The sequence below is a fragment of the Brevibacterium sp. FME37 genome (assembly GCF_014897485.1).
Taxonomy (GTDB): Bacteria; Actinomycetota; Actinomycetes; order Actinomycetales; family Brevibacteriaceae; genus Brevibacterium.
The window spans coordinates 115,344-173,014 of sequence record NZ_JABUYE010000006.1 but is presented as its reverse complement, the minus strand read 5'-3'; the positions used below and the strand labels follow the sequence as shown (position 1 = coordinate 173,014).

Genomic DNA, 57,671 nt, shown 5'->3' with positions numbered 1-57,671 from the left:
CGATCCCACGCAGATGCTCCAGCCTGCCGTTGATCGCTTCCGTGGGCCCGTTCGAGGTTCCTGGGTGATCGAAGTAGGCAAGAATATCGGCACGCCTGCGTTGGAACGTTGTCCGTAGGCTCCGTAGCTCCTTCAACTCATCCGGGATCATCCCGGCCAGCTTGTCGATCAGCCCGGCCATGATTGCCTTGCCCTTCGCCGGTGCCGCAGCATAGGCGGCGATCGTGTCTTGGTAGAACTGCCAACACACCACCAAGGCAGCATGATCGTCGCCTGCGAAGACCGTGTTGAGTCGGTGTTTCTGCTTGTCTGAAAGGAGACTGACGCGGGTGCGTATGGTTTTCCTAATCCCGTACAAGGCGTCACCAGATCGGCCCCTGCGCCCGTGAATCTCGGTTTGGAGTCTCCTCCTCGTCTCATCGAGCTTGGTCCCGACAAGAGCGACGACATGGAAGGGGTCCATGACCGTGGTGGCGTCGGGGAGGACGTCGGTAGCGGCTTTCTTGTACCCGGCGAACGCGTCCATGGCGACGTGATCAATGCCAGTCCGGAACTTATCAGGCTGGTTGTTTAGCCAATCGGAAAACACCTCGGCCGAGCGTCCGGGAACAATGTCAAGCAACCGCGCTGGCTGGCTGGAGAGATCGACGATGACAGTGACCCATCGGTCGATGCCGCGGTGGGACCAACAGTGTTCATCGACACCGATCGTGGATACGCCATCGAGCCTGGTGGCATCGGCGAGCAACAACGTGGCGCCGAGGTCGAGGACAGCCGTGCACACGGTGTTCCACGAGGTTGCGAGGTTCTGCGCGATGACGTGGATACTCATTTTGTCGATGACAACGGACTTCAACGCCCACAGGCGAGCGGTGCGGGAGAGCTTCGACCGGCCGACGCATGCCTTCGCTGGCGACTGCGACCAGCGCTGGCGGCAGTTCGGACACTGGAACGTACGGATGCGGATGGCCAGCGTCACTGCAGTCAGCCCGATCGGAGGATGGACGAGCCGGCGGATCCTCGTCGATCGGACTCGTCCCCGCTGCTGGGCGCAGTCGCGGCATTCGGAGTTGTCGTCGGTGATCAGGCACAACACGGTCAGATGCCTGCCGGTGTGGTGCTGGCCGATGGCGGTGAGTCCGAGTTCGTTCAGACGGAGTGTGGTGTCAAGGCATGGCGGGGTAAAGTTGTGCATCAGGGACCTTGGGTCGTGATGGAGTCTTGAACACCTACATCATTGCACCCAGGGTCCCGTTTCTTGTGCTGCTTGAGGGTGGCTACCGCACCGCCCTATTTATGAAGAGCCAGTTTACGAGTTTCTACCTGGACCCATCGGGGATGAATGTGGTCAAGATTTGGGCAAATTCTGGGCCCTCGCTTCCCCTCTCACCGCACGTCGTCATGGTGCAACCACATCGCGACAGTCTTCTGTTGCTCGCCAAGGGAATACCCACGGCCACAGCCGTATGGCTCGTCGCCAAGCCCCCGGGCACACCTCGCCAACTGCACTTCCCCGCAACAACGCTTGAGGGTAGTGTGAATTCATGTTGAACGACTCCCAAGACTCCATGGAGAAAAATCGGGACGACCCTATTCCCGAAGGATTGAAGCTCGGAGCTCGTTTCACCGGCTACCTTCTGGTCATCGTCGCGGGGATCACCGTTGCGGGATTCCTGGCATTGCAAATGGCAGAAATCGTGATCCCCTTTCTGGCGGGACTGATACTTTCGGCCCTCCTGGTCCCATTGTCGTCGTTCCTGCAGCGGCATCGGTGGCCGAAGTGGCTGGCCGTGGTCACCGTCTGGGTCGTCGTCCTCGGCCTGCTGGCCGGACTCGTCCTCCTCATCACCTTCCAGATCAGAAGCGAGATTCCTGCGATCCAGAAACAGGTGGCGACGTCTCTGGACGCGGCGAAGCAGTTCTTGGCAACGCAGCCGTTCGGGCTGACCGAAGCCAAGCTCAACGATCTCGTCACCTCCTCGGGGCAGTGGTTGCAAGACAATGCTGCCGGACTCGGCTCGGGTGCCGCCGAAGTCGGCACTACAGCGGCTCACATCGTCGAAGGCGTCATCATCGTCTTGTTCGTGACGCTATTCGCACTGATCGACGGGAAAGGAATCTGGACCTGGGCAGTCCAGATATGGCCCCGGAAATCCCATCAGCGAATCATTGCAGCCGGAGACGCCGGTTGGAAGACCCTGTCGAGCTTCATTCGAATCCAACTCGTCGTCGCCGCCACCGATGCGGTCGGAATCGGCCTCGGTGCACTGATTCTGGGAGTGCCGCTGGCCGTACCGATCGCGACCGTTGTGTTCCTAGGAGCATTCGTCCCTTTTGTTGGAGCGATCATCGGCGGAGCGTTCGCAGTAGGTCTCTCACTAATGTTCAACGGATGGATTCACGCCGTCATCATGCTTGGCATCGTGATCCTCGTTCAACAAATCGAAAGCCACGTTCTTCAGCCCTGGTTGACCGGCTCACGAGTCAAAATTCACCCCTTAGCAGTGATCCTGGGCGTCACCGCGGGGGCTGCTCTTGCGGGCATTACAGGGGCATTCTTCGCGGTTCCTGTCATCGCTACTCTCAATTCAATGTTCAGAGCCGCGAAGAATCCGCCCACCGATCAGTCAGCGGCGAGTGCCCATCACACGATCAGCGATGCTGAAATGACCAACGACAGCGCTGGGAACGATCTCGAACCGAACGAAGACCGGTGAAGTCTGAGCTGATAACTCCGGGGTCACTTTCCAGCCAACGCAACTGCTGAAGGTTTGGTTGACTCCGGAGTTTGTGCCGCCAGAGCGACGGCCTTGTGGTGAACAGGCTCGTAATCAACCGGGGCCAGTTTACCCAATCTCCGTTGCCGACGCTTCCGGTGATAGGTCCGCTCAACCCAGTGCACGATCGCAGTCCGTAACCTCGCTCTTGTACCCCAACGGCCCCGATCAAGGACGTTCTTCTGCAACACGACGAGGAACGATTCCATTGCCGCATTATCACCAGCAACGCCGACCCTGCCCATCGAGCCGACTCGCCCATGATGCCGTAAAGCGTGCTGGAACTACCTGGGCCGAAATTGTGACCCGCGGTCGGTGGGGACGAGGCAGCCGGCAACGACTCGAGCCTCATTCGACAAAACCGGCGTAACTCGTGGTCGGACCGATCTCGGCGCTGGTCCCTCCACTCGCCTCGAACAGGTCGTGTCCGATCGAGGCCGGAGGTTGCCCGTATCAACCTGGGGCGAACGCTTTCGCATCGGCAGTGATATCGGCTGCGGTCTTTGTGACGACCAGTCTGGTGCCGGCCTGGGCCTTCACTCCGGCCCTTGTGAGGTCATGGCCGAGTGATCGGAATTCGCTTGCGTCGAACGCTTTGCCACCACTTCCTCATGCCGCCACCTTCTGTCCGTTGATGTTCTGGCACAGGTAGTCCCTGGTCCAGTTCGTGGTCCCGGACTCAGCCACAAGCACTTGAAGCTCGCGCTCCTTGAGGTGTGGCTCGTCGGGATTGTCGATGGTCTGGATGGTGTCTCCGCGGTGTCGGCCCGCGCTTCGGTGAAGGTTGTGCAGAACATGTTGGGCCACAATCAGGCGGCGGTCACTCTCGACGTATACGCCGACCTATTCAGTACCGATATGGACGATGTGGCGGCTCGGATTGATGCGGCCCGGAATCGGAGTGTGCTCAAAATGTGCTCAAACGACAATTCCGCGGCGACGGGTGAGTGAATAAACGAAAGCGGCCCACCCAAGCATTTCTGCCTGGATGGGCCGCTGACCCGGTGTTTTAGAAGTCCCAGTCGTCGTCTTCCGTCTGTTCGGCCTTGCCGATGACGTAGGAGGATCCTGATCCGGAGAAGAAGTCGTGGTTCTCGTCGCTGTTGGGCGAGAGGGACGCGAGGATCGCCGGGTTCACCTCGGTGACCTCCTTCGGGAACATCGCTTCGTACCCGAGGTTCATCAGGGCCTTGTTCGCGTTGTAATGGAGGAACATCTTGCAGTCCTCAGCCAGCCCCACTGAGTCGTAGAGGTCATGCGTGTAGGCGACCTCATTCTCGTAGAGTTCGAACATGAGGTTCATCGTGTAGTCCTTGAGCTCCTGCTTGCGCTCCTCGGACTGTGACTCCAAACCCTTCTGGTACTTGTAGCCGATGTAGTAGCCGTGGACAGCCTCGTCGCGGATGATGAGGCGGATGAGGTCGGCCGTGTTCGTCAGCTTCGCATGTGCAGACCAGTACATGGGCAGGTAGAAGCCCGAGTAGAAGAGGAATGACTCCAGCAGCGTGGAGGCAACCTTGCGCTTGAGCGGGTCATCGCCTCGGTAGTAGCTGAGGATGATGTCGGCCTTGGACTGCAGGTAGGTGTTCTCCCGCGACCAACGGAACGCTTCGTCGATCTCTTTCGTCGAGCACAGGGTTGAGAAGATCGATGAGTATGACTTCGCATGCACGCTCTCCATGAACGCGATGTTCGTCATCACTGCTTCCTCGTGCGGCGTCACTGCATCCGGAATCAGGGAGATCGCACCCACGGTGCCCTGAATCGTATCCAGCAATGTCAGACCCGTGAAGACGCGCATGGTCAGCGTCTTCTCCTCCTCGGTCAGCGTCGCCCATGAAGGGATATCGTTGCTCAGCGGCACCTTCTCAGGCAGCCAGAAATTTCCGGTGAGGCGGTCCCAGACGTCATCATCGACGGGATCGATGACACGATTCCAGTTGATGGCATCGACATGCGAAGCCAAAGTCAGGTTCTCCAACGTTTCCATCTCTCTTCCAAGTTGCAGGTACGTCATACGTACGTGTGGTCTGCCGTGCAGACTAAGAATGTTGAGTACCCGGAGCCTGTTGTGTGCGCAGGCTCGGGGTCATGAGTTCAGCGGGCCGGTTGTCACCGGCCCGCTGAACTCATCGGTCACAGCATGCAGGAAACGCAGCCATCGACCTCGGTACCTTCCAGCGCGAGCTGGCGCAGCCGGATGTAGTAGATGGTCTTTATGCCCTTGCGCCATGCGTAGATCTGCGCCTTGTTGATGTCACGAGTTGTGGCCGTGTCCATGAAGAACAAGGTCAGCGACAGTCCCTGGTCCACGTGCTTCGTGGCCTCGGCGTAGGTGTCGATGATCTTCTCATAGCCGATCTCGTAAGCATCCTGGTAGTACTTCAGGTTGTCGTTATCCATGAAGGGAGCCGGGTAGTAAACGCGCCCGATCTTGCCCTCCTTGCGGATCTCGACCTTCGAAGCCACGGGGTGGATCGATGACGTCGAGTTGTTGATGTAGGAGATCGACCCTGTGGGCGGAACAGCCTGCAGGTTCTGGTTGTAGATGCCGTGCTCAGCAACTGCAGCCTTGAGCTCACGCCAATCGTCCTGAGTGGGGATGTGCACGCCCGCCTCGGTGAACATCTCGGCCACACGCGAAGTGCGTGGTTCCCACACTTCGTCGGTGTACTTATCGAAGTACTCACCGCTTGCATACTTCGACCGCTCGAAGCCGGCGAAGGCGGACTTGCGTTCCTTCGCGATCTCCATCGACGCCCGCACACAGTGGTAGGCGACGGTGTAGAAGTACATGTTCGTGAAGTCGAGGCCCTCATCGGAGCCATAGTAGATATGCTCACGAGCGAGGTAGCCGTGGAGGTTCATCTGCCCGAGTCCGATGGCGTGAGACATGTCGTTGCCGCGAGCGATCGAAGGAACCGACTGGATGTCAGAGGTTTCCGCGACAGCAGTCAGTCCGCGAATCGCGGTCTCAATGGTCTGCCCGAAGCTATCGGAATCCATTGTGAGCGCGATGTTGAGAGAACCGAGGTTGCAGGAGATGTCCTTGCCGATGACATCATAGCCGAGATCGGAGTCGTACTGGCTGGGCTCGGAGACCTGAAGGATCTCGGAGCACAGGTTCGACATGATGATCTTGCCGTCGATCGGGTTGGCACGGTTGACCGTGTCTTCGAACATGACGTACGGGTAGCCGGACTCGAACTGGATCTCCGCCAAGGTCTGGAAGAACTCACGTGCGCTGATCTTGCTCTTCTTGATGGCGGCGTTGTCGACCATCTCTTCGTACTTCTCTGTCACGTTGACGTCAGAGAAGGGCATGCCGTAGACGCGTTCGACGTCGTAGGGGCTGAAGAGGTACATGTCCTCATTGCGCTTGGCCAACTCGAAGGTGATGTCCGGGATGACGACGCCCAGTGACAGGGTCTTGATCCGGATCTTCTCGTCGGCGTTCTCGCGCTTGGTATCGAGGAACTTGTAGATATCGGGGTGGTGAGCGTGGAGGTACACGGCACCGGCGCCCTGGCGCGCGCCCAACTGGTTGGCATAGGAGAAAGAGTCTTCGAGCAGCTTCATGACTGGGATGACACCTGAGGACTGGTTCTCGATCTTCTTGATCGGTGCACCGGACTCGCGGATGTTCGTCAGAGCGAAGGCCACACCGCCGCCGCGCTTGGACAGCTGCAGTGCGGAGTTGATGGAGCGACCGATCGACTCCATGTTGTCTTCGATACGCAGCAGGAAGCAGGAGACGAGTTCACCGCGCTGCTTCTTGCCTGCGTTGAGGAAGGTCGGCGTGGCCGGCTGGAAACGGCCGGCGATGATCTCGTCGACGAGCTGGGTGGCCAGCTTCTCGTCGCCGCGAGCCAAGAACAGTGCGACCATGACGACGCGATCCTCGAAGCGTTCGAGGTAGCGCTTTCCGTCAAAGGTCTTCAGCGTGTAAGAGGTGTAGAACTTGAAAGCACCGAGGAAGGTCTGGAACCGGAACTTAGCCGAGTAGGCGCGCTTCGAGAGCTCTTCGACGAAGTTGAAGGAGTACTGATCGAGGACTTCGGGTTCGTAGTATTCCTTCTCGACGAGGTAGTCGAGCTTCTCCTTGAGGTCATGGAAGAAGACGGTGTTGTTGTTGACATGCTGCAAGAAGTACTGCCTGGCAGCCTGTTTGTCACGCTCGAACTGGATACGACCATCCTGGTCGTACAGGTTCAGCATGGCGTTGAGCGCATGGTAGTCAAGATCCGTCTCTTCGCGGATGATGTCTTCTACATTGCGGTCTTCAGCGAGCTCGCGCACAGTTTGTCCAATCCTAAATTCACTGCTTCGACTTCCTCTGGGGTTCCGAGGAGTTCGACACGGTACAGCACGGGTACATTGCATTTTGCGGCCACCTTGTGTGCCGCGCGACAGTATTCTTCGCCGAAACTCGTATTTCCAGCGCCGACGACGCCGACGAGATGGCGTCGATTCGATTCGATATTGAGGAACTTGATCACTTGCTTGGGAACGGCACCTCTGTTGGCACCGGCACCGTAGGTGGGAGTCACGAGGACGAACGGTTCGTCGATCGTCAGCGTCTCTTCTTTCGTCAGGAGGGGAAGCCGGCGCGAGGGGTGCCTCAGCTTACTGACGAAGCGGTCGGTGTACTCAGAGCTGCTCGAGTAGTAGACCAGGAGCATGTCAGGCCACGACGGAAACCGAGGTCTGCTCGCCGGCCAGAGTGGCGATCTTGTCCGGGCGGAAACCTGACCAGTGGTCGTTGTCGGTGACAACGACGGGAGCCTGCATGTAGCCCATGGCCTTGACGACATCCAAGGCGTTCTCATCGACACTGAGATCGACCGATTTGTACTTCAGCCCTTTGGCATCAAGCGCACGGTACGTGGCGTTGCACTGGACGCAAGCTGGCTTGGTGTACACGGTGATCATCGCGACTCCTCATTTCTGCACTTCGGCTTAGATTTCACGGTATGTCCACGCCGGATCCTTGACCTTGACAATGACGAATATCACGTCAAGCAGGCCCGGGCATGACCACTAGATGTTGTGTTCGGGTTCGACTCTACCCCTATATCCAGTGTTACACCAGTGTTGTTTCGACCGTCCACACCCTGTGTTCAAACCGTCCACAGTCATCCACAAGTCATGAGTGACACCGATGTAGTTCGATCACCTGCGAGGACACTGGGCAGAGCGGTCGAAAAGCCACTTCCGGGCACCTCCCCCGACCCCGTTTTCCACACCTGTCCACAGATAAATTTTTCACCTGTGGGTGTTTTTTCGGCGTGTCACATTCGCTTCTGCTTCCACATGCCCGGGGTCCGTCTGCACTGTCGATTCCGCCTCCTTCTGCGCCCCTATTCCACGCCGTCACCCACTCCTGCAAGCCGGTCTCCTAAGGGTATGTGTCGGTACTGACACGACAGAGTCCAGTCCCGTGTCAGACTCAGCCCATATGCTTGTCTTGTCAGCCAGTTGAGATTCGAGAGGCCCCACCATGACGGCAACGGCACCCGCCAACACCCAAGAGATCGCACACGCTCAATCGATCCTCGGCGGTCTGGAATCCTATCTGGATCATTTCGTCGTCGGTCAGCAGCGCCTGCGCGAAAGCCTGCTCATCGGCCTCCTCTCCGGCGGTCATCTTCTCCTGGAGAGTGTTCCCGGCCTGGCCAAGACGACCGCGGCGGCAGCGCTGGCCAATGCTGTGGACGGTGAGTTCTCCCGCATCCAGTGCACACCCGACCTGCTTCCCGCCGACATCATCGGTTCTCAGATCTACAACGCCCACGAAGGCTCGTTCAATACAGTCCTGGGCCCCGTCCACGCCAACATCGTCCTCCTCGATGAGATCAACCGGTCGTCTGCGAAGACGCAGAGTGCCATGCTTGAAGCAATGCAGGAGAAGCAGACGACGATCGGCGGCCAACGGTTCGAACTTCCCCGCCCCTTCCTGGTCCTGGCCACTCAGAACCCGATCGAGCAGGAAGGCACCTATCAGCTTCCCGAAGCGCAGCTCGATCGGTTCATGATCAAGGACCTCCTCACCCATCCGAGCCCCAATGAGGAGATGGAGATCCTGGCCCGCCTCGATTCGGGCGTCTTCGACCGCGACTCCGTTCCGAAGCCCTCCTGCAACCTCGAGGACGTCGAGACGCTCCAGAACTATGCACGCACCATCTATGTCGACCCTTCGATCACCCGGTACCTTGTCGAGCTCGTCCATGCGACCAGGAACACCGCCAAGTATCTGGGCCGACTCGCCCCGTTCATCGAATATGGTGCCAGCCCCCGCGCCTCGATCGCCTTCACCAACGCGGGACGGTCCCTGGCGATGATCCGGGGTCGCAACTACGTCATCCCCGAAGACATCAAGGATCTGGCTCACCGCATTCTCGATCACCGCATCCAACTCAACTTCGAAGCCGCAGCGGAGAACATCACGAGCGCCCAAATCGTCGATGCCCTCCTCATGGCTGTCCCCACTCCCTGATCGGGTGCATCGATGACTGCTCTGCTCAATCGGATCAAAGCGCGGCTGACCATCCACGCGCACCGCCGGACCCGGCGGCTCCTCGATGGGGACTATTCTTCTGTCTTCCACGGCCACAGCCTCGACTTCGATGATCTGCGCGACTACATCCCCGGCGACGAGATTCGCGACATCGACTGGAAGGCCACGGCTCGACATTCGAACCCCCTGGTCAAACGCTACGTCGCCCATCGCAGACATATTCTTGCCCTCGTCGTCGACTCCTCTCGGAACTTCGACGCAGTAACCTCAGCCGGGGTCGACAAACGCCAGCTCGCGATCCTCATGGCCGGAATGACCGGCTATCTCGCCGTCCGCCATGGCGATGACGTGATGCTCATCCACGGCAGCGCAAAGCGCACCACGGCCTCCCCGCGAAAGGGCAGCGAGGCCCATCTGGAGAACCTGCTCCAGCAGATCCTTGCCGAAGCAGGTGCAGACGGCGAGGGTTCGATCGATAAGCAGCTGCAGTGGATCGCCACTCACGTCAACCACCGGATGCTCGTTGTCGTCATCTCCGACCAGGCGCCGCTCGGCGCGAAGGAAGAGGCCACGATCAAACGGCTGCGGGTACAGCACGAAATCCTGTGGATCACGATCACCGACGCGGACCTGGCACAGCTTCCGGCCGCCTCGGCCCCGTTCGACGTCTCCCGACCAGACGTCGGTCTGCCCACCTCTGTGATGGCCAACCCACACGTGCGCGCCGAATTCATGGCCGCCGAAGCGAACCGCAAGCAGCATCGGATCGATCTGCTCTCGAAACTCGGAATCTCCCACACCGAAATCGCCCACCCGGACCATGCGCTGGGAAGCCTCCACACTCTTCTGCTGAGGCACCGCCGTGGGCCCCGCTGAGCTCGTCGGGCCGCTGGAGATCTCGGTCTGGTGGTATGTTGCCGCCGCATTCGTTCTTCTCGCCGCCGTCTTGAATCTGTTTGCCCCGCTGCTGCGTGTGGCGGCCGGATCGGGAGAGAAGTCCCAGCCGCGGATTCCCATTCCTGTCCGCAGCACCTACATGTCCCGGATCGCGACAGTCGAGTCGAAATTGGGTGCAGGCGACGCCGATGTCCGAGACTCGGCTCGGGAATTGGCGAAGATCGTGCGTGAGTTCGCTCGTGACGCATGGGGAGTCAAAGCCGAACACCTCACCTACCGAGATGCGGCAGTGGCCGGACTCGACGACCTCGCCGAGTCCTTGTCAGGTCTTTACGAAGCAGAATTCGCTGAGAACGACGCCCATGATCTGGGCCCCCAGATCGCCGATGCCAGAAAGTTGGTGGCTCGATGGTCCTGATGTTCTGGTGGCTGGCCCTCGTCCTCCTTGTGCTTGCTGGGGCCACAGTCTTCTTCTTTCGCAGACCCAAGGCCACCGCGTCATCACTGGCCGTGGCTCACAGCGCACGCATGACGAGCCTGCCCAGCTTCCGCAAAGCCATGCGGACCCGTCTGCTCACGACGGTCGCATTCCTCGCAGTCATCGCCCTCACCGGACTCTCCACTCTCGCCGGAATCTCCCGACCTGCATGGGTCGAAACAGTCAATCCGGAGAAGAAACTGCGTGACGTCATGCTCTGCCTCGACGTGTCCGGCTCGATGCTCGGATACGACGCCGACCTCCTTGAGGCCTACCAGGAGCTCGTCGACCGGTTCGACGGTGAACGCATCGGCATGACCGTTTTCAACGCAACCGCGGTTTCCGCGTTCCCGCTCACCGATGACTACGACATGGTCCAGAACTATCTCAAGGAAGCCGAAGAAGGGTTCCGCACATGGGGCTCGGAAGGCACCGACTACTCATGGTCGACCTCACCGCCCAACATCGGCGGCTCCTCCCTCATCGGAGACGGACTCGTCTCCTGCATAGACAACTTCGACCGACAAGATGAGAAGCGTTCTCGTTCGATCATCTTCGCCACCGACAACATGCTCGCCGGTGACCCGTTGTTCGAGCTCGACGAGGCGACCGACGTTGCAGTGGAGTCCAAGGTTCGGGTCTACAGCCTCTCTCCCCCATCGGTGCTGGCGAAAACGCAGACCAAGGAACTGAAATCGGTCTCCGATCGCACCCGAGGCAAACAGTTCGACATGGGGTCGGCCTCAACGATCGATCGCATCGTCGCCGAGATCCAGAGCCAGGAGGCTGAGAACACTCCGGGCCGTTCCTACACCATCGTCCATGACATGCCGGCTGTCCCCCTCGGGATCGCGGTCTTCGGCCTCGCCGGTGTCTTCGTTCTGGCGTGGAGGACGAAATCATGATCTTTGATCCCGTCTTCACCTGGTTCGGCTGGGGGTTCCTCGTCCTCGCCCTGCTGACCGTGTGCATCATTCCGACTGTGCGCGGTGATGGTCCCCGCTGGAAATGGTTCGCACGCATTGGCATCGTCGCCGTGCTCGCACTCGCCCTGGCCCGACCGGGCATTCCCATCAAATCCTCGACCGAGGAATACGAGGCGGCCGCCGATGTCTATTTCCTCGTCGATACGACGACGTCCATGGCTGCCGAGGACTATGACGGTGACAAGACCCGCCTCGAAGGTGTGAAGAAGGACATGCTCGAGCTGGCCAAGCAGTTCCCCGGCACCAGACTGAGCATCATCACTTTCGCTTCGACCGCCTCGACGGTCATGCCTCTGACCACGGATCATGCGGCGTTCGCCTCCGCTGTGGACGTGCTCAGCCCAGAGTTGTCCTTGAATTCGAATGGGTCCTCCATCACCGAAGCGGGTGCTGAACTGGATAAACGAATGAAATCCAACGACGAGGATCGTCCCGAGAACAAGAACCTCGTCTTCTACTTCGGTGACGGTGAGCAGACCGCTCAAACCTCCGTCGATTCGTGGTCGTCATTCGCCTCCCGCATCGACAGCGGTGCAGTGTTCGGATATGGCACTTCTCAGGGCGGGAAGATGAAGGAGCCCCAACCTTTCGGATACGGGTCGAGCCCCGGCGATGAACCCGGACTCGGCGATCCGAATGATCCCGGCGGGGCCGGAGATGGTGACGGGTCCGCGGGAACGAACGATGAGTACATTCGCGATGGCCAGAGCAATCCCGGGATCTCAAAGATCGACGAGGCCAACCTCAAACAGCTCGCAACCGACCTCGGGGAGAAATACCACCACCGTGATGGCGAAGCTTCGATGTCGAGTGTGTACACAGCACCGAAGTACGATCAGACACTGGTCAAGAAGGACGGACGGGTCACCGTCGACGAATACTTCTGGGTCCCCCTGATCCTCGTGTTCGCCTGGATCGCGGTCGAAATGGTCTTCGGAGTCCGCGAACTCCTTCGGCTGCGGACCATTGCTCTCACACGGAAAGGAGGCCGTCCATGAACCGGATCACTCGCACCTGGTCGACGATGCGCCGCCTTTCTCGCATCAACCTCATCATCGGGTCCGCCCTTCTGCTCGTCTTCGGCTATGTGGCTGTGACCCTCTACTTCGGGGCAGCCTCGCAGGTCCGGTACGTGTCCAACGATTTCCCCGGAGCGAAGAAGGCCTCTACCGCGTTCCTCACACTCAGCCCGATTCAACGCCATATCGGCTACTACAATCGCGGTACTGCGGAAGCGGCAGTCGGCGACTTCGAAATGGCTGAGACCGACCTCGAATCCGCCCTCGAGATCGCTCCCCTTCGTGACGAGTGCGCCGTGCGAATCAACCTGTCCTACGTGTATGAGAAACGCGCCGACGAAGTCGCAGATCAGGATCCTGATCAGTCGGACGAACTCTACGACCAATCCCTGAAGACTCTGAAAGACGCTCCCAAGGAGTGCCAGCCCAAGAAGAGCGAAGAGAAGCACAAGAGCGACGAAGCCAAGAAGCGCGTCGAGGACAAGAAAGCGGGAGAGAAGTCGAAGCAGGAAGGCTCCGACAGCGACGACACCGATAGCTCCGAGGACGAGGATCAGCAGAACGGCGACTCCGGAGATGACTCGAAGAAGGACGAGAAGCAGGACTCCGGCGAAGACGATGAGAAATCAGATGACTCTGAAGGGAAATCTGAGAAGGAGAAGAAGCGCGAGGAGCTGAAGAAGCGCGGCGAAAGCTCGGAGCGCGACCAGCAACAGCAGGGCCCGGGTGGACAGGGCGGTCGCTCTGCCCCGGACAAGCCGTGGTGAGGCAACTGTGAAATCATGAGGCCATGAACTCTCCGGACAACTCAGCTGGCAGCACTTCGACCCCGCGACTGCGGGCCTCGCTGGAGACATTCCCGCCGTATGTTCCGGGGAAGGCTCCCAAGCGAATCGACGGACTCGTCCCGTTCAAGCTCTCCTCGAACGAGAACTACCTTCAGCCGCTGCCAGCGGTCACCGACGCCATGGTCACTCACGCGCAAAACCCTGCTCTGTACCCCGATGATGGCGCACTGCGTCTGCGCACGGAACTGGCCGACCGTCTCGGAGTCAGCATCGATGAACTCGTTGTGACCACCGGCGCCAGCGAACTACTCGTGGCACTGACCCAGATCACTTCTGACTCCACCACAGAAGCGATCTATCCCTGGCCGTCATTTGAAATGTATCCCCAGACCACCGGGCTGGCCGGATCGAAACGGATCGAAGTGCCGGTGCGCACCGACGGTCGACACGACCTCGACGCCATGGCAGCGGCGATCACCGATCGGACCAGCCTCATCATTCTCTGCTCCCCGAACAATCCGACGGGACCGGCTCTTCGCGACGACGAGGTCCGTCAGTTCCTCACCCAGGTGCCCGAGCATGTGCTCGTCGCCCTCGACGAGGCCTATTGGGAGTTCGCTACCGCCGAGGGAGTCGTCAACGGCGTTGACCTTGTGGCCGATTTCCCCAATGTCGTCCTGGTCAGGACGTTCTCCAAGGCTCACGCGCTGGCTGGATTGCGGGTCGGATACGGCCTCGCTCATAAAGCTGTGATCCAAGGGCTGCTGAAAGCGGTCATTCCCTTCGGAGTCACCGACATGAGTCAGGCTGCTGCACTGGAGTCGCTGCGTCACAGCGATGAGGTCGACGTTCGTGCTAAGGAGATCGCGGCTGTTCGCGACGACTTCGCACACGCGCTGCGCGAGCAGGGCTGGGACGTTCCTGAGGCGCAGGGCAATTTTGTGTGGCTGCCGCTGGGGCCGCTGTCCTCAACCTTTGAAGATGCCTGCGTGGAGCAGGCTGTTGCGGTGCGCAACCTCGGCGATGGGGTGCGAATCAGCATTGGGGAACGGGAAGGACTCGACCGGGTGCTCGCAGTCGCCTCCGCTTTCTACGCCGAGCATTTCAGCTGAGTAGCTTGGGTCGGCTGAGCACCTTGAGTTGGCTGGTCAGCTGAGTGAGGCGAGCTGAATCGGCTGTGCTGGTTTGCCCTGGTCCCCGAAAAATGGGCCGGGGTAGCTTATGCTTCTCAGAGTTCTGCGAGCTCAAGGGCCAGGGCCACGGCCTGGACCGATTCTGCCCGTGTGAGGTCGCGGCCCAACAGTGTCTCGATCTTCGCCATTCGTGCACGCACTGTGTGCCGGTGGATGCCGAGCTCGGCCGCGACCGCATCTCGCACTCCCCCAGCAGCGATGAAGGAACGCAGCGTCAGCAGCAGGTCCTGCTCGTCGCGCGAAGCCAGGAGCGTGCCCAGGACTCGGTCGACGAACCTCTGCGCCGCTGACCCATCGATCGACGACAGCAGAGCACGCACATCCGAGTTCGCGCTTTCGTGCTGCGTCCGCCACACGGTCCATGTGTGGTGGACTTTTGTCAACGGGATCATCTTCGCAAACAGCCGATCCAGTCCGGTGACGTCCGCAACCCGGTCGACCGCGCTAGTCTCATCGACCGCGTTGACGTCCTGGACTGTGCGAACCTCATCGACCGCACTCCTTTGACCGGCTGCACCCACCTCATCGACTGCACTCTCAAATTCGGCGGCGGGTTCGCCAGCATCCAAATGGCTGAGATCCGCGTTCCGAGTGCTGGCTTCGATGACGCCGAGCATCGCACCAGCACGAACCAGAAGCGTCCCGGCACCCAGGTCCCCCATCAGCGTCTCTGGAACCTCACCGCGCACGTTGCCGAAGACGCTGAGCTTCACACGCGCGACCGGAGCCAGACCAGTCTGCTCAACCCACTCGGCGCGGGCCTCTCCAGCCGCCAAGGGAGTGGTGAATAGCTGAGACTCCGATCGCCGAGGCGACACCTCAGTGATGCTCAGACTCAGCAATGCAGCTGCAGTGGAGAGCAACAGGGTGCGGGTACGGGAATTGCCGGCCACCTCGGCGGGGGCAAGGATCCACCCCCGCACCTGCTCGTCTCCGACCGGAACGGCCTCGACGATTCCCGCCTCGGTGCGCAGAAGACGTGGTGCCATGGAGGGTTTGAGAGACTCGGCAATCAGCTCGTGACGCACCAGATTCTCTGCATCGGTTCCGGTCAGCCCCCTTCCTGTGGGTGAGACGAATCGAACGTCCGTGCCCAGAGTGCTGGCCAGATCAGCGACGAGCGCGGCAGGGCCTTGGTGAGCGAGGTCGGTGGCGAATCGACGTCCGGCGTTGCTGGCCCGCGTGAGCTCTCGAGTCGTCTCCTCCTCACGCATCCGGGTGAAGGCATCGACGACGGCGACGAAGGGGACAGGCTCTGGGACCCCGAAGAGTGGAAGACCCTGAGCCCTGGCGTGCTCGATCAGCACCGGTGGGATCTCCTGCCACGGCAAGGCGGAGCCAAGACCGATGCCAAGTGCATGGACGCCCACACGTTTGAGACGAGTGACATAGTCGCCCACGCCGTCACCGCCGAGGTCTTGGCCGACACCGATCGTGAGCAGGACCTCTCCCCCGGCCAACCATTCGTCGACCGCGGGCAGCTCCGAGGAGTGCACGATCGTGACGTCATCTGATCGGGCGCTCGGCGAATCGACGACGACGTCGAGCGCGAGTTCTTGACGTGCCCAGAGCTGACCCAAAGTGACCATGAAATCCATACTATCCGCGGTGGATACTCGATTCACCAATTCATCCATGATGGATATCGGTGTTGTGTGAGCCACGTCCTAGGCTGATGGCAATCACAAACCACTGAGAATAACCATGCACTGCCGATTGCAGTCAGTCACTACAGAGCGCAGTCAGTCACTACAGAGCGCAGTCACGATTTCGAAGGAGAGCCAATGTCGACTCAACCCCTAGGGCCAGCCGATTACAGCCAGACACCACGCTTCGCGGGACCACCGACCTTCGGTCTGCTGCCGCGCATCGACGAGGTCGAAGCGCAGCGGCCGGGCGAGAAGATCGATGTCAAGATCCTCGGCGTCCCCTTCGATGCCGGTGTCAGCTACCGTCCGGGTGCCCGTTTCGGTCCCGCTCACATCCGTCAGTCCTCGAAGCTGCTGCGCCCCTACAACCAGGCCACGAACGTCCACCCATTCACCTGGCAACAGGTTGCCGACTGCGGTGACTTGGGTGTCAATCCCTTCGACATCGAAGAGGCCATCACCGAAGTCGAACGCACCTCCGATGAGATGCGCGCCGATGGAGCGAAGCTGCTCACCCTTGGCGGCGACCACACCCTGGCCCTGCCGAACCTGCGTTCCCTGCACAAGACACACGGCAAGATCGCGGTCCTGCACTTCGACGCACACCTCGACACGTGGGACACCTACTTCGGTGCTCCCTACACGCACGGGACTCCGTTCCGCCGCGCCAGCGAAGAAGGCCTGCTCGACCTCGAATCCTGCATGCATGTGGGCATCCGCGGACCTCTCTACGGCAAAAAGGACCTGGAGGACGATGCGGTGCTCGGCTTCCAGATCATCCGCAGCGACGACTACCAGTTCACATCTGTCCAGGAAGTCGTGGCCCGGATCCGCAAACGCCTCGGCGATGCACCTGTCTACCTGTCCGTCGACATCGATGTCCTCGACCCTGCTGCTGCGCCGGGCACCGGAACCCCTGAGGCCGGGGGCATGACGAGCCGTGAATTGCTCAACTCGATTCGCGGGCTGCAAGGGCTCAACGTCGTCGGTGCCGAGATCGTCGAAGTGGCACCCGCCTACGACCATGCCGAAATCACCGGGCTCGCTGCGGCCCACGTCGGCTACGAAATGCTATCCCTGTGGGCTGCCGAGGCCAATGGTCTCACCGGCCCCACGGGTCCCAGCGGCGAAGCCCTCGGAGTCTGATGATGGCAGATGACAACAAAGACATCGCTGGCGAGGAATTCCGCAACGGCGGTCGGGCCATCGTCGCGACCCTGGCCGCCCACGGGGTCGACACGATCTTCGGGATCCCCGGCACTCACAACCTTGAGTTCTACCGGCACCTGAACGGATTCGGCATCCGTGCCATCACGCCCCGCCACGAACAGGGCGCCGGCTACGGTGCCGACGGGTATTTCCTCGTCTCCGGCAAACCCGGGGTCGTCATCACCACCTCGGGCCCGGGCCTGACGAATGTCATCACGGCTGCGGCGACCGCCTATGCGGAGTCCCGCCCGATGCTCATCCTCTCCCCCGGTGTTCCCACCGGAATGGAGCGCGCCGACGTCGGAATGCTGCATGAGACGAAGGACTCGTCCGGGGCACTGAACCGCCTGCTGGTCTCCTCCCAGCGCACCCGCACGGCCGAAGGTGCCGCCCAGGCCGTCGCCGAGGCGTTCGCCATGTTCTCCTCTTCTCGCCCGGGACCCGTCCACATCGAGGTTCCCCTCGACGTGCTCGAAGGTGTCTGGAACGGCAGCGTGCCGACTCAGATCCCGGGTCGTCGTCCGGGTCTTGATGCTCATGTCATCTCCCGTGCCGCCGAGGCGGTCGGCAGTGCAGCTCGTCCGTTCATCGTCGCCGGCGGCGGGGCGCGCAGAGCAAGTGCGGAGGTCAGGGCCTTTGCTGAGCTTCTCGATGCGCCCGTGGCCACGACCGCCAACGGTAAGGGCATCGTCTCCGAGGACCATCCTCTGTCCTTGGGCTCCAACGTCCGCTTCCCCAGCGTCCAGGAAGAGTCCGCGGCCGCCGATGTGCTCATCGTCCTCGGTTCTGAACTCGCCGACTCCGACCTGTGGGGCGGACTCATCGGAGCCCAGACCTCGGCCGGGATCCGTGATGAGAACTCCGAGCAGATCGTCATCCGCTGCGACATCGATCCTGATCAGTTGGGCAAGAACCTAGGTGGGGACATCCTCGCCTGCGCAGACGTGGGGGAATTCCTCACCGCGCTGAGGACCGAGCTGAAGCAGGATATGGCCACAGCCACTTCGGCGGGATCGGACGATCCCAACGGCAGCACCACCTCGGCGAGGGAACAGGGTGCAACGCGCAGCGGAGCCAAACGTGTCGCTGACATCCGCGGCTCTTGGGGTTCGGACTTCGACTTCGAATCCATCGGTGCTCGCGTCACGCGCCTCGTCGAACAAGGTGCAGGTTCAAACGTGGTGGTCGCCGGGGACTCGTCCCAGGTGACGTACGACGGATCGGTGCATGCGCTCAATGCGAGCACACCCGATCAACTGCTCTACATGCCCGGCTTCGCGACCTTGGGCTACGGGATCCCCGCAGCCATCGGAGCGAAACTGGCCGACAATGCTCGCCCAGTGACCTGCATCCTCGGAGACGGGGCGGCCATGTTCTCGATCCAGGAGCTGATGACAGCCAGCGAACTGGGGTTGGGGATTCCCTTCGTCATCGTCGACAACGGCGGATACGCCGAAATCGAGGCTCAGATGGTCGACCGGAGCATGGAGCCGTTCGCGGTCAAGCTCGCCCGTCCCGACTTCGCGGCCCTGGGCCAGTCCATGGGCGGGGCCGGAATCACGATCGCTGAGGCCGATATCGACGAACAGCTTCCGGCTGCCGTCGCCGAGGCGCTCGCACGAACCGTGCCCACCACCATTCACATCACTGCCGGGTGCTGAAGCACCCACTGAACCGATTGCTCGCGCAATCAATCAAGAAAGGGTCGACGTGGACTCTCTAGTCGTCATCATCTACCTCGCTGCCATGGTGGGATTCGGAATCTGGGGCCGGTACAAGGCGAAGAACCAGGACGATTTCCTCGTCGCCGGCCGGCGTCTGGGTGGATGGCTGTACACGGGCACGATGTCCGCAGTCGTCCTCGGCGGCGCCTCAACGATCGGCGGCGTCGGTCTGGGCTACACCTCGGGGCTGTCGGGCATGTGGCTCGTCTTCAGCATCGGCCTAGGCATCATCCTGCTCTCGCTGCTGTTCGCTCCACGGATTCAGAAACTGGAGATCTACACGGTCTCGCAGATGCTGGAGCTGCGTTACGGGAAGGGCTCCCGCCTGGTTTCGGGCGCGATCATGACCGCCTACGGACTGATGATCTCGACGACGTCGACGGTCGCCTATGCCACGATCTTCCACGCACTCTTCGACCTCAATAAGTTCTGGTCGGTGCTCATCGGAGGTGGCATCGTCATCCTCTATTCGATGCTCGGCGGCATGTGGTCGATCACGCTGACCGACTTCGTGCAGTTCTTCATCCAGACCATCGGCATCTTCCTCATCATGCTGCCGATCGTGCTGAGCAAGTCCGGCGGCATCACAGAATTGTTCGCATCACTGCCAGCCGAACAGACCAGTCCGGTGGGCATCGGCTGGGAGGCGATCCTGGGCTACATCCTCATCTACACGCTGGGACTGCTCATCGGCCAGGATATCTGGCAGCGCGTGTTCACCGCACGCAGCCCGGGGGTGGCCAGGTGGGGCGGGCTCTCCGCCGGCGTCTACTGCCTCTTCTACGCGGTGGCCGGTGCACTCATCGGAATGGCCGCGACCAAGATCGTGCCCGGCATCGAAGTCCAAGATGATGTCTTCGTCGCCGTCGTCGATGCCGCAATGTCACCTCTGATGGGCGGACTCGTCCTCGCCGCGGCACTGGCGGCCATGATGTCCACGGCCTCGGGCTCGCTCATGGCGGCTGCAACTGTCTGCCGCCAAGACATTGTCGAGCCGGTGCTGGCTCGTAAGGATGTCACACCGGTGACCGGCGGTTCGGGTGCGGGCGACAGTGCCGCCGCGGGTGGCGCGAAGTCGACACTGGTGAAGTCCCTGGTGCGCGAGACCGGCGACGAGATCCGCGATTCGCGCATCTACCTCATCGGCCTCGGCCTCGTCACCCTCATCCTCGCCATGATCATGCCCAGCGTCGTCGAGGCCTTGACGGTTGCCTACAACCTGCTGGTGGCGGGCCTGTTCATTCCCATCCTCGGCGGCCTGATCTTCAAGCGCGGCACCATCGTCGGAGTCATGGCCGGCATGATCTTGGGTGCGATCACCACGATCGTCATCATGATCACGATGGGCATCTACTCAAGCGAGGCCATCTACCTGGGTCTCATCGCGTCACTTCTCGGCTACGTCATCGGTTCCCTGGCATCGAAGCCGACACCACCGGAGGTCATGGCTGCATGGAAGAAACGCCTGAACCGCTAGGGCCTTCGCCCTGCCAACCGCCGGCCATCAGTCACCCACATGCTGGTCCGCAGCGCGGCCCGCCATCAAAGAACGCACGCTGCATCGAAACACTCATGCACGCGTGCGTTCTTTGACGCTCGTCCCAGTTTTCGACGCAGCCACTGCCTTGTGGCCCAGCGCAACTTGGCTGGCTGGCCTAATGTCATCTATATTCGATGATGTCAGGCCGGTACCAACGTCGAATCCGGTTGCTGCCGAACAGCCGGCGCTCGAAAAAGGAGCGCGAAGCCGCGGAGACCGCGTGTGAGACATATATGGATCCCCTTTTTCCATATCTCTATCTCATACTCGAAAGGTCTCTCATGGCGCACACTTCCGCGCACGTCGCACACACTCTGGCCCGCCACATCGATGAGGTCTTCGGACTTATGGGCAACGGCAACGCCTACTTCCTCGATGCCCTGCTCACCTCCACCTCGGCGACCTACACCGCTGTGCGGCACGAAGCCGGTGCCGTCGTCGCCGCAGATGCACACTTCCGCACCTCGGGACGGATCGCCGCCGCGACCACCACGTACGGTGCCGGGTTCACGAACACACTCACCGCGCTGGCCGAAGCTGCGCAGGCCAAGGTTCCACTCGTCCTCGTCGTCGGTGATGAGCCCACCTCCGGGCCCCGCCCCTGGGATGTCGACCAGATCGCCATGGCTTCGGCCGTGGGCGTGCGCACCTACACCGTGGGTCGCGTCGATGCCGCGGCGGCGACGGTCACCGCCATCGAGCACGCGCTGACCTACCGAGTGCCCGTTGTCCTCGCAATCCCCTACGATGTTGCAACCCTCGACATCGGCGAGATCCCCTCGGTTCCGGGACCCGGGCGCCCTGCTCCCTTGGCGCCGACATCCGAGTTCTCACGGACCTCGCTCGATCGTCTGACGACAGCTCTCGCCGAGGCGAAACGACCACTCCTGTTGGCCGGTCGAGGTGCGTGGTTGGCAGGGGCCGAGGTCGAACTCGGCGCGTTGGCTAAGGCCACCGGGGCATTGACGGCGACTACTGCTCTGGGCCGCAACATCTTCCCAGATGCCGACCACGACCTCGGCGTGGCCGGAGGATTTGGCGCCCCTGAAGCCATGGAGCGAATCCATGAAGCCGATGTAGCTGTCGTCTTCGGAGGTTCGCTCAACCAGTTCACAATGCGCTTCGGTGAGCTGTTCCACCCATCGACTGAAGTCTGGCAGGTCGACACCGACGATCGGGCAACGAATTCCCGGGTCGGCGGTTTCATCCGCTCAGACGTTCGCCTTGCGGCCGGCGAACTGGTCTCTCGTCTGGAGTCCTCTGGTGCGGAGTCGAGTGGCTGGCGCGAGAGCGTGGATACAGCCGCTGACCGGGCCTATGAAATGGGCACAGAATTCGCTGAGGACGGTCGCCTTGACCCTCGCGCTGCCGCTGCGCGACTCGGTGAACTGATGCCAGAGGACCGAGTCGTAGTCTCCGACGGCGGGCACTTCATCGCGTGGGCGAACATGTTCTGGGAGCCCAGCGCACCCGATCGTCTGGCGATGGTCGGCACCGCGTTCCAGTCGATCGGCCTCGGCTGGCACAGCGTTGCAGGTGCGGCACGAGCCAACCAGGATGCGACGATCGTTCTCACCACGGGTGACGGTGGCGGAGCAATGGCACTGTCCGATCTCGACACGGCCATCCGTTCAGCCGGTGGGCGGGGCATGGCGGTAGTTTTCAACGATGCGGCCTACGGTGCCGAGGTGAACCTCTACGGTCTCAAGGGTCTGGATAAGACTCCGATGCTCATCGATGAGATCGACTTCGCGGCCCTGGGCAGCGCTGCCGGAGGGTACGGTGTTGCCGTTCGTTCGCTGGCCGACCTCGAGGTGGTCAACGAGTGGAAGGCGACACCGGTCGTCGAACGGAAGTTCCTGGTCCTCGATCTGCGGACCTCGGGCGCGGTCATTGCGCCATATCAGGAGGAAGTCATTCGCGTGAACTCCTGAGGCTGGCGGGAACTGCGCTCAGACCCCCACGTGACGTTCCGCCACAGCTTCTCCAGCGGGCCTTGGCCGAAGCGACGCAGCCACAGGCTTGAGACCACGACCTGCAGAACGAGGATTCCCAAGCAGACGACCAGGCCTGCGGCATAGCCTCCCTGAGAGTCGAAGCGGCTGAGGTCGGGCAGGAACGTGCGGACGGCGATGATGAGGATTGTGGCTCCGAAATAGTTGCTCAGTGCCATCCGCCCCAGCGGGGAGAGCGCTCGGCGCAGCACCGCCTCGGCGGGGGTCCGCAGAAGCATCAGGACGACGACGATATAGGTCAGTGCCATGGCGATCCCCAGGCCTGCATTGATCCACTGGTTCACCTGACGGGTCACGTAGTCCGTGACCGCGAACCCAATGACCGAGATGACCACTGCACCGGCCCCCACGAGAGCCAGACGGCCGGGGTGGCGGAGGACCGAGTGGAGAAATCCGCTCCAGCTGATTGCGAAGCCGAGGAGGAAGAGCCCGGGGATCAGTGCGAGGCCTCCCCCGGTGAGGATGCCGACTATCAGCAGGACGCTTCCGATGACCGAGGCGATCGGTGCGAGCAGTCGGACGGGAATCCACGTCGAAGGCAGGAGGACGACGATTCCGACGAGGGCGTAGGGCAGCAGGGCCTCCCCCGGCTGCAGGAACTGATGGAGGAGTCCGATGACTGCCAGGAAGAGGAAACGGCGGAGCAGCGCCAGCCGAGGCCGCGGGCTGCGCTCGGAGGCGGTCAGCCACATCAGCCCGAACCCGATTCCGAAGAGGAAGGAGAAGATCGGGAAGAAGCGGTTCTGCACGAAGTCCTCGTAGAACCTGTAGAAGGCCAGCGGGGCACCGTGGGCGTCGACGGCGCCCAATTGGAGCATGGGCGGCAGGTTGACCAGGAGGATTCCGCAGAGGGCGAAGCCGCGGATGACGTCGAGGGCGACAATTCGGCGGCGGGTTGCCGGGCGGGCTGATTGTGTCAGTTGTGTGTTCATAACATCCATCGTCGGTGTTCGGCGGTGTCTGTGGCATCGGCCATGGGACCGAAAGTCAGCCTCAGGGGTCAGCCATTCGGCCGATTCATCACTCCCGATTCCCACATCCGTGCTGCGATCTCGACCCGGTTGCGCGCCTCGAGGCGATTCTGGATGCTGCCGAGGTGGGTCTTGACGGTGCCCAGCGAGATATAGAGTTCCTGGCAGATCTCCTGATTGGTCCTCCCGTCGGCGACGAGCTTCGCCACCTCGATCTCGCGCCCGCTCAGTCTCTCGACGGCATGGGTCTGTCGGGTCGGAGTCGAGCGGCGCCGCTTGAGCAGGTCGAGGGTGAGCGAAGGAGAGATGAGAGCGTCTCCGTTCGCCGCGGCCCTGACGCCGACGATGAGGAGGTCGGCTCCGGCGTCCTTGAGCAGGAATCCGCTGGCGCCTCCTTCCAGTGCGGCATCGACGTAGTCATCATCGTCGAACGTGGTGACCATGATGACCTTCGAGTACGGAGTGATCTTCGGCAGGGCCGCGAGCCCGTCGAGTCGCGGCATGCGAATGTCGAGGAGGACGACATCGGGCGCCTCCCGCCGAGCCAGGTCGATCGCCTCGGCACCGTCGGCGGCCTGCCCGATCACGCTGATCGTCTCCTCGGCGTCGAGGATGAGAGAGAACCCCATCCGCACCATCTCCTGGTCATCGACCACGGCGACTGTGATCATCCATCGTCTCTCTTCATCGTCAGCGGGAGCCGGGTGCGGACCATCCATCCGCCCTCGTGGACTCCGGCATCGATCGACCCGCCGAGGTGGCTGACCCGGGTGCGCAGACTGCTCAGCCCCGTACCGCTGCCGGCACCGATTCCGCCGGAGCCCGGACCGTTGGCCACGGTCATCAGCAGTGTCGTCGGCCGCTCCTCGCTCATCGTGAGACTCACGGTCACCGGTGCGTCGGGGCCGGCATGTCGGCGCACATTGGTCAGGGATTCGACGAGCACACGGTCGAGCACCGGCCATACTGCCTCGTCGTCGATCTCACCGGTATCGATCGAGATCTGTGCTCGTTGCCCGTAGGCCTCGACGCGGTCGCGCAGCGCCTGCGGCCCCTCGGCGATCGGAGTCCGCGATGCGGCCTCGGTGCGCGTTTCGGAGACGAGCCGTCGGATCTCCTCGAGGGCACGGGTACCGGAGGCCTCGATCTTCTGCAGTGCCGTGGAGGTCAGCTGCGCATTGTCGCTGCGCCCGGCGGCCTGGGCAAGAACGACGATCCCGGTCACCTCGTGGGCGATGACATCGTGGAGTTCGGTGGCGATGCGACGGCGCTCCGCCTCGGCGGCGGTGGCCTTTCGTTCGACCAGCGACCGGTCGGTGAAACGCAGCATCAGGCCGATCGAGATCGCGACGATGATGACAGTGGTGAAGGCGAGGCCGAAGATCAAGCCATCGGGCAGCAGACTGGGGACGATGATGTTCGCGACGGCGAGGACCGCGATGAGCGCGATTGGGCCTGGTCCCGATCCGAAGCGACCGAGCATCGCCAAGGCGACGAGGCTCAGCCACAGCACCGTCAGGCTCATCGATGCGGCAATGGCCACAAGGCCCAGGGCGACGAACACCCCAAGGACGGCGATTCCCAGCATGCGTGCAGACGTCCGGCCCAGTTGGATGCGGATGAGGATGGGCAGGACCGCCGCCACTGGGAGCACGGCACCTGTGATCAGTGGCCACCCCGTGCTGGTGAGCAGATCGATCCCGAATGCCAGGGGCACCGGGATCAACCACAGCCATGCGATGAGTCGTCTCATTGGCTTCCAGTTTAGTCTGTACGGCACAGACTCAGCGGCAGCTGCTCGAGGCGTACTCGACTTCGACGCCGTCTCCGCAATCGGTGGCGGACACGTTCCTGACCGAGGCTGACTGCGGCAGGCTGACTTCCCCGGCCTCGCGGCCATCGGCGAACATCCGCACAGCGGCGGCATCGGTCTCGGCAGAGAACGTCACCGCCGTACCGCCGATCGTCGCCGAGTCCGAGAACGAACCGTCGGACTCCTTGATCGAAATGGCCTCGGAGGGGTAGTCGAACGTGATGAAGCGAGTGAGGCGGTCGGCATCACCGTCGACAAGGCGGTGAACGAGGAGCTGGTCCTTGTTCGTGCCGGTCGCCGGAGTCGTGTCGACATAGGTGAGGTCGGCCCGGTCCTGTGCGGCGTACATGAGGTAGGGCCGACCGCGGACCTCGATCGAGGTGGGCTCGACGCCGCAGTCATCAAGGTAGGCGGTGACCTGAGATTCGAGTTCGGCCTTGGCACGGAACTCCACAATGACGACGAGGCCGATGGCCCCGGCGTTGAGGGAGCAGGTGACGGCGAGAGCGATGATGGCTTTTTTCATGGGGGTGTCCTTGTCGGATGCCAACGACTCTGCACCATCGATACTTCCGGAACGGGGACTCTGCGACGTCGACCGAACGGCCAGTCAGGCTCGGCCGATCGGCCACAATCGCCGACGGGCGAATCAGGCGAGCTCGCCGATGGCGGCGATGCGCATGAGAGTCACGACATGACGGTTGCGAACGCAGAAGCGCCCAGGAACCGTTTCCGGTCCTGGGCGCTCAAAAGTGGAGATGGCGGGAATCGAACCCGCGTCCGTCGGCAGATTGTCAGGACTTCTCCGGGCGCAGTTCGTGAAGTAGTTTCTTAGGTTCTGGCCCTCACACGAACATGTGGACCAACGAACGGAGTTGAGTAGAAGTCCCTCAGATACCCTCAACGAATATCTGAAGCAGTGGCTCCCTAAGCGACGCCAGGACCTAGAGTGGAAGCAACTCTAGACTGACGGATTCGCAGCTCGGCCTAATCAGGCAGCGAGGGCGAAATCGGTGCGGTTATTAGACTTAGCACCTATTGTTTTGCAGAGGACATTAACGAGATGACTCTGCATTCTCGGCCCGCTTCTCCCGTCGCAGTGTCCGACGTCGAAACCGATCATCCCCATATTCTGTTACCAACCCTGTCCAACTCATTCACCTGCGCAAGCAGGCTCATGCGCTGACCAGAATAACCAGCATACTCGTAGAACACCAGCCGATCCAATTGCATTCCCAAGGACAGGGCCTAGTCAGACCGATGGTGTCAGACGAGCAGACTCAGAGGAATTGTTTGGACTTGATAGCGCGCTCAGCCTCACGTTTGTCCTGCGCTTCACGCAGAGCCTGACGCTTGTCCCATTCGCGCTTACCCTTAGCCAGAGCAATCTCGACCTTGACCCGCGATCCGTCGAAGTACAGCTCCAGCGGGACGAGTGTGCGTCCCGATTCCTTGACCTTCTGCGACAGACGGAGGATCTCCTCGCGGTGCAGCAGCAGCTTTCGACGTCGACGAGCGGTGTGGTTCGTCCACGTCCCCTGTGCGTATTCGGGAATGTAGACGCCCTCAAGCCACGCTTCATTCTGGAAGATCAATGCGAAACCGTCTGTCAGCGACGCCCTGCCCTCTCGCAGTGACTTCACTTCGGTTCCGCTCAGCACGAGACCGGCCTCCCACGTATCTTCGATGAGATAGTCGTGGCGTGCCTTGCGGTTCCTCGCAATGACTTTCTTGCCAGTTTCCTTCGGCATGTCCGGCCTCCTTCCTGTGTCTCGGTTCACTGTGTCCAGCCACGATTGTCAGCCTCTTAAGACCGCCCAATCGAGTAGACACGCAGACCAACTACTCTAGCTCAATGATATCGCGTACGAAAGGCCGGGTTGACCGGCCCACAAAGGCCACGCTGACGGCTGCTCAAGGCCCACCTCGGCGAGGCCAGGTCCCTAAAAACGCTGACCAACGTCAGGAGATGTAGGGCATCGGGTTGACGTAGCCGCCGTTCTTCATGATCTCGAAGTGCAGGTGGCAGCCGGTGGAGGCGCCGGTCGTACCCGAATCCGAGATGACCTGGCCCTTCTTCACCTTCTGCCCATCATGGACCTTCAGGTCCGTGTTGTGGTTGTACGTCGAGGCGATCGAACTCCCCTTGATCTTTCCGTGCGAGATCACAACGCGGTTGCCGTAGCCCCCGGTCCAACCGGAGGTCACGACGATCCCGTCACCGGCAGCACGGATCGGGGTGCCGCAGGGAACACCGAAGTCGGTGCCGGAGTGCAGCTTCTTCGCCCCGGTGATCGGGTGGATGCGGTAACCGAAGGGTGAGGTGATGGGATAGCCCTTGGCGGGGTTGGCCAGCGCGCCGTCACCATAGACGAACTTGCCCTTCTTCTCCTGCTCCTTCTCCCATTCACGGACCTTCTTCGCCAACCGGTCCTGCTCGTCCTGTTCCTTCTGCAGCTGAGCTTCGGTTTTGTCCTTGTTGTCGGAGATGGTCTTCTCCGCATCGTCCTTCGCGGAGATGATGTCGTTGAGGCTGTCGGACTTCTTCTTCGCATCGATCTGTGCGGCCTCTTTGGCCAGCACAGCCTCGGCGGCTTCGTCCTTGAGGTCCGAGATCTCATCGGTCACACCCGACAGGCGCTCTTCGTTGTTCTTATTCACCGCGCGCTGCTCGGAAAGGTTGTCGATCGTGCGCTGCTGTGACCGCACGGCGGAGTCCACTCGCCCGATGCCACCGTCGGCGCTTGTGCCCTCGGCCATCTGCAGCAGCATCGCCAGGTCGGAGGTGATGCCCGAGTTCTGGTACGCCTGACGCCCGATGCGCGCGGCCGAGGTCTTGTGCTTGTCGATCTCCTCCGCGCCGTCTTCGATCGAAGACTTCAGATCGTTCTGCGCGTTCTCCGCCGAGGTCAGGCGAGCGGCCATGGCATCATCCTTCTCGATGGCAGCGCCCAGAGCGTCATCAGCCTTCTTCGACGCGGCTTCAGCGTCGGGCAGCTTCTCCTGCGCCGCGTCGCGTTCTGCGATGACGCGGGCCAGGTCCTCGTCAAGTCCTTCGAACTCCTGCTGGAGCTCCTTGACCCGGTCATCGACCTTGCTCTTATCGTCACGGGGATTGGCTCCCGCCGAGGTGACGGGCAAGATGACGGCCAACAACGCCGCTGTGATGACTAAACCGAGTCTGCGCTTCATCTCAGACCTTCGTGTACTTATTCAAGGTGATCAGAGACGATGCCCCGGCCATGATCACACCGATGGCAATGAGGATCGGAGCCACGATGAGGACATTGACTCCCGAGATCAGGCTGAAGCCCGTCGCCTGGCCCTCCAGCCAACCGCTGACACCGAAGTGGACGAGCAGTCCCAGGGCACCGGCGGACAGGGTCGCACCGATCGCCGAGGCGATGACGCCCTCAAGCAGGAACGGGAGTTGGATGAAGGTGTTCGACGCACCCACCAGGCGCATGATTCCGGTCTCGCGCCGCCGGGAGAATGCGGACAGGCGGATGGTCGTGGCGATGAGCAGCATGGCACACAGCAGCATGATTCCGGCGATCGCGACCGCAACGACGGTGGCGATGTTAAGGACACCGAAGAGACGGTCGAGCAGCTGGTTCTGGTCAACGACCTCTTCGACACCTTGGGTCGAGGAGAACGATTCCTTGATGATGTCGTACTTCTCGGCGTCCTTGAGCTTGACCCTGAACGACTCGTTCATCTCATCTTCAGGCACGGTGCCTTCAAGGCTGGTGCCCTTGAACTGGTCCTGGAAGTGCTTGAATGCCTCGCCCTTGTCTTCGAAGTAGACCTCGTCGACGTAGGGGGCAAGCTCCGAGCTGTTGAGCTGATCTTCGATGTTCTTTTTCTGCGTATCGGTGGCTTCGCCCTCGACACAGTTGGTGGCCTCAGAATCCGGTGGGCACAGGAACACGGAGACCTGGACGCGGTCATACCAGTAGTCCTTCATCTGCCCGACCTGCATCTGCAGCAGGATTGCGGCGCCGACGAAGAGCAGGGACACGAAGGTCACGAGCACCACGGACAGGACCATGGAGACATTCTTGCGCAGCCCCGACCAGACCTCGGAGAGGATGAATCCGGCCCTCATGAGGCGACTCCGTAGGTACCCTCTTCGACGTCTCGGACGATGACTCCGTCGGAGAGTTCAATGACTCGCTTGCGCATCCGGTTGACGATCTCGCCGTCGTGAGTGGCCATGAGCACCGTGGTTCCGTTGCGGTTGATCTTCTCCAGCACCGACATGATGTCAGCACTGGTGCTCGGGTCGAGGTTGCCTGTGGGCTCATCGGCGAGCAGGATTCCCGGTTTGTTCACCACCGCGCGGGCAATCGCCACGCGCTGCTGTTCACCACCGGAGAGTTCGTTGGGGTAGCGCTTCTCTTTGCCAGCCAGTCCCACGGTCTCGAGCACATCGGGGACCAGGGTCGACATGGCCGCCCGGGATTTGCCGATGACCTGTAGTGCGAAGGCGACGTTGGCGAATACGGTCTTGTTCGGCAGCAGACGGAAGTCCTGGAACACGGTGCCGATCCCCCGGCGCAGATAGGGCACCTTCCAGCTGGGCATCTTCACGACCGATTTTCCGGCGATGTGGATCCGCCCATTGCTGGGTACCTCTTCGCGGAGGATGAGTCGGATGACCGTGGATTTGCCCGAGCCCGAAGCGCCGACGAGGAACACAAATTCTCCGCGCTCGGCCTCGAACGAAATGTCGTCGAGTGCTCTGCGGGATCGTGCGTCGTAGGACTTCGAAACTGAGTCGAATTTGATCAAGAGGGTCTTCAATCATGTCGCGGATGGCTCGGCCGCTTCCACTGTACGTAACAGCCCCGTGATGATCCGGGAGGCTTAAGGGCGTGTGTTGCGCATTGGAGGAAGTTCACAGCGACACAGGAAGTTCACACAGCCGCCGAGGTGGTACTTGAACCAGCCGTGCAACCGCGCAGCCGCAGAAGAAGAATCAGGAGTCGTCTTCGGCCATTTCCTGTTCCTTGCGCCAGCGGATTCCTGCTTCGATGAGGCCGTCGAGGTCACCGTCGAAGACGTTCGAGGGATTGTTGACCTCGTAGCCGGTGCGCAGGTCCTTGACCATCTGGTACGGGTGGGTGACGTAGGAACGCATCTGGTCGCCCCAGCTGGCCTTGATGTCGCCGGCCAGTTCCTTCTTCTGAGCCGCCTCTTCCTTGCGTTTGAGGTCAAGCAGGCGTGACTGGAGCACGCGCATCGCGGCTTCGCGGTTCTGGATCTGGGACTTCTCGTTCTGCATGCTCACGACGACGCCGGTGGGTTCGTGCGTGATGCGCACGGCCGAGTCGGTCGTGTTCACGGACTGACCGCCGGGGCCCGATGACCGGTAGACGTCGATGCGCAGATCGTTCTCATCGATATCGACATGGTCGGTTGATTCGATCAGCGGCACGACTTCGACGGCGGCGAAGGAGGTCTGGCGACGTCCCTGGTTGTCGAAGGGGCTGATGCGCACGAGGCGGTGGGTGCCGGCCTCCACGGACAGTGTGCCGTAGGCGTAGGGGGCGTTGACCTGGATCGTTGCGGACTTGATGCCCGCGCCCTCGGCGTAGGAGGTATCGAGCTGCTGCACGTTGTATCCGCGGTTCTCGCCCCAGCGGATGTACATGCGGATGAGCATCTGTGCCCAGTCGGTGGCGTCGTCGCCGCCGGCACCGGAGCGCACGGTCACGACGGCTGAACGCTCATCGTATTCGTGGTTGAGCAGCGTCGAGATCTCGAGTTCGGCCAGCTGGTCGTGCAGCTTCTTGAGGTCGCGTTCGGCCTCAACCTTCGAGTCCTCATCGCCCTCGTCCTCGGACATCTCGATGAGCAGCTCGGCATCGTCAATGCGCTCACCGAACTTCTCGAGCTTCTCCAGGGTTCCCTGTTTATGCGAGAGCGTGGCCGAGATCTTCTGAGCCGAGTCCGGATCGTCCCAGAAGGACGGCGCCGATGCCTGCTCCGTCATCTCAGCGACCTCGGAGCGGAGATTATCCAGATCGGACACGTCCAGGATCGCTTTGTAGGTCTGACGGAGGTTGGCGATTTCAGCAGAATAATCAGTGGGCATAATGATGCAATCCTAGTGCATGGCGGCCCTCAGGCTTGAATCCTCAGCCTTCACCCCCATCGATGACCGACGCCGAGGTGGTACGTGAAGTCGTACCACCTCGGCGCCGGTTCGGTTGGGTGCAGAACCCGGGAATGAGGCTGGGCTGCTGTTTTGCGGATCAGGCCGACACAGGCTCTGCGGCAGCGCTCCAGGTGTCGGGTCCGAAGACCTCGAAATGGACATTGTCGGCGGGAATGTCGAGTACTGCCAGACCGCGTCGCACGGCGTTCATGAACGGTGGTGGCCCGCACAGGTACACCTGCGCGTTCGCGGCGATGGGGACCTCACCGAGATCGATGAAACCTTCGTGGACAGTGTCGGTGACCGTCCGGGCCCCAAGCTGTTCGTACCAGTGATGCATCTGCGCCCCGGGCAGCTGGTTCACCAGCTGCCCCATCTCGCGGCGGTGCGCGTGGGAGGCCATCGACTCGTCGGCGTGCAGGACCATGACGGGCCGCGTCGATTCGGTCTGCACCAGGTGGTTGAGTGCTCCGATGATCGGCGTGCATCCGATCCCGGCCGAGACGAGGAGGAGCGGCTCATCGGACTCTTCGACGACCAGGTCGCCGCAGGGCAGGGAGCAGCGCACGGTGTCGCCTTCGAAAATGTTGTCGTGGATGAAGTTCGAGACTTCGCCGGCCGGGACACCGGAGTCGGCGCAGCCGGGTTCGGCCTTGACCGTCACGGCCCATGAGGTGCGGTTCGAGGCTCTGGTCAGCGAATACTGGCGGATCTGCTGGGCCCCGTCGGGAAGTGTCACCTGCACGGAGAGGTACTGGCCCGGCTGCGCGGCGGGCAGTGCCGCGCAGTCTTCGCGGGCGAGTTCGAGGCTGACGGTGGTCGGGGATTCCTGGTTGCGGGAGGTCACGACGAGTTCGTTCCACACATCACCGGGCGCCACGTCGAAACGGGCGTAGAGGTTCTTCTCCGCCGCGATCAATCCGTCGGCCATGTCCCAGTAGACCGCGGTCCAGGCATCGACGACCTCCGGGGTGGCGGCCTCGCCGAGGACCTCGGCGATGGCGGCGAAGAGATGCTCGTAGACGATGGCGTACTGGTCTTCGGTGATCCCCAGCGAGGCGTGCTTGTTCGAGATCCGACTCATCATGGCATCGATGTTCGGTGCGTCCTCGGAGACGAGCAGGCTCGCGTATGCGGCAATTGCTCCGGCCAGAGCCTTCTGCTGTTCTCCCTGTGCCTGGTTGCCGCGGTTGAAGAGGTCGCTCTCCAGGTCAGGACGGGCAGCGAACATGCGCTCGTAGAAGATCGGGGTGATCTCACCGATCGAGGCGCCGACTGCCGGCAGGGTCTCGCGGATGACGGAAAGTGCGGGTTGGGAAATCACATCTGCCCCTTTCGTGATGCCAGTGCACCACGTGGCTGCAACGGCCTGTCCAGGTCGCTATTTTGGTTGGCGTCTGCGACATTACTACGCTGTGTAGAATTTCTTTCTACCGGTCGCAACCGTGAGAAATCTCAAGCCGAAATATGGACATCCGGTGGCTCGCAGCCGTTTCGCTGATACGTCACCCGTGTCGCTCTGGGCTTGAAGATCCGGGCTTGAAGATCCGGGCTTGAAGATCCGGGCCCGGCATTTCACTTACTGACATCGACCATTCCGTGGGCTCCCCGCTCGGCGTCGACCATCTTGTGGGAGACGAACGGGTAGTGTCCAGCCTCGGCGAATTCGAGTTCGACGAACCCACCCTGTGCGGCTTCGAGGTCGAGAGTCTGGCTTGCACCCTTCTCGGAATTGTCGGGGCGGAGCACGTATGCGCCTTCCTTATAGACGGTGTCGAACTGTCCGCCGATGATGTGGAAGGCACTCGATCGGTTCGGACCGACGTTGAGCAGCCAGATCCGCACCCGCTCTCCGACGTGGGCGGTGAGCGGTTCATGGTCGTACTGGTTGGCGAAGCCGTTGAAGACCACGGCGTCGGGTTCTTCCCGACGCACCTTCTCTGAGTCGACGACCCCGCCCTGGGGTCCGAGGTAGAGCTCGGATTGGACGAACACGAATTCCTTGTCCACGGCCGGCAGCTCGGGTGGATCGATGATGACGGCACCGAACATGCCATTGGCGATGTGGGATGACATCGGCATGGTCGCGCAGTGGTACATCCAGATGCCGGAGTGGGTGGCTTCGAACGTGTAGGTGAGTGACTTCCCGGGCGCGATCGTGCGCATCGGCTTGTCCGGGGCCAGCTCACCGGCGTGGAAGTCGATCGAGTGCCCCATCGACCCGTCGTTGACCAGGGTGATTTCGAAGACGTCGCCGACCTTGCCGCGCAGGGTCGGCCCGGGCATGGTGTCGTTGAACAGCCACAGTTTCTGCCTGACGTTCGCGGCCACCATCTGTTCGACCTCGGTGACGGTGAAGATCTCCTTGTGGGTCGTGCCTCCCGGTGCGGGTGGCAGTTCAGCGTCCTGTGCGCTGAAGTCCTTGCCCGGATCGGCCATGAAGTCCAGGCCCGAGGCCGCCGAGGCTGTGCCCTCATTCGCGGCATCATCGCCGGTGGATTGCGCAGAGTCGTGATCCATTCCCGGCATCGCATCCGCCGATCCCCCATCTGCGGCATCATTGTCGCCTGCGTCCCTGGTGGCTGCGGCGCCGGTGGCGTTGACGGTGAAGACCATGCCCATCTGCTTATGGCCGGCGATCGAGCACCACCCATCGATATCGGAGCCGATGATGCCGACGTCCAGGCTCGTCGACTCCCCCGGTGCAAGCCTGCCGCTGTCGTGCCCATCGGCGAGCACGAGGTCGTGGACATCCTCATCATCCGTGTTCTTCAGGTCGATGATCAATCGGTTGCCCGCGGGCACATCGACGCTCGCCGGGGTGAAGCGCATATCTTTGGCTTCGACGCTCACGCGCGTCGTCTCACCTGTGGCGGCCACTCCCGCCGAGGTGGATGAGGCGTTGATCGCAGTCGTGGCACTCGGGTCAAGGGCGACGCCGCCGGCAACGGCGAACAGCACCGCTGCCACACCTGCTGCTGCGAGGCCCAGACTGTTTCGGTTCTCCTGCTTCTGCTGGGCCGCGCGTTCTTCCTTCGTCGCACGAACCTGCGCTTTCCGGTTGCCTGTCACGGGTTCGGGCGGGTTCTTCTTCGCTCGCCGTGAGGCCCTGATTCCGCGGAAGATCAGGGGCAGGAACGCAGCCAGCCCCAGCGCCACCAGCCCGGAGCACAGCACGCGGACCCAACTGGGAACCGGGAGCAGGCAGATCGCCAGCCCGAGGTTGATGATCGTGATCCGCAGCGCACCGAAGCGCGCGAACTCCGTGTTGGTGGCACGCACAGCGGCCGGTCCCCCGCCGAGGACGACCGGGAGGAGATAGGACAGCGCCCCGAAGAGCACCTGGGCGGCGAACCCGGCGGCCAGCGCGGGCACCAGCCACGTGAAGCCTTGTGTGGCTTCGGCCCAGGTGGCGGAGGTGAAGAAGACCCAGGTGGTGGCAATCAGGCAGATGGCGAGCCAGACCATGGCCGCAGCGACGGAGAACGTCGGATACTCACGTGGCGGTTTGGCCAGCGCGGCTAAAACGAAGGGGCGGGCGATGAGTCCAACTCCACACAGGTAGCCCAGCAGTCCGATGCCGGCCGCCCAGGGATGGCTGAGCAGGGCTCCGGCGAGCGCGATGGCCAGCGCACCGACGAGGATCGGCAGGGCTCTGCGAGCTGCCACCTCGGCGCCGGGCACGATCTTTGTGCGCAGCATCGTCGGCCACAGGGTCACCAGGGTGCCGATCACGGTCAGCCCGATCCACCCGAGCAGGTTGATCAGGGCGTGGGCGGCGACGAGGCGAGCATGCCACTCACTTCCGACGCCGAAGGCCAAGATGACGCCGAGGGCGACGCCGATCGGCAGCATGACTGCCGCGCTCAGGTAGTAGTGGAGGGTTGAGGCGAAGCGTGAGGCCAGGGCTGTGCGCGACTGAACCCAGAGGGTGAGCCCGTGCCAGACCACGGCCGTGGCCACCGCAATCGCACCGATGAGGACGAGGGCCCAGACGTCGACGACCATGCCGATGATGACGATGAGAGTGCCCGCGTTGAGCAGGATCAGGCGACTGCTCTGGCCTTTCCTGTCAGCGTCCGTCGATGGGGTGTGCAGCAGTGCCTCGGCGAAGTGTTTGGACCACACGAGGATGGAGTGGCTGACCGCGCCGAGGACGAGGAGGTGGATCATCAGCCATCTGGCCACAGGCAGACCGGGATGGGCGGCGATGATGATGAGCAGGAAGACGAGCCAGAATACGACGGGAATGTCGCGGATCAGCCATCGTCCACGGGCGGCGGTCGGCTCGTTTTGGCCGGGTCGGGGCAGATTGCGCGGACCCGGTGAGGAGATCTGAGGGTTCAGGCGGGAGTGTCCGGTCCTGTCCCGGTCGCGGCGGTTGCGGCGGCGCCGCCCGTGGCGTCCGCGCCGCTTGTGGCGTCTGTGGCGTCTGTGGCGTCCGCGCCGAGATCGAGTGCGAGGGGACGACGTTCGGCTCTGCCGCTCCGAGCACGCGTGCCGATCAGCGCCGAGGCTGCGGCCAGGATCGCAAATCCGAGCAGAGCGAGGATGTTGAGCACCCCGCCGACCTGCCAAGCCCAGTGCAGGTCGAGCCCGTCACCAAGGCCGATGCGCAGAATCAGCGACAGGTGCAGGAGCACGATGGGAATGTAGAAGCCGCGATTGTAGGGAAGCTGGATTCGCAGCACCGCGGGCAAGATCACGGTCGAGTGGGCGATGATCATCGAGACCGTGAAGCCGAGGAACACCGAGTGAACCACTGCGTCATAGACCCCACCATCGACGGCGTGTCCTCCGATGGTCCAGGCCAGGCCCGCAACGGCCAGCCACACATAGCCGGCCAGGAGGCAGGCACCCATGAAGCGGGTCTGGCCCGTGGACCGAACTGTCTTGCGTGCGACGTCATGGATGACCAGCCAGGAGACCAAGCCCAGGAGTGTGACACCCAAGAGTGGGTAGCCGATGCCGGGCCACAGCAGAGAGGCGAGCACGGCAAACGTTGTGGCAGTGATGAGCACAAGGAACCAACGGGTGGCCACGGTTCCAATGGCGATGCGTGCGAGCTCGAGTCGTTCGGCGGCGATGGTGAAGATGACGAAACCGGCGAACCAGGGAATGAGGGTGGCCACCTCTGCGCCGCCGAGCCACATGAGCACCGCGCTCGCGGCCAGCACCGCACCGAGTGCCTGCACCAGAATCGCTTCGTCCCCATTGCGGCGATAGAGGGGAACATAGAGAGCCACGAAGATGACAGTCCCGGCCAGGAGACAGAGCTGGCCGATGAGCAGCGGAAGCGGGGAGAGGACAGCGAGGGCGCCGAGCCCGATCAGAGCCGGGGCGAGGAGACCTGCCGGACGGGCAAGTGCCACGGCCCGTTCGAGAGAGATCAGGGTGGCGACGAAACCGAAGACCATGGCGATCCCGTGGACGCCGGGAAACGTCTCCGTCACGACCGGTGCCCACAGCCCCAGCAGTATGAGCGCTGCGTCGAGTCCGGCCAGCAGGGACAGCGCTGCCGGGATGAGGAAGGCCAGGCGTCGGATCACTGGCGGTCCCCGCGCGGGCTGCCCTCGCGCGGGCGTGCGCCTGGTTTCGGTGTTTCCAGGCGCAGGCGGCATGCTCCGGGTTCGGCGAAGGGCTCGAGCTGGCTGTCGGAATCCTGGTCCCCGAAGGTGTCCATGGCTCCACGGACCAGACCGAGGTGAACGCCGCAGACGATGTCGGGGTACTGATGGGCTGCGCTGAGCAGCGGGCAGCGGGTGAGCCTCACCTGCATGCTGTCATCGGCGGTATCCACAGCTGGTGCGAACCCGAGTTCGTCCAGCAGAGAGAGAGTCTGCTCCTGGGCAGTGGGTTCCTGCTCCTGAGCAGTGGTGCCGTTGTGAGTGCCAGCGCCTGAGGCTTCATTGTCTGCGCCAGCACCTGAGCCCCCGTTGCCGAAGTCCGCCGCGAGCTGGTGGCCCCACTCGAGACCGGCGGCGATGCCGTCTCCCCGTGGTGAGTCGCTGGTGCGATGGATATACGCGGCCAGTGCAGCTGCCAGACCCGCGTATTCGGGTGCCCCCGTGGCCGCGGCACCGTCGGTGGCGAAGTACAGCCATGCCGGCCTGCCTCTCCCCTGCGAAAGCGCCTGCTCCTTGGCGGCAAGTCCCGAGGCGATGAGTGTGTCTAAGTGTTCGCGCACCGTATTGCCGTGCAGTCCAGTCATCGCCGAGAGCGCACCGATCGACACCGGTGCGGCTTGGGCACTGAGGTGATCGAGCACGGCTGCAACAGCGGGTGAGAGTCCCGCTGCCGGGACAGTTGGACTGGGTCCGAGCTCGGAGTTCTCGGCCTTGGCGGAGACGCGATTTATTTTCACGGTTTTAATTGTAATAAACTGTGGCCAAGTCTGCAGAGAAAGAGAGAACACCATGAGTAATGTCATGTTCACCTCCAATGAGGCCGAAGCCGATGTCGTCAACGACATCGAGCAGAACTACGCCGAGCACTCCGGCGCGATCGCCGCAAAGACCGAGGCACTCATCGCTGCCGTCGCCCGCGGAGACGAGTCCTGGGAGTCCGCACGCGATGACCTATCGACCTGGGCGGCAACCTCGGTGACTTCCGCGCTCAACGCAGAGTCCGCGCATGTCCTCGCCGCCGCCAAACAGCTGACGGAGACTCGCCCCCTCGCAGAGGCGATCGATGCCGAGACCAACATCTTGACCTCCCTGCTGCGCGACGTTGCCGGCGCCGAGGACGGCGTCCGAGCCGCTGCGAGCGCCAGGGCAACCCGGTCGGTGTTCGATCTGCATGCCGAGAATATGACTGCTCGCCTCGTGCCTCTGCTGGCGGGCGAGTCCAGCGTATCCCTAGCCGACCTCTGGGCACAGGTCACCTCCGATTCTTCGAACGAGGCACACGACCCCGACCCCTTATCCTCCGCACCGGCCGACGATCACGCGCACAGCTGCACCTGCGGGGAGTCGGATGGGCCAGAACATCCGGAACTGGATGTGCGCACGGTTCCTCATGCAATTCGCCATGCAACTGTCTTCGGTGCCCTTGACTCTGTGTCACCCGGAGATGGAATGGTGCTCGTCGCCCCGCACGACCCGCTGCCGCTCCTGGCACAGATTGACCAGCGCTACTCGGGCGGGTTCAGTGTTGAGTATCTTCAGCGTGGCCCCGAGGCCTGGCGCCTCGACTTCGTCCGCGCCTGAGAACGAGGGCCATTCGCCCTCACCGATGACCGAGTCAGGGCCGAGCCCCGGACCTAGATGCCGAAAAATAGCGCCACCGGCGGGAGATCAAGTCATCCCGCCGGTGGCGCGGTCTATGGTGTGCAGGCCCGTCGTCGCAGGCTGCTGCAATGGTGATGAGAATCTATACCCGAACACGGGAATGTGCAATGCGGATGCAGTGGTGTTCCGCCTCTTGGCCTTCGCCTGAAACTACACGCAGGGCATTCGGACTTTTGCTCAGAGTTATCCACAGATTCGAGAAATTGCTGGATTCTTCATTCGACTACAGATAAGTTAAAAACAAATCCAGCTGTTGGAAATGGGTTTCGTTTTCTGTCTGCCAGGGGTTCAATGTGGAAGCCACCGAGGTTATCAAGAGCGAAGTGCACAAGAGGATCAGGGACCTCGATGTGGACCCTCGCGCCGATATGCAACGCTCTCGCGAGGTCATTCGCACAGTCATCTCCGAGTACGACGAGCGCAGTCTGGTCGCGGATCTTCCACCTTTGGAAGACAAGGAAGCCACATTTCGCTCCATTGACAATCAGCTCTCGGGGTTCGGTGCGTTGCAGGACTATTTCGATGACTCTCGGGTTGAGGAGATTTGGGTTAATTCCCCCAGCGAGGTCTTCATCGCCATCGACGGACTCCACCAGCTGACGACGACGAAGCTCACTGCTGGTGAACTCGATGACCTCATCGAGAGAATGCTGCGCACCTCAGGGCGACGGGTCGACTTATCCCAGCCCTTTGTCGACGCCATGCTTCCCGACGGTTCCCGACTCCACGTCGTCCTCCCCGATATCACCCGCTCCTTCCCTGCCGTCAATATCCGCAAATTCATTCAACGGCCACGCAACCTCGCCGGCCTCGTTGCTCAGGGATCCCTGACTCCGGCGGCCGCCAGATTTCTGGATGCGGCAGTCGCCAGCGGAGCCAATATTTTGGTCTCCGGGGCCACCCAGGCCGGCAAGACCACCATGCTCAATGCTCTGGCTGGTTCCATTCCCGCCCGTGAACGCATCATCTCCTGCGAAGAGGTCTTCGAACTCAACCTGCCCAGCCGCGACTGGGTTCCCATGCAATGTCGCCAACCGTCATTGGAAGGCACCGGCGAAGTGACCTTGAGAGACCTCGTGAAGGAAGCCCTGCGCATGCGGCCAACCCGCATCATCGTCGGCGAGGTTCGTGAGGCCGAGAGTCTCGACCTGCTCGTCGCCTTAAATTCGGGACTGCCCGGGGCCGGCACAATTCACGCGAACTCCGCCCGGGCCGCGATCACGAAGATCTGCACCCTACCGCTTCTGGCCGGGGCGAACATCTCCTCATCCTTCGTCGTCCCGACTGTGGCGGTGAGCATCGACGTCGTGATCCACCTGCGACGTGATCCGAATGGGACCCGCCTCGTCAGTGAGATCTGCGCTGTCCCCGGTGGCGTCGAAGGTGACGTCGTCGAACTCGACACCATCTTCCATTCGCCGCAGGGACAGTTGGTGCGCGGTCAGGGATTCGGCCACCTCGGCGATCGATTCGCCGCCATCGGCAAAGATCTCCATTCCATTCTGGAAACCGCATGAGCTATTCCCAATTCAGTCTCCTCATCGGTGCCTGCTTCGGTGCCGGCCTGTTCCTGCTGTGGATGTCACTGTGGCAGAGGCGATCAAGGACACGGGTGCAGAGACGATGGGTCCGCGAGCTCGATGACATGCTCACCGGTGCCGGGTTCCCACGGATGCGTCCGAGCCACCTGATCCTCATCTCGATCGCCGTCTTCATCATCGTCAGCGTCCTCGCCACTGTCCTCACGGGTTCGTGGGCGATCGCCCTGTGCTTCGGAGCCTTTGCCTCGTGGCTGCCTCACCGGCTGCTCCAACATCGGGCTCGCAGTAAACAGGTGATGCGTCGTGAGCTGTGGCCCGAAACCCTCGACCACCTCAACTCCGGCGTTCGAGCCGGCCTGTCACTGCCCGAGGCGTTGAGTTCGCTGGCCCACCGAGGACCCGAACCCCTGCGACCGCTGTTCGAAGTCTTCTCCGAGGAATACCGGGCCAGCGGCTCATTCGCCATCGCCCTCGAACGCTTCCGGCAAGTCAGCGCCGACCCGGTGGCCGATCGGATCGTCGTCGCACTCAGCGTGACCAGGCAGGTCGGCGGAAGCGACCTCGGCACGATGCTGCGTGCCCTCGCCCAGTTCGTCCGCGACGATGCCCGCACCCGCAACGAACTCTCTGCCAGACAGCAATGGACGGTCAATGGTGCCCGGTTGGCCGTGGCTGCCCCCTGGGTGGTGCTCGCGTTCCTCTCCACTCGGCCAGAGACAGCGACCGCCTACAATTCCCAGACCGGACTGCTTCTCCTGGCCGCCGGCTTCGTGGTCTCTCTCCTGGCCTATCAGGCGATGAAGCGAATCGGCAGGCTCCCCGAAGAGCCTCGGGTCATCGAAGGTTCGTCCCTTTCCTCGTCGTCGTTCCACCGTTCGGCCGGGAGCAGTGAGGCCACGTGAGCACTCCGGCCGATCCACTCACAATCCTCACCCTCGGGGCGTTCAACGGGTTCGCACTCTGTGTCTTCGTCCTCTCGCTGCCGCCGCTGCGCCGACCGACACTGTCCTCACGCATCGCTCCGTATCTGCGTGACCAGGAATCGCTGGTCGACATCTATTCTCCGCCGACGCCCCGCACGGAAGGGCTGCTGGGACTGCTCAAGTCCACCACGTTCGGCGCGACCATGTGGGTGACGTCGCGGATCACCACCGACGCCACATTGAGCCTGCGGATCAACCGCCTCGGCGGGGGTGCGTCTCTGGAACGCTTCCGCATCAATCAGATTCTGAGCATTCTGGCCGGAATGATCGCCGCCGGATGCGTGGCCGGTCTGCTCTCGGCACAACGCGGATTCTCCCCCGTGGTCACCCTCGTCCTCATCATCAGCGGCGGCATCGCCGGACACATCGCCAATGATTGGCGTCTGAGCCAGGCCATCGCCCGTCACGAGTCACGTGTTCTCGCGGAGTTTCCGACAGTCGCCGAACTCCTCGCCTTATCGATCACCGCCGGTGAGGGGATCGTCGAAGCACTCGAACGGGTGTGCCGCACATGCTCGGGCGACCTGGTCGATGAACTGCGCACGGCCTTGGCGACGACGAGAACCGGAACTCCGCTCGTCGACGCGCTCGATTCGATGGCGACTCGGATCGCCATTCCCGAGATCGTGCAGTTCGTCGACGGTCTGGCCGTGTCGATGACCCGCGGCACTCCGCTGGCGGAGGTGCTGCGTGCTCAGGCCGCCGATGTGCGCGAACAGTCGCGCCGTCGTCTTCTGGAGCTGTCGGGAAAGAAGGAAATAGGAATGCTGGTGCCGGTAGTCGTATTTGTACTTCCGGTGACCGTCATCTTCGCTGTCTTCCCCTCTCTCACCGTCCTCGATCTGAGCCCCTGATTCGAGCCCAATTCTGGAACCTCTGACCCGAGCCAGCGCACCTTCTCGGCTCCGCCCACGCCACCATCTGATCGCGACACCAAGCGATCGCCCTGGAAGAAGGAGACACCATGTTCCACCACCTGATGAACCGATTCGCCGTGTTCGTCCTCGGCCTATCAGCCGACGCCCCTGACCGACGAGGCGATAGCAGAGGTGATCGGCCCGACCGCGGTGACGTTCCCGGATGGGTTCTCATCACGCTGATGACGGCAGGTTTGGTCGTTGCCCTGTGGGCACTGGCCGGTGAAGCCTTCACCTCGATGTTCCAGGACGCGATGAACAAGGTCCGGGGCGCCGGGTGAGTCACCGGGACTGCGGATGCGAGCCGAAATCGGAGTGCAAGGCTCGTGCTGATTCCGGTTCCGCGATCGCTGAGTTCGCCCTCATCGGTTCGCTCCTGGCCCTCGTGCTGGCCGGAACCCTGCAGATCGGTCTGGTCATCCACGTCCGCAACACCGTCATCGATTCCGCCATCGCCGGTGCCCGCCAAGCCAGCCTCGCCGATCAGTCCCCGGCCGATGGCAAACGCCTCGCCTCCGAACTCATCACAGTCTCCGTGGGCGAGCGCTACGCCGAGTCGATCACCGTCACCACGGTCCAGCACGGTCAGGTCGACATCGTCGAGGTCCGGGTGCGGACTCCGCTGCCTGTCCTCGGACTATGGGGCCCCGCCGAGGCGTGGGATCTGAGCGGACGGTCCATCGTTGAGGACGTCGCCAGTGACTGAATCTGACGCGCAGACATCGGAGGAACGCCGCGATTCGGGCACGGCCGTCATCGAGTTCATCTTCGCCTCGATCGTGCTGCTCATTCCTGTCGTCTACCTCATGCTTGCAGTTTCCCAACTGCAGGCCGCCAGCTATGCCACCACCTCAAGTGCGATTTCGGCCTCCCGGATCGCGGCCCGCAATGCCGATCCCTCCGAGCGTCGAGCGCATCAGGTTGCAGACATGCATTTCACCGACTTCGGGCTCACCGGTGTTCCCGTCACCATCGACTACTCATGTTCTGGGGTCTGTGGACAAGCAGGTTCCCTCATCACCGCTCGGGTCGAGACGAAGGTGTCTCTGCCCGGATTTCCACTCCTCTTCGGTTCCAAATACTCCCCACACATCACTCTCCGTGCCAGCCACACGGATGTTGTCGCCACCGCAGGTGAGGGCTGAAATGACATCTAAGCAGCACCGAACCCCCGCCGACGACGGATCGATCACTCCGCTGGCGATCGGCTTCGTCGTCATCGCCCTGCTTCTGGCCTTCCTCATCGCGGCGCTGACGGATCTGCACATGACCAGACGAGAGCTGCAGAGCGTGGCAGACTCTGCAGCCCTGGCCGCATCCGACTCGTTCGAGCCTGCTCCTGGCGGTGAACCTGGACTGGTGTTCTCTCCCCCGGCGGCCAAACGTGCCGCCAGTCGGTACGTGGCCGCGGTGCCGACCCCGCAGGGACTGCACAATGTGGAGCTCGGCGCCGATGCCGACGGGCAGCATTCGGTCGTGATCCGCCTGCACGCCGACTACACCCCCGCGCTGCTCTCACGTTTCGTCCCCGGCCTCATCGAGCTGCAGGCCACCGCATACGCTCGTGGGTCGTTGCGCATTTCCTGAGGATGCCGTCAAACGACTCGCACGTGATCTCCTGTTGGTGCCTCCCCCACTTCTGCTCGAATCGCCTGTGGACACAGACTCACCGTCCACAGGGACGCAAGGAGCCCTAGCCACCGGTGGCGCAAGTCGTGATCCTGGGAGCATGAACACGCTCGGCCTCATTCATCGCATCGACGCAAACGCTAACATTCGCACCGACGTGATCGAGGCAGACTCCGAGGTGCCTGTTCTCCAGGTATTCCGCGCCGTCTTCGGCCCCATCCTGACCTCGACGGACCTCATCACAGGAAACCGTCTGCCCGCAGGCTCCGGACACCCAGAGAACACGGTGAAATCAATGGCGTGGGGACGCTGGCAGTCTCTGAACCCGGTCACAGTCCTCGGAGCGTCCGCGCTCTGTCGCGGTTCAGGATCTGCCTGCGTGACGGTGCTCGCGGGCCCCGATTCCGGATTCACGATCGACATCGATCCCCGCGCTCCTCTGCTCAGTCGGATCAGTCAGCCCGGATGCCTCACCATCGTCGACCCGTGCATGTCCCGCCGGCCGACGCGACTGGAACTCGGACCCGCCAGAGAGCAGACATTCTCAGCCTTGGGCACCACAGTCTTCGCCCCCGCCTCCCGGACCACGCCCCAGCCAAGTCGAACTCGCTCAGACACTCACATGCTTCGTGTCTCCACCGCTCGCGGTCGGGAACCCACACATGTGGCACCCAGACTGATCGACGATCCTCGCCCGGCCAAACCTCCCCAATGGTGGGCGTTCCTCATCCCCATCGCCATCGGTGGGGTCCTCGCCCTCGTCACCGGAATGTGGTGGTTTCTCCTCTTCAGCGTGTCCGCGCCCATCTCCGGATACGTCGCCTACATCATGGAGAAGCGTCGGTATGTCCGCGATTGCGCTCAATGTGTCATCGACCGGAAAGGCGCCGTCGAGACAGCGAAGCGCAGGTTGGCCACTCTGGTCATCGAACACAGGCGTCGGCTGCAGTCAGGGTCGGGTCTGTGCCTTGGCTTCGGATCAGCGCTCGGCCCCATCACTATCGCCGATGAGCTTCGCACAGGCACCGATCACCTTGACGGGACGGTCATCATCGATGATGTGCCGCTTCGCATCGACCCGAGCACAACCTCGGTGACGGTCACCGGCGATCACGAGCAGCTGCGCAGCATGGCCCTGTCCTGGTTGGCCGATCGCGCCTACGAGTGGTCCCCCGACCAGAACCTGCTCCAGCTGCCGGAGCTGCAGGGCGGTCGCTTCAGCCACGAGGATCCAACCGAGTCGATGATCTGCGTAAGCTTTTCCGGACCGGAATCAACGACGACGCTGCATGCACAGGCACCCGCGCCCACCGCCTCGATCTCCCTTTCGCTGGGCAGTCTGGCCCAGGCGCGCACCGAGGATTCCTCAGCGGCAGAAGGTCCCGTGCCCGGCAGAACTCTCACTGCCGCCCTCATGCCACCCGGCCGGTTCCTCACCCTCGAACACCGGGAGGTGAGCAGGGCCGGGAACGAGCGTCTGCCCAACCACGGCCTCGGCGACCTCTATGATGACGCGCCGCGGGCCATTCGCCGGCGCTGGGCTCGAACTTCGCCCGGACCGGTCACGATCGGGCGCGGACAAGACGGGGACATCACCCTCGACCTCTTCAACGACGGACCCCACGCACTCGTGGCGGGCACGACCGGCAGTGGGAAATCCATACTGCTCCAGACCTGGCTGCTCGCGATGGCCTTGGAACACCCACCTTCGCGGCTGAACTTCGTCCTCATCGACTTCAAGGGTGGGGCGACATTCTCCCCGCTGGAAGATCTGCCGCACACGGACAGCGTCCTCGATGATTTCGATTCGGCTGCAGCCTTCCGCGCCTTAGTCTCAGTCCGTGCCGAGATCACCCGACGCGAGCGACTCCTCGCCGACCACGAATGCTCCGATGTCCTCGAACTCGACGATCGCCCGCCGAGGTTGGTCGTCGTCATCGATGAGTTCCACGCCCTCATGGCGACCCACCCGAAGGCAGCCGATCTGCTCGAGCACCTGACAGCTTTGGGCCGGTCCTTGGGCGTACATCTGATCCTTGCCACGCAGCGCCCGCTCGGCATCGTCACCGGGCAGATGAAAGCCAACATCAATATTCGTGTGTGCTTGCGCGTGCGCGAGGATGCGGACTCCTTCGATGTCATCGGAGTCAACGATGCCGCACGCCTGCCACCTGAGAGCCCGGGCGCTGCGTGCCTCGACTCGGGTTCGTCGATCGTGGAGTTCCGGGTCGCCGTCCCCACGTCCACTGCTGTCACCACTGCCGAGGTGCGCCACCGGCCTCGTCTGCGACCGTGGGAACCTGGCCGGGGTCTTCCCACCCAGCACAGCGTCAACGGAATCCGTGTCAGCAATCTCCAACAGGCAGACCGTGAGAACCGTGACCAGTCACATCCGCCGCCGCCTCCACGTCACCCTGTGGTTCTCCCACCACTGCCCGATCTCGAGAATGTCCCTGTACTGTTTTCAGCGTCGTCTGCTGAGGGCAGCCCCAGAGAAGACGATCCAGGGGTGACGGATACGTCGTTGACCGGGATCGTGGACATTCCCAGCCACCAGAAGCAGAGCACCTGGTCTTATTCTCCTGCCCTCGATGGCTCGACCATCGTCGTCGGCACCGACCCAGATGCCATCGCGTCAGTCATGCGGCGAATGGCATCCAGTGCCGCTGCGACCCACCGAGTGGTGGCTCTGGGACGAATCGCAGAGTCCATGGATTGGGCCGAGGTCACTTGCGGAATGGACACCGGGTGGCGATTTCACACGATCCTCGACCATCTGCACCGTGCTTCTACGGTAGGCAACGTACCCACCGGCACCGGCACCCTGCCGGCCACGATTGTGGTGTGCAGCAATTGGAACGAATTCATCGACTCCATGGACCACCAGATGGCTGCCGAAACGGAACGGCTGCTCAAACATGGTTCTGGGTTGGGGTTGACGTTCCTGTTGGCCGGGTGCCGCACGTCTACGAGCACAAGTGCCGCCTTCACATCACAGGTAATCTTCCCACCTGGGGCAGGAGGTGATGGACTCAGCGTCGGATTGTCCCGGCAACGATTCGTCGGAACGTGGCCCGAATACAGGGCAGTGCTCGTGGGCCCCAATGCACAGGAAGCCGGTGGTGACGGCGCCGATGTGCAGTTGGTGCCTCACCAGCAGAATATCTCCCACGCATTCGACAGCCATGACAGACGCGGCGCCTTCGAACCACGATGGCGCGGACTCACTGCGGTACCCGGGCGTGGGGCCCCGCGACTGGATCCGGCGGGCACAGGGATCCCGCTGGGAACCGACCCCTTCGGTGCCCTCGTTGTATGGGATCCGGACCGTGACGGAGAGGTTCTCAGTGTCAGAGGATCACCGCAGTCTGGGAAGAGCACGACAGCAGCCATGTTGCAGGAGACGTGTTCCGCTCAAGCAACAGGCAGCCGGAAAGCGCTCACGGTCCATGACGATGCGCATCTGGAGACGAACTCGGACGCCGTCGATCTCGGCGACGGTGGCCTGCATGTGCTGACGATGCCGGTGCGGTTCACTCCCGGCTACGGCTCATCATTGGCTAAGGCACAGGGCCTGGGGCCGATGCTGATCCTCGGCGCCCACAGTCGGCAGGACCTCAGCAACCTGGGTTTCCTCAGGCTGCCACCACTCGACGGGGATCCGGGGACAGCATGGTTCGTCACCGAGCAGCGAACTCAGGCAGTGAGGCTCTTCTCAGCGGAGAGAACCGTTGAGCCCAGTCCCAGCCCGGCGCACCTACCGGGCTCTCTCGCGACATCGAATCGATCGTCTTAACTTCTGGATGTCTTGTATCGAGCTGGACGTCTTGTATCGACCCTGGTCACGGCAGAGTTCGCCCGGCCGATCACGATTCGAGACGACGATCAGTCAGTGTGCGCGTTGTGCCTGCCGGCGGGCATTGACTCGGTGTGGTCGATGAGCTGGTAGGGGCGGCGGCCCTCACCCCGAACAACGGCGAAGTAGGCCAGCCACAGTGCTCCGACCCAGAGAAGACCCACCCACAGTGCCGGACGGGAATCAGGCACGATTCCGACCATGACGATGACGAAGCCGATGAACGCCACCGTAGCCCAGGACCCCACAGGCCACAGCGGCATCGGGAACTCACTGCGCAGTCGGTTCTCCTGTGCCAGCACCCGTTTCATCCGAATATGAGCGGCGAGGATGACCAGCCACACCAGAACCGTCGCAAACGTCGCCAATGCGCCCAGCAGGAACAGGGCCTGGTCGGGGTAGAGATAGTTGAGGAGCACGCCGATCAGCAGAGCCACGATCATCGTGATCACTGTCATCACCGGCACTCCGTTGCGGGTGGTGTGGGCGAAGGAACGCGGTGCCTGCCCCTGTTCCGACAGACCGTGGAGCATCCGACCGGCGCCGAAGATATCGGCATTGATGGCGGAGAGCGCCGCCGTAATGAGCACAACCTGAAGGATGGCAGCTGCCGCACTGAAGCCGACAGAGTCGAAGATTGCGACGAAGGGACTGATCTCCGAGGTGATCTGGTTCCAGGGCAGGATGCACATGATCACCCCGAGGGTGAGCACATAGAAGAGCAGGATGCGTATCGGCACCGAGTTGATGGCGGCCGGCAGCACTTTCCTGGGGTTCTGTGCTTCACCGGCGGTGACTCCGATGATCTCGATGCCGCCGAAGGCGAACATCACGATCGTGAATGATGAGAGAAGTCCCCAGAATCCGTGGGGGAACAGCCCACCGTGGTCGAACAGAGCCTCCGGACCCATCTGATCGTGGGAGGCAATGCCGAAGCCGAAGATGATGATGGCCACGCCGGCCGCGATGAGGGCGATAATCGCGACGATCTTGATGAGCGCGAACCAGAACTCCAGCTCACCGAAGACTTTGACGCCGATCATGTTGATGGCGGCGATGAAGAACACGACGGCCAGCACCCAAATCCAGCGCGGCACTCCGGGGAACCAGAAGCCCATGTACACGCCGATGGCGGTGGCGTCGAAGACGGCGACGAGGACCATTTCGAAGACGAAGGTCCAGCCGACGAGGAAACCGGCGAAGGGGTGGAGATAGCTCGATGCGAACTGACCGAAGGATCCCGAGACAGGGTGGCGGACCAGCATTTCGCCCAACGCACGCATCACCATGAAGACGGCGGCACCGCCGATGATGTAGGCAATCAGCACAGACGGACCAGCGGCCTGGATCGACTCCGAGGACCCCATGAACAGCCCCGTGCCGATGGCCGACCCCAAGGCCATGAAACGGATGTGCCGGGCACTCAGTCCCCTGTGCAGGCCCACGTTCTCAGTGTCCTTGGCATGGCTGATCGCCTCACTGCTCCCCCTGTCAGCTGAAGACATGGGTGTCCTACTTTCTCTCAAACTCTCTCGACAAGCCTGGCCCAGTCATTGTGAGCTCTGGGGCCTTCGGCCGGTAGGCGCCTCAGACACGGTCCGAGGATCGGTGAGGTGGTCCCGGATGCAACGTCTGCTCAGCGAGCGTCGGCGGGCGGTCCCGAGAGAGTTTCGTAGCGGTAGAGTTCCGTGGCTTGACCGGATTCGAGGAGTCGGTCTGCCAGGGCGGAAACTACCGGCATGCCACTCGTGACTTCGAGGACGACGTCGGCATCGACGGAGAGCCGAGCGAGGAGGAGCTCGGCATCGGCGATCGCTGCCCTGAACAGCTCGCTCGTAGTGTCGGAGGCTTCCTCGCGAGTTTCGAACATCGATCCGATGATGAGTTCAGTGGGTGCTTCCTCGTCGTCACCTGGTGCCGGCATGGCATCCGTGATCTCGACGCCAGTCTGGTTGGCTTCGCGAGCGTAGGAGACAGCGAAGGCGCTCAGCCCGGAGTCTTCAGCCGCACCGGCGTCACCGCCCAGAAGAGCGGCGCCATGGGCTCCGGCGGCTTCGGAGAGGAACGCGTTGTTGACCTGTCCGATCGTCAGCGGACCAACAGCGTCGTCCTTGTTCACAGCCGTGTACCAGGCCAGAAACGCCTTCGTCAGTTTCACCGATCCGGTGGCCACAATCTCGAGGTCCTCGGCACGTCCGCCACCGCTGGGCGGCAGTGCGCCGGCGGCAACCTTAATCACTCGTGTCGTCGTCAGAGGAGTGAAGCCCAGTGCCTGCGCGAATCCGGCACCCGGGCTGCCGGCCTGCACACGTGTGCGCAGATCAAGTCCCTCCAGGGCAGTCCCGACGGTTTCAGCGCAGGCTGCTTCGAAGAGTTCTCGACCCTGACCGTGGCCCTGTTCCTCGCTCGCGACCTCGACATTGACCCACGCCCGGTAGGGGTGAAGGGGGGACTCGGCGATCGCTGCGGCCCCGACGGGAACCTCAGGGACCACCTCGGCGATGACAGATCGCAGCAAGGGAGAATCCGAGGAGGGACGGAACAGGGACCTGGCCATATGAGCGGCCGGCGTATCGGCGTCGGCGAACACCTCGTTCAACCGCAGGTCGTCACCATCGGTCAGGTCTCTGATCGGCATTGTGTGCGCTCCTTGAACGGGTCGATAACTTGATAATCTTGGCGTCATGACTGACTTAAGCGATCCTACCGCCGCCGCCCGCGCCGCGGCCACGACCATCAACTCCAAAGCCGGCATCGAGGCCCATGACATTGCTCTCGTTCTCGGCTCGGGTTGGGGCGGAGCAGCGGAGCTCCTCGGCGAGACGATCAGCGAAATCTCGGCCGCAGAAGTCCCCGGCTTCCACGCACCCGCTGTCGAAGGCCACGGCGCCACCCTGCGCACGATTCGGATCGAAGCCAGCGGCAAGCACGCCCTCGTCCTCGGTTCCCGCACCCACTACTACGAAGGCAAGGGCGTGCGCGCCGTCGCCCACGGAGTCCGCACCGCCGCTGCCGCCGGGTGCGAGAGCCTCGTCCTCACCAACGGCTGCGGAGGCCTCAACCGCAATTGGGCTGCCGGCACCCCGGTCCTCATCTCCGACCACCTCAACCTCACCGGCACCTCACCCATCGAAGGTGCGAACTTCGTCGACCTCACCGACCTGTACTCCCCGCGCATGCGCGCCATCGCCAAGGAGATCGACCCCAGCCTCGACGAAGGCGTCTACGCACAGTTCAGCGGGCCCCACTACGAAACTCCCGCCGAGGTGCGCATGGCCGGGGTCCTCGGCGCGGACCTCGTTGGAATGTCCACCTCGTTGGAGGCCATCGCCGCACGTCAGGCCGGTCTGGAACTCATGGGCATCTCTCTGGTCACGAACCTGGCCGCCGGCATTCAGGAGACCCCGCTCTCCCATGCCGAGGTCATCGAAGCCGGAGTCGCGGCCGCCCCACGCATCTCCGGACTGCTCGCCGACATCGTCGCCAAGCTCTGAGCGAGCCCGCACACTCTGAGCAGCTGCTGCCCCGAAGACACACCGGCATCACTCGCCCGCCCAACCGCATCCCTCTCGCCGACAACACCGGACAAGGACAGACATGACCCGAGTAGCCGATCGCTTCACCAACGGATTCGATGCCGACGTCGTCGAGGCATGGATCGCCGACGACCCCGACCAGCAGACAGCAACTACCCTGCGCACTATCCTCGCCGCCGCGACGACCGGTGACGAAACGGCTCTGGCCGACCTCGAAGATCGCTTCGCCGGCCCCCTGACCTTCGGCACCGCGGGTCTTCGCGGAGAGATCGCGGCCGGACCGAACCGTATGAACCGCGCCGTCGTCATCCGCGCTGCGGCCGGGCTCTCCCGATTCTTGCTGGACACCGTCGGTGAGGGCTTCACAGTCGTCATCGGCTGCGATGCCCGCTACCGGTCTTCCGACTTCGCAGCCGACACCGCCGCCGTCGTCACCGCAGCGGGAGGGACAGCCATCCAACTGCCCGATCAGCTGCCCACTCCGCTGCTCGCCTTCGCCCTGTCCCACCTGCAGGCCGATGCCGGTGTCATGGTCACCGCCAGCCACAATCCGCCTGCTGACAATGGCTACAAGGTCTACCTGGGCCAGCGTCCGCTGCTGGCGATCGAGACCAATCCGTCCGCCGCCCAGGCTGGTGCCGGCGCCCAGATCGTCAGCCCGGCCGATGCCCTCATCGCCGAACGGATCGCCGCGGTCGAATCGGTCGCCTCGGTCCCGCGTGCCGAGTCCGGTTGGGAACACCTCGATCACTCAATCGTCGAGACCTACCTGGCTCGCATCGAGGCACTGGGGGTGAGAGCAGAGTCCGAGCTGTCAATCGTACTCACCTCACTCCACGGTGTCGGCGCTGCGGTCGCCGAGGCGGCTCTGACCCGCACCGGCTTCACCGATGTGCACCCGGTGCCCTCGCAGCAGGCTCCGGATCCGGACTTCCCGACGGTCTCGTTCCCCAACCCCGAGGAGGTCGGGGCGCTCGACGAATCCTATGCGCTGGCCCGCGAGGTCGGTGCCGAACTCGTCATCGCCAACGATCCCGATGCCGACCGGTTCTCCGCGGCCATTCCGGATGCCTCGACTGCGTCCGGGTACCGGCAGCTGTCCGGTGACGAGGTGGGTCTGCTGCTGGGCGAGGATGCCGCGGTCCGGTTGGCTGCCGGGACACATCATGCGGCACAGCTCGGGTCCTCGCCCGGCGCCTTGGATTCGGTCGAAGCCGAGGCGCCGGACGTCACTGGCGGGGGTGCGGAATCACCTGCTCTGGTGTTTGCGAACTCGATCGTGTCCTCTCGGGGGCTGGCCTCAGCTGCCGCCAGCCATGGCTTCGCGGCGGCGAACACGCTCACCGGTTTCAAATGGATCTCCCGCGTCACCGGCCTCGTCTTCGGCTACGAGGAGGCGCTGGGATACTGCGTCGACCCGTCTGCAGTGCGCGACAAGGATGGAATCTCCGCGGCCGTAACCTTCGCAGCGCTGGTCTCGAGGTTGAAGGAGCACGGGTCGAGCATCGAGGCAGAACTCGATCGGATCCGGAAGCGCGACGGCTTCTTCGCCACCGCCCCGCTGAGCTTTCGCCTCGACGATGTCTCTCTCATCGCTACGGCTATGGCGAAGCTGCGGGAGAATCCGCCGGTGTCCCTGGCTGGGTCTCCGGTCGTCGAAATCCACGACCTCTCAGCCGGTTACGGAGAAATACCTCCCACCGACGGGATCCTGCTGCTCTCGGAGTCGAACTCCCGAGTCATCATCCGGCCTTCGGGCACGGAGCCAAAGCTCAAGTGCTACCTCGAAGTCGTCGCCGAACCCTCCGAGCTGGAGGCCTCGATCCACGCCGACACCCGGGCCGCGGTCAGTGCAGGAATGCGGCTGCCGGCCACCTCGGCGAGTGCTTCCCTCGCACCGGCCCTGACGGAGCGTCTGACCTCTATAAACACCGAGCTCAAGGCCTTCTTCGGCCTCTGATCCGATACCTGGCCCGGATGTTGGTACAAATTCTGATCATGGTGAGTGCCTCGAGGATTGGGCGCATCTCCAGTGGCTTGGAAGCGACGGCACCTGACCAGTCAGGACTGCCGCGGCTCCTGTGAGGTTGAGTGCAATGACGACCAGCGCCAATTCAGAAGATGGTTCGAACCTGCCTGATACACGGTGGAAGCAGCGCAGTCATATCTTTGTCACTGAGGCAGATGGAGCCAACCGGGTGCTTGTGCAGTGAACTCGCCACGCCCGAGGCAGTGACCGGCTCCGGCGGGAACCGCGCCGAGGATGGTGGCAATAGCGGACAGCGCAGAGTGATTGTCACGGTCGACCATCGGCGCAGGCTCGGGCCACGAGCCGATGATGATGCCGGTGACCGGAATCTGCCTGCTCCTGAGCGCTTCGGCGGTCAGAGCGGTGTGGTTGAGGGTGCCCAGGCGCGAGCGGGCGACGATGACGGCACCGATGGAGTCTCTGTCGGCCGATAGGCAGGCGACGATGTCGGCGGCCGTGTGGCCTCCGAAGTCGACGAGCGCTCCCCCTGAGCCTTCGATGAGGACGTGGTCAGCACTGGTGCGTTCGGCAACTGTGCGGATGAGCTCTGCATGCTCGGCTGCGCTGGGCAGGATCGAGACTGCGCCGGTAGTATACGAGACAGATCCGGCCGATTCCACACGGGCAGCCGGAAGCGGAGCCATCGGCAGACGCAACGTGATATTCGTAAACGTATGGATTCCGGTCAGCCGGGCGACGATCTGAGCGTCGGATTCGGTGACGACATCGCTGTAGTCGACTTCAAGCTGCTCACGCTGAGGGTCGTCAGGGTCGATGTGCCCCGTCTGGATCGGCTTGCACATGACCACCCGCCGCCCGGCCGCTGTCAGTGTCGCGGCCAGAGCCGCGGTAGCGATAGTCTTGCCGACACCGGTGTCGGTTCCCGTGACGAGCAGGAAACGCGGAATCACTCTGCTGCCGTCGAAACGCAGGCGTCGGTGATCGACCGGATCCGCTCACAGGCATGGGCCAGCTCATCGGAGCTCAGACCAGCACGCGCGGTCGGCCGCACGCGCGTGATCCCGTCAGGGACGGATGGTGGGCGGAAGCAGCCGACCAGGATCCCCTCCTTGCGCAGCAGAGCGCGGGCTCGCACTCCGGATTCTGGAGTCGGCATCGGCACTGAGAGCACCGCGCCGGCAGGAATCGGCACCTCAAGCGCAGTTGCAAGTTGGGCACGCGAACCTTCCATCGATGCCACCCTGTCGCGAGTGATGAGGCCAAGCGCTGCATGGGCCGCTGCCGCGTTGGCCGGGGCGAGCCCGGTGTCGAAGATAAAGGAGCGGGCAGTGTTGACGGCGGCATCGCGGATGAGCTTGGAACCCAGCAGCGCTCCTCCTTGAGAGCCGAGCGACTTCGACAGGGTCGCAGTGACGACGAGCCGGTCACGGTGTTCGATCAGGCCTGCGGCGGCGCCCATTCCGCTGTGTGCCTCGACACCGGCCACGCCGATCCCGTGGGCCTCGTCAACGAGCAGCAGAGCATCGTAGCGGGCGCAGTGTTGAAGCAGTCGCGGCAGATCGGCTGCGTCGCCCAGGACGGAGTAGACCGATTCGACGATCACGAGCGCCTCCGCCTGCTCACGATAGGCCAAGGCGGTTTCGACGGCGCTCGGATCGTTGTGGGCAACGACGGTCAACGAGGCCTTCGTCAGGCGACAGGCGTCGATAAGTGAAGCGTGATTATGGGCGTCGGAGACGATGAGTGTGTCCGGCCCGGCTAAGGTCGTGACCGCGGCGATGTTGGCCAGATATCCGCTGGAGAACGTCACACATTCCGGGTGGCGCAGCCGTTCGGCCAGCGCGGCTTCCAAACGATGATGGGCGGGTGTGGTTCCGGTGACAAGTCGCGAGGCCCTGGCTGAGGTGCCATAGCGTTCGATCGCCTCGATCGCCGCCGCGCGCACGATCGGATGTTGCGACAGGCCCAGGTAATCGTTGGAGGCGAGGTCAAGTCCGTTGAGCACCAGATCATTGCGGTCCAGATCGGCGGACCTTCGCCATTCGGCTGCAGCGGCAAGGCGGGAGGCAATGACATTCACTGCAGCTCTCCTTCGGAGTGCGCCGCGGCGGCTGCGACCATCGCTGCTGTGATCGTCTCCATCGTCTCCGGCGTCGAAATGTAGGGCGGCATCGTGTAGATGTGCTGCCGAAAGGGCCGCAGCCACACGCCATGCTCTGCGGCGATGCGCGTGGTGAGTCCGACATCGACCGGGCGGTCGAGTTCGATGACTCCGATGCCACCGGTCACACGCGCCTCGGTGACGTGCGTCAGCTGTCGCGCCGGGGCAAGACCGGATTCGAGAGCCGGAGAGATGCGGGCGATGGCTGGCTCCCACGCGCTCGTGTCATCGGCGAAGAGCAGCCCGACCGAGGCGGTGGCTGCCGCGCAGGCCAGCGGATTGGCCATGAAGGTCGGTCCGTGCATGAGCGCCCGGTGGGAGGAGGCGGTGATGACCTCGGCTATCGGGCCGCTGCACATGAGGGCTGCCAGCGTAAGATAGCCGCCGGTCAGCGCTTTGCCCAGGCACATGACATCCGGGGTGATGCCGGCCGACCGGCAGGCGAAATCGGCGCCGGTGCGTCCGAATCCGGTGGCGATCTCATCGGCGATGAGCACGGCGTCGATCTCGTTGGCCAGTCGCCGGAGCGCCCACAAGGCGGCTGGGTGATAGGGGCGCATGCCGCCAGCGCCCTGAAAGAGAGGTTCAACGATGATACCAGCGAGTTCGGACCCATGCGCGTCGACGAGGTTCTCAGCCAGGACTACCCATGCATCGACTTCGGCGGTGGAAGCCTCCGGCAGCGGAGGACGCGGCAGGAACAGCTGAGAGGCCAGCAGCCCGGCGAAATCGGCGTGCATCCCGCCGACCGGATCGCACACGCTCATCGCTCCGCTCGTGTCACCGTGATAGGCGCCTTCGAGGGCGAGGAAGCGTCCGCGGTCACGTCCGCGAGCCTGTTGATACTGGATGGCGAGCTTGAGCGCGACTTCGACCGAGACCGAGCCTGAGTCGGCCAGGTAGACATGGTCGAGTCCGGCAGGTGTGACCGCGACGAGACGCTCGGCCAGGTCGACGGCCGGCCCGTGAGTCAGACCGCCGAACATGACATGCGAGAACGAGCGAACTTGGGCTGTCAGTGCCGCGTCCATGACCGGGTGGCGGTAGCCGTGGACAACCGCCCACCACGAGCTCATTCCGTCCAGGAGCCGATGCGTCGTGCCGGACGCATCACACAGTTCCACATGGGGACCGGCTGCACCGGTGACTGAAAAATGCGCGCCAGAATCGAGCGGACCATAGGGATGCCACAGGAGACCAGCATCCCTCTCCAGGGTACTCTGGGGGCCTGATCGTGCCGACTCAGGCATTGGGAGAAACCTCTGTGCCAGCACCGCGGCGACGGATCGTCGGAATCGTCACGCCCGAGTTGCCTGCCTCGTAACCGACAGGCGCCAGTGGTTTGCCGCACGGCAGTGTGCCAGCTGAGACTGGTACCGATGCAGCCTCGCTCGATGCGCCGGTGCCGGCAGCGAACGCACCTTCGCCGTTCGCGTGGCCGGGTGCTTCGCTGTCGAAGGCAGCGTGATGGGCTGCCCGGTGGGCCTTGAGCTCGTCACGCAGCTGCTGGGCACTCTCGGTGCCGACAATCTCGAACCCGCCATCGACGATCATGTCGAGATCCTCTTCGGCAGCCTGGCCCTCCGAAGTGAGGTAGTCGCCGAGGAACAGGGAATTGGCCACATTCAGCGACAGCGACTGCAGCGAACGCAGGTGCATTTCGCGGCCGCCGGCGATGCGCAGTTCGCGATCCGGGCACAGGAAGCGCACAGCGCACAGAATCCTCACACAGTGCTGCGGAGTCAACGTGTTGGTGCCCTCCAAAGGAGTGCCGTCGAAAGGGATGAGGAAGTTGACCGGGATCGAGTCGGAGTCGACAGCCTTGAGCGATTCGATCGCCTCGATGATCTGGTCGTTCGTCTCGCCCAAGCCGACGAGGAGTCCCGAGCATGGGGAGAGGCCGGCGCCGCGAGCCCTGTCGACGGTGTCGACCCGGTCGGCGAAGGTGTGCGTCGAGCAGATGTCGGCGTAGTGGGACTCAGCGGTGTTGAGGTTGTGGTTATAAGCATCGACTCCGGCCTCTTTGAGGC

The 57,671-nt window shown here is 62.7% G+C and carries 49 protein-coding genes, 1 other RNA gene and 1 pseudogene (2 of these 51 cut by a window edge); 24 read left to right on the top strand and 27 right to left on the bottom strand.

The window, feature by feature from the left end; all coding sequences use genetic code 11:
- Positions 1–1,195: the 5' portion of an ISL3 family transposase gene (locus INT29_RS09480; RefSeq protein WP_101571387.1), read on the bottom strand. It extends 89 nt beyond the left edge of the window; 1,195 of the gene's 1,284 nt are visible here — the first part of the coding sequence; it begins with the start codon at positions 1,193–1,195; its stop codon lies beyond the left edge, outside the window.
- Positions 1,196–1,544: 349 nt separating this feature from the next.
- Between INT29_RS09480 and INT29_RS09475 the strand changes: the two genes are divergently transcribed.
- Positions 1,545–2,717 (top strand): AI-2E family transporter, encoded by a 1,173-nt coding sequence (locus INT29_RS09475; RefSeq protein WP_101572995.1) that lies wholly within the window; start codon positions 1,545–1,547, stop codon positions 2,715–2,717.
- Positions 2,718–2,740: 23 nt separating this feature from the next.
- On the opposite strand, the pseudogene INT29_RS20095 reads toward INT29_RS09475, so the two are convergent.
- Positions 2,741–3,109 (bottom strand): annotated as a pseudogene (locus INT29_RS20095) (hypothetical protein); the annotation flags it as partial.
- Positions 3,110–3,470: 361 nt separating this feature from the next.
- Between INT29_RS20095 and INT29_RS09470 the strand changes: the two are divergent.
- Positions 3,471–3,728, top strand: coding sequence for a hypothetical protein (locus INT29_RS09470; RefSeq protein WP_226830896.1), 258 nt, complete (start codon positions 3,471–3,473; stop codon positions 3,726–3,728).
- Between the two features lie 58 nt (positions 3,729–3,786).
- Here the strand turns inward: INT29_RS09470 and nrdF are convergent, their stop codons facing one another.
- The 4 genes from nrdF to nrdH form a co-directional block, all read right to left on the bottom strand.
- The gene (gene nrdF, locus INT29_RS09465; protein ID WP_101572999.1) at positions 3,787–4,767 is read right to left on the bottom strand and encodes a class 1b ribonucleoside-diphosphate reductase subunit beta; all 981 of its coding nucleotides are present in this window, start codon (positions 4,765–4,767) and stop codon (positions 3,787–3,789) included.
- Between the two features lie 146 nt (positions 4,768–4,913).
- The gene (gene nrdE / locus INT29_RS09460; RefSeq protein WP_257930185.1) at positions 4,914–7,040 is read right to left on the bottom strand and encodes a class 1b ribonucleoside-diphosphate reductase subunit alpha; all 2,127 of its coding nucleotides are present in this window, start codon (positions 7,038–7,040) and stop codon (positions 4,914–4,916) included.
- A 5-nt stretch (positions 7,041–7,045) separates the two neighbouring features.
- A complete protein-coding gene (gene nrdI / locus INT29_RS09455; RefSeq protein WP_101573003.1) occupies positions 7,046–7,459 on the bottom strand; it encodes a class Ib ribonucleoside-diphosphate reductase assembly flavoprotein NrdI in 414 nt (137 codons plus the stop codon).
- A gap of 1 nt (position 7,460) precedes the next feature.
- The gene (nrdH, locus tag INT29_RS09450) at positions 7,461–7,709 is read right to left on the bottom strand and encodes a glutaredoxin-like protein NrdH (protein WP_092106910.1); all 249 of its coding nucleotides are present in this window, start codon (positions 7,707–7,709) and stop codon (positions 7,461–7,463) included.
- A 568-nt stretch (positions 7,710–8,277) separates the two neighbouring features.
- On the opposite strand from nrdH, the gene INT29_RS09445 reads away from it, so the two are divergent.
- Genes INT29_RS09445 through INT29_RS09415 form a run of 7 tightly spaced genes read left to right on the top strand, consistent with a single transcriptional unit; the run spans position 8,278 to position 14,574 of the window.
- Positions 8,278–9,273 carry an AAA family ATPase gene (locus tag INT29_RS09445; RefSeq protein ID WP_101573005.1) on the top strand — a complete coding sequence of 332 codons (996 nt, stop codon included), beginning with the start codon at positions 8,278–8,280 and terminating at the stop codon, positions 9,271–9,273.
- 12 nt (positions 9,274–9,285) lie between these two features.
- Positions 9,286–10,170, top strand: a complete 885-nt coding sequence (locus tag INT29_RS09440) for a DUF58 domain-containing protein (RefSeq protein WP_101573008.1) — start codon at positions 9,286–9,288, stop codon at positions 10,168–10,170.
- A complete protein-coding gene (locus INT29_RS09435; protein ID WP_101573010.1) occupies positions 10,157–10,609 on the top strand; it encodes a hypothetical protein in 453 nt (150 codons plus the stop codon). Before INT29_RS09440 ends, INT29_RS09435 begins: the two co-directional genes overlap by 14 nt.
- Positions 10,600–11,574, top strand: coding sequence for a vWA domain-containing protein (locus tag INT29_RS09430; RefSeq protein ID WP_101573012.1), 975 nt, complete (start codon positions 10,600–10,602; stop codon positions 11,572–11,574). Before INT29_RS09435 ends, INT29_RS09430 begins: the two co-directional genes overlap by 10 nt.
- Complete coding sequence (locus INT29_RS09425) at positions 11,571–12,653, top strand: vWA domain-containing protein (protein WP_101573014.1); 1,083 nt, start codon at positions 11,571–11,573, stop codon at positions 12,651–12,653. The genes INT29_RS09430 and INT29_RS09425 overlap by 4 nt, the downstream gene beginning before the upstream one ends.
- Complete coding sequence (locus tag INT29_RS09420; RefSeq protein ID WP_193071481.1) at positions 12,650–13,441, top strand: tetratricopeptide repeat protein; 792 nt, start codon at positions 12,650–12,652, stop codon at positions 13,439–13,441. Before INT29_RS09425 ends, INT29_RS09420 begins: the two co-directional genes overlap by 4 nt.
- Positions 13,442–13,464: 23 nt before the next feature.
- On the top strand, positions 13,465–14,574 hold the full coding sequence (locus INT29_RS09415; protein WP_101573018.1) for a histidinol-phosphate transaminase: 1,110 nt from the start codon (positions 13,465–13,467) through the stop codon (positions 14,572–14,574).
- 116 nt (positions 14,575–14,690) lie between these two features.
- Here the strand turns inward: INT29_RS09415 and INT29_RS09410 are convergent, their stop codons facing one another.
- Positions 14,691–16,244: a PucR family transcriptional regulator gene (locus tag INT29_RS09410; RefSeq protein ID WP_101573123.1), complete on the bottom strand. Its 1,554-nt coding sequence runs from the start codon at positions 16,242–16,244 to the stop codon at positions 14,691–14,693.
- 195 nt (positions 16,245–16,439) lie between these two features.
- Here INT29_RS09410 and speB point away from each other — a divergent pair, with 195 nt between their 5' ends.
- From speB to INT29_RS09390, 4 genes are all read left to right on the top strand, one after another.
- Entirely contained in the window at positions 16,440–17,450 is a 1,011-nt protein-coding gene (gene speB, locus INT29_RS09405) for an agmatinase (protein WP_101573020.1), read from the top strand.
- Complete coding sequence (locus INT29_RS09400) at positions 17,450–19,174, top strand: thiamine pyrophosphate-binding protein (RefSeq protein WP_193071480.1); 1,725 nt, start codon at positions 17,450–17,452, stop codon at positions 19,172–19,174. Before speB ends, INT29_RS09400 begins: the two co-directional genes overlap by 1 nt.
- Positions 19,175–19,223: 49 nt before the next feature.
- Positions 19,224–20,714: a sodium:solute symporter gene (locus tag INT29_RS09395; protein ID WP_193071479.1), complete on the top strand. Its 1,491-nt coding sequence runs from the start codon at positions 19,224–19,226 to the stop codon at positions 20,712–20,714.
- Positions 20,715–21,058: 344 nt separating this feature from the next.
- A complete protein-coding gene (locus INT29_RS09390) occupies positions 21,059–22,711 on the top strand; it encodes a thiamine pyrophosphate-binding protein (protein ID WP_193071478.1) in 1,653 nt (550 codons plus the stop codon).
- On the opposite strand, the gene INT29_RS09385 is transcribed toward INT29_RS09390, so the two are convergent.
- The 14 genes from INT29_RS09385 to INT29_RS09320 all read right to left on the bottom strand — a co-directional run bounded on the left by INT29_RS09385 (position 22,681) and on the right by INT29_RS09320 (position 38,103).
- Positions 22,681–23,724 carry a DUF418 domain-containing protein gene (locus INT29_RS09385; protein WP_193071477.1) on the bottom strand — a complete coding sequence of 348 codons (1,044 nt, stop codon included), beginning with the start codon at positions 23,722–23,724 and terminating at the stop codon, positions 22,681–22,683. The genes INT29_RS09390 and INT29_RS09385 overlap by 31 nt on opposite strands.
- 68 nt (positions 23,725–23,792) lie before the next feature.
- Complete coding sequence (locus INT29_RS09380) at positions 23,793–24,434, bottom strand: response regulator transcription factor (RefSeq protein WP_193071476.1); 642 nt, start codon at positions 24,432–24,434, stop codon at positions 23,793–23,795.
- Positions 24,431–25,516, bottom strand: a complete 1,086-nt coding sequence (locus INT29_RS09375; RefSeq protein WP_193071475.1) for a sensor histidine kinase — start codon at positions 25,514–25,516, stop codon at positions 24,431–24,433. The genes INT29_RS09380 and INT29_RS09375 overlap by 4 nt, the downstream gene beginning before the upstream one ends.
- A gap of 31 nt (positions 25,517–25,547) precedes the next feature.
- On the bottom strand, positions 25,548–26,102 hold the full coding sequence (locus INT29_RS09370) for a hypothetical protein (RefSeq protein WP_193071474.1): 555 nt from the start codon (positions 26,100–26,102) through the stop codon (positions 25,548–25,550).
- A 224-nt stretch (positions 26,103–26,326) separates the two neighbouring features.
- Positions 26,327–26,703: a transfer-messenger RNA gene (gene ssrA / locus INT29_RS09365) on the bottom strand.
- 153 nt (positions 26,704–26,856) lie between these two features.
- Positions 26,857–27,327 (bottom strand): SsrA-binding protein SmpB, encoded by a 471-nt coding sequence (gene smpB / locus INT29_RS09360; protein WP_101573034.1) that lies wholly within the window; start codon positions 27,325–27,327, stop codon positions 26,857–26,859.
- Between the two features lie 211 nt (positions 27,328–27,538).
- Positions 27,539–28,768, bottom strand: coding sequence for a M23 family metallopeptidase (locus INT29_RS09355; protein WP_193071473.1), 1,230 nt, complete (start codon positions 28,766–28,768; stop codon positions 27,539–27,541).
- Position 28,769: 1 nt separating this feature from the next.
- The gene (gene ftsX / locus INT29_RS09350) at positions 28,770–29,684 is read right to left on the bottom strand and encodes a permease-like cell division protein FtsX (RefSeq protein WP_193071472.1); all 915 of its coding nucleotides are present in this window, start codon (positions 29,682–29,684) and stop codon (positions 28,770–28,772) included.
- Positions 29,681–30,370: a cell division ATP-binding protein FtsE gene (ftsE, locus tag INT29_RS09345; RefSeq protein ID WP_101573039.1), complete on the bottom strand. Its 690-nt coding sequence runs from the start codon at positions 30,368–30,370 to the stop codon at positions 29,681–29,683. Before ftsE ends, ftsX begins: the two co-directional genes overlap by 4 nt.
- A gap of 187 nt (positions 30,371–30,557) precedes the next feature.
- Positions 30,558–31,676 carry a peptide chain release factor 2 gene (gene prfB / locus INT29_RS09340; protein ID WP_101573041.1) on the bottom strand — a complete coding sequence of 373 codons (1,119 nt, stop codon included), beginning with the start codon at positions 31,674–31,676 and terminating at the stop codon, positions 30,558–30,560.
- Positions 31,677–31,836: 160 nt separating this feature from the next.
- Positions 31,837–33,063 (bottom strand): globin domain-containing protein, encoded by a 1,227-nt coding sequence (locus INT29_RS09335; RefSeq protein WP_193071471.1) that lies wholly within the window; start codon positions 33,061–33,063, stop codon positions 31,837–31,839.
- A 251-nt stretch (positions 33,064–33,314) separates the two neighbouring features.
- Positions 33,315–35,927 carry a multicopper oxidase domain-containing protein gene (locus tag INT29_RS09330; protein WP_319020872.1) on the bottom strand — a complete coding sequence of 871 codons (2,613 nt, stop codon included), beginning with the start codon at positions 35,925–35,927 and terminating at the stop codon, positions 33,315–33,317.
- A gap of 155 nt (positions 35,928–36,082) precedes the next feature.
- Positions 36,083–37,288 carry a hypothetical protein gene (locus tag INT29_RS09325; protein WP_193071470.1) on the bottom strand — a complete coding sequence of 402 codons (1,206 nt, stop codon included), beginning with the start codon at positions 37,286–37,288 and terminating at the stop codon, positions 36,083–36,085.
- Positions 37,285–38,103 (bottom strand): helix-turn-helix transcriptional regulator, encoded by an 819-nt coding sequence (locus tag INT29_RS09320; RefSeq protein ID WP_319020871.1) that lies wholly within the window; start codon positions 38,101–38,103, stop codon positions 37,285–37,287. The genes INT29_RS09325 and INT29_RS09320 overlap by 4 nt, the downstream gene beginning before the upstream one ends.
- A gap of 52 nt (positions 38,104–38,155) precedes the next feature.
- Between INT29_RS09320 and INT29_RS09315 the strand changes: the two genes are divergently transcribed.
- From INT29_RS09315 to INT29_RS09275, 9 genes are all read left to right on the top strand, one after another.
- On the top strand, positions 38,156–38,947 hold the full coding sequence (locus INT29_RS09315) for a DUF2249 domain-containing protein (protein ID WP_193071469.1): 792 nt from the start codon (positions 38,156–38,158) through the stop codon (positions 38,945–38,947).
- 374 nt (positions 38,948–39,321) lie between these two features.
- A complete protein-coding gene (locus tag INT29_RS09310; protein WP_193071468.1) occupies positions 39,322–40,545 on the top strand; it encodes a CpaF family protein in 1,224 nt (407 codons plus the stop codon).
- On the top strand, positions 40,542–41,471 hold the full coding sequence (locus tag INT29_RS09305) for a type II secretion system F family protein (RefSeq protein WP_193071467.1): 930 nt from the start codon (positions 40,542–40,544) through the stop codon (positions 41,469–41,471). The genes INT29_RS09310 and INT29_RS09305 overlap by 4 nt, the downstream gene beginning before the upstream one ends.
- Entirely contained in the window at positions 41,468–42,406 is a 939-nt protein-coding gene (locus INT29_RS20630) for a type II secretion system F family protein (RefSeq protein WP_193071466.1), read from the top strand. The genes INT29_RS09305 and INT29_RS20630 overlap by 4 nt, the downstream gene beginning before the upstream one ends.
- Before the next feature lie 110 nt (positions 42,407–42,516).
- Entirely contained in the window at positions 42,517–42,750 is a 234-nt protein-coding gene (locus INT29_RS09295; protein WP_226841798.1) for a hypothetical protein, read from the top strand.
- Positions 42,747–43,175 (top strand): TadE/TadG family type IV pilus assembly protein, encoded by a 429-nt coding sequence (locus INT29_RS09290; protein WP_193071465.1) that lies wholly within the window; start codon positions 42,747–42,749, stop codon positions 43,173–43,175. The genes INT29_RS09295 and INT29_RS09290 overlap by 4 nt, the downstream gene beginning before the upstream one ends.
- A complete protein-coding gene (locus INT29_RS09285) occupies positions 43,168–43,614 on the top strand; it encodes a hypothetical protein (RefSeq protein WP_193071464.1) in 447 nt (148 codons plus the stop codon). Before INT29_RS09290 ends, INT29_RS09285 begins: the two co-directional genes overlap by 8 nt.
- 1 nt (position 43,615) lies before the next feature.
- Positions 43,616–44,056, top strand: a complete 441-nt coding sequence (locus tag INT29_RS09280; RefSeq protein ID WP_193071463.1) for a pilus assembly protein TadG-related protein — start codon at positions 43,616–43,618, stop codon at positions 44,054–44,056.
- Between the two features lie 142 nt (positions 44,057–44,198).
- Entirely contained in the window at positions 44,199–47,894 is a 3,696-nt protein-coding gene (locus INT29_RS09275) for an FtsK/SpoIIIE domain-containing protein (protein ID WP_193071462.1), read from the top strand.
- 89 nt (positions 47,895–47,983) lie between these two features.
- Here INT29_RS09275 and INT29_RS09270 read toward each other — a convergent pair whose 3' ends face one another.
- Positions 47,984–49,459 carry an amino acid permease gene (locus INT29_RS09270; RefSeq protein WP_193071461.1) on the bottom strand — a complete coding sequence of 492 codons (1,476 nt, stop codon included), beginning with the start codon at positions 49,457–49,459 and terminating at the stop codon, positions 47,984–47,986.
- Positions 49,460–49,590: 131 nt separating this feature from the next.
- Positions 49,591–50,592, bottom strand: a complete 1,002-nt coding sequence (locus tag INT29_RS09265) for a GNAT family N-acetyltransferase (RefSeq protein ID WP_193071460.1) — start codon at positions 50,590–50,592, stop codon at positions 49,591–49,593.
- 46 nt (positions 50,593–50,638) lie between these two features.
- Here INT29_RS09265 and INT29_RS09260 point away from each other — a divergent pair, with 46 nt between their 5' ends.
- Together INT29_RS09260 and INT29_RS09255 are read left to right on the top strand one after the other, a co-directional pair.
- Positions 50,639–51,448 carry a purine-nucleoside phosphorylase gene (locus INT29_RS09260; protein WP_193071459.1) on the top strand — a complete coding sequence of 270 codons (810 nt, stop codon included), beginning with the start codon at positions 50,639–50,641 and terminating at the stop codon, positions 51,446–51,448.
- Positions 51,449–51,551: 103 nt separating this feature from the next.
- The gene (locus tag INT29_RS09255; RefSeq protein WP_193071458.1) at positions 51,552–53,450 is read left to right on the top strand and encodes a phospho-sugar mutase; all 1,899 of its coding nucleotides are present in this window, start codon (positions 51,552–51,554) and stop codon (positions 53,448–53,450) included.
- A gap of 212 nt (positions 53,451–53,662) precedes the next feature.
- On the opposite strand, the gene bioD is transcribed toward INT29_RS09255, so the two are convergent.
- The 4 genes in view from bioD to bioB are tightly spaced (each overlapping or abutting the next) and all read right to left on the bottom strand, a layout consistent with a single transcriptional unit that may run on beyond the window.
- Positions 53,663–54,430 carry a dethiobiotin synthase gene (bioD, locus tag INT29_RS09250; protein WP_319020870.1) on the bottom strand — a complete coding sequence of 256 codons (768 nt, stop codon included), beginning with the start codon at positions 54,428–54,430 and terminating at the stop codon, positions 53,663–53,665.
- On the bottom strand, positions 54,427–55,560 hold the full coding sequence (locus INT29_RS09245) for an 8-amino-7-oxononanoate synthase (protein ID WP_193071457.1): 1,134 nt from the start codon (positions 55,558–55,560) through the stop codon (positions 54,427–54,429). Before INT29_RS09245 ends, bioD begins: the two co-directional genes overlap by 4 nt.
- Positions 55,557–56,891: an adenosylmethionine--8-amino-7-oxononanoate transaminase gene (gene bioA / locus INT29_RS09240; RefSeq protein ID WP_193071456.1), complete on the bottom strand. Its 1,335-nt coding sequence runs from the start codon at positions 56,889–56,891 to the stop codon at positions 55,557–55,559. Before bioA ends, INT29_RS09245 begins: the two co-directional genes overlap by 4 nt.
- Positions 56,884–57,671: the 3' portion of a biotin synthase BioB gene (bioB, locus tag INT29_RS09235; protein ID WP_374701029.1), read on the bottom strand. Its footprint extends 466 nt past the window's final position; only the last 788 of its 1,254 coding nucleotides appear in the window; its start codon lies beyond the right edge, outside the window; the stop codon is at positions 56,884–56,886. The genes bioA and bioB overlap by 8 nt, the downstream gene beginning before the upstream one ends.

What these genes read in the sequence shown, in the direction of transcription:
- INT29_RS09415 (WP_101573018.1), top strand. Translation starts at nt 13,465, where the DNA reads ATGAACTCTCCGGACAACTCAGCTGGCAGCACTTCGACCCCGCGACTG.
- smpB (WP_101573034.1), bottom strand. Translation starts at nt 27,327, where the DNA reads ATGCCGAAGGAAACTGGCAAGAAAGTCATTGCGAGGAACCGCAAGGCA.
- INT29_RS09430 (WP_101573012.1), top strand. Translation starts at nt 10,600, where the DNA reads ATGGTCCTGATGTTCTGGTGGCTGGCCCTCGTCCTCCTTGTGCTTGCT.
- nrdF (WP_101572999.1), bottom strand. Translation starts at nt 4,767, where the DNA reads ATGGAAACGTTGGAGAACCTGACTTTGGCTTCGCATGTCGATGCCATC.
- INT29_RS09265 (WP_193071460.1), bottom strand. Translation starts at nt 50,592, where the DNA reads ATGCCGATCAGAGACCTGACCGATGGTGACGACCTGCGGTTGAACGAG.
- INT29_RS09440 (WP_101573008.1), top strand. Translation starts at nt 9,286, where the DNA reads ATGACTGCTCTGCTCAATCGGATCAAAGCGCGGCTGACCATCCACGCG.
- INT29_RS09410 (WP_101573123.1), bottom strand. Translation starts at nt 16,244, where the DNA reads ATGGTCACTTTGGGTCAGCTCTGGGCACGTCAAGAACTCGCGCTCGAC.
- INT29_RS09380 (WP_193071476.1), bottom strand. Translation starts at nt 24,434, where the DNA reads ATGATCACAGTCGCCGTGGTCGATGACCAGGAGATGGTGCGGATGGGG.
- INT29_RS09305 (WP_193071467.1), top strand. Translation starts at nt 40,542, where the DNA reads ATGAGCTATTCCCAATTCAGTCTCCTCATCGGTGCCTGCTTCGGTGCC.
- speB (WP_101573020.1), top strand. Translation starts at nt 16,440, where the DNA reads ATGTCGACTCAACCCCTAGGGCCAGCCGATTACAGCCAGACACCACGC.
- INT29_RS09400 (WP_193071480.1), top strand. Translation starts at nt 17,450, where the DNA reads ATGATGGCAGATGACAACAAAGACATCGCTGGCGAGGAATTCCGCAAC.
- nrdI (WP_101573003.1), bottom strand. Translation starts at nt 7,459, where the DNA reads ATGCTCCTGGTCTACTACTCGAGCAGCTCTGAGTACACCGACCGCTTC.
- INT29_RS09425 (WP_101573014.1), top strand. Translation starts at nt 11,571, where the DNA reads ATGATCTTTGATCCCGTCTTCACCTGGTTCGGCTGGGGGTTCCTCGTC.
- nrdH (WP_092106910.1), bottom strand. Translation starts at nt 7,709, where the DNA reads ATGATCACCGTGTACACCAAGCCAGCTTGCGTCCAGTGCAACGCCACG.
- ftsX (WP_193071472.1), bottom strand. Translation starts at nt 29,684, where the DNA reads ATGAGGGCCGGATTCATCCTCTCCGAGGTCTGGTCGGGGCTGCGCAAG.
- prfB (WP_101573041.1), bottom strand. Translation starts at nt 31,676, where the DNA reads ATGCCCACTGATTATTCTGCTGAAATCGCCAACCTCCGTCAGACCTAC.
- INT29_RS09390 (WP_193071478.1), top strand. Translation starts at nt 21,059, where the DNA reads ATGGCGCACACTTCCGCGCACGTCGCACACACTCTGGCCCGCCACATC.
- bioA (WP_193071456.1), bottom strand. Translation starts at nt 56,891, where the DNA reads ATGCCTGAGTCGGCACGATCAGGCCCCCAGAGTACCCTGGAGAGGGAT.
- INT29_RS09445 (WP_101573005.1), top strand. Translation starts at nt 8,278, where the DNA reads ATGACGGCAACGGCACCCGCCAACACCCAAGAGATCGCACACGCTCAA.
- INT29_RS09260 (WP_193071459.1), top strand. Translation starts at nt 50,639, where the DNA reads ATGACTGACTTAAGCGATCCTACCGCCGCCGCCCGCGCCGCGGCCACG.
- INT29_RS09475 (WP_101572995.1), top strand. Translation starts at nt 1,545, where the DNA reads ATGTTGAACGACTCCCAAGACTCCATGGAGAAAAATCGGGACGACCCT.
- INT29_RS09270 (WP_193071461.1), bottom strand. Translation starts at nt 49,459, where the DNA reads ATGTCTTCAGCTGACAGGGGGAGCAGTGAGGCGATCAGCCATGCCAAG.
- INT29_RS09275 (WP_193071462.1), top strand. Translation starts at nt 44,199, where the DNA reads ATGAACACGCTCGGCCTCATTCATCGCATCGACGCAAACGCTAACATT.
- INT29_RS09385 (WP_193071477.1), bottom strand. Translation starts at nt 23,724, where the DNA reads ATGAACACACAACTGACACAATCAGCCCGCCCGGCAACCCGCCGCCGA.
- INT29_RS09255 (WP_193071458.1), top strand. Translation starts at nt 51,552, where the DNA reads ATGACCCGAGTAGCCGATCGCTTCACCAACGGATTCGATGCCGACGTC.
- INT29_RS09370 (WP_193071474.1), bottom strand. Translation starts at nt 26,102, where the DNA reads ATGAAAAAAGCCATCATCGCTCTCGCCGTCACCTGCTCCCTCAACGCC.
- INT29_RS09355 (WP_193071473.1), bottom strand. Translation starts at nt 28,768, where the DNA reads ATGAAGCGCAGACTCGGTTTAGTCATCACAGCGGCGTTGTTGGCCGTC.
- INT29_RS09315 (WP_193071469.1), top strand. Translation starts at nt 38,156, where the DNA reads ATGAGTAATGTCATGTTCACCTCCAATGAGGCCGAAGCCGATGTCGTC.
- INT29_RS09375 (WP_193071475.1), bottom strand. Translation starts at nt 25,516, where the DNA reads ATGAGACGACTCATCGCATGGCTGTGGTTGATCCCGGTGCCCCTGGCA.
- INT29_RS09420 (WP_193071481.1), top strand. Translation starts at nt 12,650, where the DNA reads ATGAACCGGATCACTCGCACCTGGTCGACGATGCGCCGCCTTTCTCGC.
- INT29_RS09295 (WP_226841798.1), top strand. Translation starts at nt 42,517, where the DNA reads ATGTTCCACCACCTGATGAACCGATTCGCCGTGTTCGTCCTCGGCCTA.
- INT29_RS09280 (WP_193071463.1), top strand. Translation starts at nt 43,616, where the DNA reads ATGACATCTAAGCAGCACCGAACCCCCGCCGACGACGGATCGATCACT.